This window comes from Streptomyces sp. BK208 (genome assembly GCF_004364245.1).
Classification (GTDB): Bacteria; Actinomycetota; Actinomycetes; order Streptomycetales; family Streptomycetaceae; genus Streptomyces.
This window is the reverse complement of the sequence record NZ_SOAV01000006.1, coordinates 352232-409902: the sequence shown is the minus strand read 5'-3', so window position 1 is coordinate 409902 and position 57671 is coordinate 352232. Positions and strand designations below refer to the sequence as shown.

Sequence of the window (57671 nt, the reverse complement as noted above, 5' to 3'; positions counted from 1 at the left end):
GGGTGGCCTGCCGGCGGACGCCGGGCCACTACACGCCGGGACAGTACGCGTGACGCCACGCACGACTCACCTGGACGCCGGCGTCCGCTCCGCACTGCGGGCGGTGGGCGCCGCCGCCAAACGGGGCCTGGCCGACCCGGGTCTGGCCGAGCTGGTGCAGATCCGGGCCTCGCAGCTCAACCACTGCGCCTTCTGCCTTGACATGCACCTCGGCGTGGCGCGCGAGCAGGGTGAGAGCGAGGGCCGACTGGACCTGCTGGCCGCCTGGGAGGAGGCCGGGGAGGTCTTCGACGCGCGGGAGCGGGCCGCGCTGGCGCTGACCGAGGCGGTGACGGTGGTGACGGAGGGCTTCGTGCCCGACGCGGTGTACGAGGAGGCCGCCCGGCACTTCGACGCCGACGGGCTGGCCCACCTGCTGGCGCTGATCGCGGCGATCAACAGCTGGAACCGGCTGATGGTCGCGCGGCGGATCCCGGCGGGGAGCACGACGTGGTGACGGCGGGGGCCGTGCGGTTCCGCGCGCTGCACCACGGCCGTCTCCCCGAGGAGCCCCTGGTCCTGCCCGGTCCCTGGGACGCGGCGAGCGCCCGGGTGTTCGCGGAGGCCGGGTTCCCGGCGCTCGCGACGCCGAGCGCCGGGGTCGCCGCCTCGCTCGGGTACGCGGACGGGGCGACCCCGGCCGACGAGATGTTCGCGGCGGTCGCGCGGATCGCGCGGGCCGTGGACGTACCCGTGTCGGCGGACGTCGAGGACGGCTACGGGATGGCTCCGAAGGAGCTGGTGGAGCGGCTCCTGGAGGCGGGCGCCGTCGGCTGCAACCTGGAGGACTCCGCGGACGGGGTGCTCAAGGACCCGGCGGAGCACGCCGAGTGGCTGGCCGAGGTGCGCCGGGAGGCGGGCGACCGGCTCTTCCTGAACGCCCGGATCGACACGTTCGTCCGGGGCGTCGACGATCCGGGGGCGGCGATCGAGCGGGCCGCCGCGTACGTCGCCGCGGGCGCCGACTGCGTGTACCCGATCGCCGCCCCCGTCGCCGTACTGCCGTTGCTGCGGGCCGGCATCCAGGGGCCGGTGAACGTGCTCGCCCGCCCCGGCCGGGGCCCCTCGCCCGCCGAACTCGGCGGACTCGGGGCCACCCGGATCACCTTCGGACCGGGTCTCCAGCGGCACACGGAGGGCGCGGTGCGGGAGCTGGCGCAACGGCTCGCGGACCGGCCCAAGGAGTGAGGGTCAGGGCAGCCACTTCTTCCAGACGGACTTGTGGCTGTCCACCCACTTCTTCGCCGCGACCTGGGGCCGCATCTTCTTCTCGGCGATCATGAGAGAGACCTGGTTCTGGTCCTCGGTGGTCCACCTGAAATTCTTCAGGAACCGGGCCGCGTCACCGCCCTTCTTCTCGAAGTCGGCGTTGAGGTACTTCTGCAGCGGCGTGACCGGGTAGGCGCAGTCGACCTTCTCGGGGTCGGCGTCGCAGCCCTCCTCGTACGGCGGCAGCTTCACCTCGGTCATCGGCACCTTCTCCATCAGCCACTGGGGTGTGTACCAGTAGCTGAGGAAGGGCTTCTTCTCCTTGGCGAACTGCTGCATCTGGGTGATCTGGGCGGCCTCGGAGCCGGCGAAGACGACCTGGTAGTCCAGGTCCAGGTTCTTCACCAGGGCCCTGTCGTTGGTGACGTAGGACGGGGAGCCGTCCATGAGCTGGCCCTTGCCGCCGCTCTCCGCGGTGCGCAGCAGGTCGGCGTACTTGTTCAGGTTCTTCCAGTTCGTGACGTCCGGGTGCTTCTCGGCGAAGTACGTCGGGACGAACCAGCCGATGTGCCCGGTGACGCCGAGGTCGCCGCCGGCGGCGATGGTCTTCTTGTCCCGGACGTAGCGCTGTTCCTGCTCGGGGTGGCCCCAGTCCTCCAGGATGGCGTCGACCCGGCCCTGGCTGAGCGCGTCCCAGGCGGGGACCTCGTCGACCTGGACGGTGTCGACGCGGTAGCCCAGCTCGTGCTCCAGCAGGTACTGGGCGACGGCCACGTTGGCCTGGGCGCCGACCCAGGACTGCACGGACAGGGTGACGGTCCTCGCGCCCTGGGCGTTGGCGAACGGGGACGCCTGCTTGGTCATGTCGGCGGCGCCGCAGCCGGTGAGCAGCGTCAGCGCGGCCACGCCCGCGATCGCGGAGGTCGTGCGCAGTCGCATGTCAGGCTCCCTTCGTGGTCGTACGGCGTTCCGTGGGCTGGGTGACCCGGTCGAGCATCAGGCCGAGGCAGACGATCGCGGCGCCCGCGACCAGGCCGGTCGCCAGGTCGCCCTGGGCCAGGCCGAAGACGACCTGGTAGCCGAGGGCGCCACCGCCGACCAGGCCGCCGATGATGACGACGGCGAGGACCAGGACGACGCCCTGGTTGACGGCGAGCAGCAGGGCCGGGCGGGCCAGCGGGAGCTGGACCTGGCGCAGTTGCTGGCCGCTGGTGGCGCCCAGCGAGCGGGCCGACTCCAGGGCGGCCGGGTCGACCTGGCGCAGCCCCTGGGCGGTGATCCGGACGACGGCCGGGAGGGCGTAGACGACGGCCGCGGCCACGGCGGGCGCGCGGCCCACGCCGAACAGGGCGACGACCGGGATCAGGTACACGAACTGCGGCATCGTCTGGAAGACGTCGAGCACGGGCCGCAGCAGGCGTTCGAAGCGGTCGCTGCGGGCGGCGGCGACACCGGTGGCGAAGCCGACGACCAGGGTCACGGCGACGGCGGCGAGCACCTGCGAGAGCGTGTCGAGGGACGGGTCCCACACGCCGAGCACGCCGATCGCGGCCATCGCGAGGACGGCGGTGAGCGCGGTGCGCCAGGTGCCGATCAGCCAGGCGAGGGCGGCGACGATCAGCAGGACGGACCACCAGGGCAGCCACTGGAGGCCGTCCCGCAGCGGGTTGAGGACCCAGCTGGTGAAGTGCGCGGCCCAGTCGGCGGTGCCGCCGACGACGGGGACGCCGGAGTACAGGTGGGCGGTCATCCAGTCGACGGCCCGGTTGACGGGCTCGGCGATGTTCAGCTCCCACCCGTCGGGCCAGTCGAGGAAGCCGGCCACTCGCCCGGCTAGCGCGACGGCCGCGGCGACGACCAGCGCGTACAGCCAGGAAACCGGGGACTTCCCGGACTCGCCGAGCCGCTCCCCCGCCGCACCGGTCACGCGGTCCAGGACGACGGCGAGCAGCACGATCGGGATGCCCGCGGCGAGGGCGGCACCGACGTCGACCGAGGCGAGCGCCTGGTAGACGCGGTCGCCGAGACCGCCGGCGCCGATGACGGAGGCGATGACGGCCATGGACAGCGCCATCATGATCGTCTGGTTGACGCCGAGGAGGAGTTCCCTGCGGGCCAGCGGGATGCGCGCGGTGAGCAGCCGCTGGCGGGCGGTGGTGCCGAGGGACTCGACGGCCTCCAGCACCTCCTTGTCGGCGCCGCGCAGGCCGAGGGCGGTGAGCCGGGCCATGGGCGGGGCGGCGTAGACGACGGTGGCCAGGACGGCGGCGGGGACGCCGATGCCGAAGACCAGGACGACGGGCAGCAGGTAGGCGAAGGCGGGCAGCACCTGCATGGTGTCGAGCACCGGGCGCAGCACGCGGTCCATCCGGCCGGACAGGCCCGCGGCCAGGCCCAGCAGGGCGCCGACGGCCACCGACGCGAGGACGGCCACGACCATGAGCGCGAGGGTCTGCATGGTCGGCACCCACATGCCGAGCAGGCCGCAGGCCAGGAACGCGGCGGCGGTGCCTGCCGCGAGCCTGACGCCGGCCACCCGCCAGGCGACCAGGGCGCCGATCGCGGTGACCCCGGCCCAGCCGACGGCGAGGAGGGCGAGGTACACGGCGCGGACGGCGAGGACGACGACGTTGCTGACGTGGCCGAGGAAGTAGAGGAACAGCGGGTGGCTGTCGCGGTTGTCGATGATCCAGTCGCTGGCCGTGCCGAGCGGTTCGGAGACGTCGACGGTGAGGGCGGTGGGCCAGGCGGCGCCGGGCCACCGCGTGATCGCCAGGGGCACGAGGATCGCCGCCGCGAGGGCCAGGACGAGGAGCTTGCGGACGGCTCTGTTGGTGAGAATGCCCGGCGGGGCGGCCTTCTGTGACGTCTGAGCAGTGATCGTTGCCATTACGCCGGCTCCTCGGTGGGGGCGGGGGGCGGGGTGGTCGGCTCACGGCGCGTGGCCGGTGCCTCCCCCGTCCTCGGCTTCGCTCGCGCGGGGGCACCCCCATCGCCCACCCGTGCCGCCCCGGCGGCACGACTGCCCGCGGCGGGGGCGGCCGTGGCGGCACCGTCTGCCGCGGCGGGCGTGGCGGCTGTGCCCGCCACCACCGACAGGAGGTCCGCCGCGTCCACCACGCCCAGGCAGCGGCCTTCGTCCATGACACGGGCCGGGGAGCCTGCCCGGGCCACGGCCTCGATGGCCTCCGAGACCGTGGCCCGGGGGCGGATCGCCGGGCCGGTGCCCGCCTCGTCGGCGGAGACGGCGGGGCGCATCGCCGTGCGCACGGTGAGGACCTGCTCGCGCGGGACGTCGCGGACGAACTCGCGGACGTAGTCGTCGGCGGGCGCGCCGACGATCTCCTCCGGGGTGCCGAGCTGCACCACGCGGCCGTCGCGCATCAGGGCGATGCGGTCGCCGAGTTTGAGGGCTTCCTGGAGGTCGTGGGTGATGAAGACCATCGTGCGGCCCTCCTCGCGGTGCAGCCGCACGACCTCCTCCTGCATGTCCCGCCGGATCAGCGGGTCGAGCGCGCTGAACGGCTCGTCGAAGAGCAGGACCTCGGGGTCGACGGCGAGGGCGCGGGCGAGGCCGACGCGCTGGCGCTGGCCGCCGGAGAGCTGGCCGGGGCGGCGGTGCTCCAGCCCTTCGAGACCGACCTTGGCGACGATGGCGGCGGCGCGCTCGCGGCGCTCGGCGCGGCCCATGCCCTGGACCTCCAGGCCGTAGGCCACGTTGTCCAGGACGGTGCGGTGCGGGAGCAGGCCGAAGTGCTGGAAGACCATCGCGGCGCGGTGCCGGCGCAGTTCGCGCAGCCGGGACCTGTCCATGGCCCGGACGTCCTCGCCGTCGATGGCGATGGATCCGGCCGTCGGCTCGATGAGGCGGGTCAGGCAGCGTACGAGGGTGGACTTGCCGGAGCCGGACAGTCCCATGACGACGAAGACCTCGCCCTTGCGCACGTCGAAGGAGACGTCGGCGACGGCGGCGGTGCAGCCGGTGCGGGAGCGCAGCTCGGCCGGGCTCAGGGCGGTGAGGTCCGGGTCGGCGGGGACCCGGGCGGCCTTGGGGCCGAAGACCTTCCACAGGCCGTCGACGGAGAAGACCGGCGGGCGCTCGGCCACGGTGTCGGTGGCGGCGGCGGTGTCCTTGGCGATGCTCATCGGGCGTCACCACCGATCATCTCGACGGCACGCTCCCCGACCATGAGGACGCCGATCATCGGGTTCACGGCGGGCATGGTCGGGAAGACGGAGGCGTCGGCGATGCGCAGACCCGAGAGCCCGCGAACGCGCAACTCCGGGTCCACCACGGCCTGTTCGTCGGTGGCGGCGCCCATGCGGCAGGTGCCTGCCGGGTGGTAGACGGTGTGGGCGACCTTGCGGGCGTACTCGCTCAGCTCGTCGTCCCCGGTCACCTCCGGGCCCGGGCAGACCTCGCGCTTGAGCCAGCCGGCCAGCGGCTCGGTCCGGGCGATCTCCCGGGCGATACGGATGCCGTCGACGAGGGTGCGGCCGTCGTAGTCGTCCTCGTCGGTGAAGTAGCGGAAGTCCAGGGCGGGCTTCGCGGACGGGTCGGCGCTGGTCAGGTAGAGGCGGCCGCGGGACCTGGGCTTGGGGATGTTCGGGGTCATGGAGACACCGAACTCCGGGCGCTCGTAGCCCAGTCGCTCCGGGTTGTCCGTGAAGGGGATCTGGTAGAAGTGGAACATCAGGTCGGGGCCCGCGTGTTCGGGGTCGCGGCGCACGAACAGACCGGCGTCGGAGTCCATCGCGGAGTTGTCCGGGAGGGGACCGTTCGTCTCCCACACGATCACCGACTCCGGGTGGTCGAGCAGGTTCTCGCCGACGCCGGGCAGGTCGAGCACCACGGGTATGCCGAGGGCCTCCAGCTGGTCCTTCGGACCGATGCCGGAATGCAGCAGCAGGCGCGGGGAGTCGACGGCCCCGGCGCTGAGGACGACCTCGTTCCTGGCCTTCACCAGGATCTCCTCGCCGTCCTTGGTGCGGACGTGGACTCCCTCGGCGCGGGTGCCGTCCAGCTCCAGCCGGTACGCCCAGGTCTCCAGCATGAGCGTGAGGTTGGGACGCTCGTCCATCACCGGGTGCAGGTACGCCACCGACGCCGACGAGCGCTTGTTGTTCTCCGGGTGGTAGGCGAGGTCGAAGAAGCCGACGCCCTCGGTGAAGGGCTTCTTGTTGAAGCCCTCGACCCGGGGGACCTCCAGCGCCTTCTGCGCGGAGTCGACGAAGTCGCGGGCGATGGCGTTCCGGTCCTTCTCGTCGACCGGGACGATGTTGTTCTTCAGCCGGGCGAAGTACGCCTCCATCTGCACCGCGCCCCAGCCCTCGGCGCCGGCCGCCTCCCACTCGTCCCAGTCGGACGGCAGCGGCTTGAAGGCGATGAGGGTGTTGTGCGAGGAGCAGCCGCCGAGGACGCGGGCGCGGCTGTGCCGGATGTGCGAATTGCCGCGCGGCTGCTCGGTGGTGGGGTAGTCGTAGTCCAGCTCGCCGCCGAGCAGGCCCATCCAGCGGCGCAGGGTCAGCACGTCGTCGCGGCCGACGTCACTGGGGCCGCCCTCGATGACGGCGACGGTGACGTCCGGGTTCTCGGTGAGACGGGAGGCGATCACGGAGCCTGCCGTACCGCCGCCGATGACGACGTAGTCGTAGACGTGAGTGGTTTCTGGCATGGGGGTACTCCAGTGGGGCGAGCGGATGGTGCGGGGACGTACGGAGACGGGAGTGGTCAGCCGGTGAACCAGCGGACGGGCTCGGGCGCGAGGTTCTGGTAGACGTGCTTGCTCTCGCGGTACTCGGCGAGGCCGGCGGGGCCGAGTTCGCGGCCGACGCCGCTCTTGCCGAAGCCGCCCCACTCCGCCTGCGGCAGGTAGGGGTGGAAGTCGTTGATCCACACGGTGCCGTGCCGCAGCCGGCCCGCGACCCGGCGGGCCCGTCCCGCGTCGGCGGTCCAGACGGCACCGGCCAGACCGTACTCGGTGTCGTTGGCGAGGGCTACGGCCTCGTCCTCGGTGCGGAAGGTCTCGACGGTGAGGACGGGGCCGAAGACCTCCTCGCGCACGACCCGCATCCCGCGGTGGCAGTGGTCGAGGACGGTCGGTTCGTAGAAGTAGCCGGACTCGGGCCGCTCGGGCGAGGGCTCGGGCCGCTTGCCGCCGCAGCGGAGTTCGGCGCCCTCGGCGAGGGCGGAGGCGACGTAGTCCTCGGTCCTGGTGCGCTGCTGCTCGGAGACGAGCGGGCCGCACTCGACGCCGTCCTCGGTGCCGCGACCGAGGCGGATCCTGGTGGCCCGGCGGGCGAGTTCGGCGACGAAGCGCTCGCGGACCGACTCCTCGACGATGAGGCGCCCGCCGGCGGAGCAGACCTGGCCGCTGTGGATGAACGCGGCGTTGAGGGCCTGGTCGACGGCGGTGTCGAAGCCCTCCTCGGTCTCGCAGGCGTCGGCGAAGACGACGTTGGGGTTCTTTCCGCCGAGTTCGAGGGCGACCTTCTTGACGGTGACGGCGGCGGCCTGGGCGACCTTGGTGCCGCTGACCAGACCGCCGGTGAAGGAGACCAGGTCGACGTCGGGGTGCTCGGCGAGCCGGGCGCCGACGGTGTGTCCGGGGCCGGTGACGATGTTCGCGACGCCGGTGGGGAGGCCCGCCTCGACGAGCAGGTCGATCAGGGCGACCGTGGTGAGCGGGGTGATCTCACTGGGCTTGATCACGAAGGTGTTGCCCGCGGCGAGCGCGGGGGCGATCTTCCAGCTGGCCTGGAGCAGCGGGTAGTTCCAGGGTGTGATCATCGCGCAGACGCCGACCGGCTCGTGCACGACGACGCTGTGGATGTCGGGCGATCCCGCGTCGACGACCCGGCCGGGGGCCTCCCCGGCGACCAGGTCGGCGAAGTAGCGGAAGGCGTCGGCGACGCAGTCGATGTCGACGCGGCCCTCCTCGACGGTCTTGCCCGCGTCGCGGCTCTCCAGCAGGCCGAGCCGCTCGCGGTCGCGCACGAGGAGGCCGGCGACGCGGCGCAGCAGGGCGGCGCGCTCGGCGACCGGGGTGTGCGGCCAGTCGCCGGCGTCGAAGGCGCGGCGGGCGGCGGCCACCGCGAGGTCGGTGTCCTTCTCGTCGCCCTCCGCTACCACGGCGAACGGCAGGGCGTCCGCGGGGTCGAGGATCTCGCGCGTGGCACCGGAGGACGCCGCGAGCCATTCGCCTCCCGCGTGGATGGTCCGGTGCGCCCGCTCCGCCGGGGTGGGTGTGCTGTTCGCCATGCCGGTGTTGCCTTCCGTTCCTGATCGGTCCCCCTGTGTCACCCGCGCGTCACTCTCGGGGACCGTGAGCCCCTGCCCCGCCGCCCTGTTTGCATGCCGAATCGCCGGTCGAAAGTGTGGCGCATCACGGAGAAAAGGGGCGGTAGGGACATAAAGGGGCACGGAAACGGGCACGGGCCCCGTCCCGGTGTGCGACCGGAACGGGGCCCGTGCGGGGCTGTGGGGCTGGGCTCAGATGAGGCCGAGACCGCGGACCGCCTCGCGCTCCTCCGACAGCTCCTTGACGGAGGCGTCGATGCGGGCGCGGGAGAAGTCGTTGATCTCCAGACCCTGGACGATCTCGTACTTCCCGTCCTCGGTGGTGACGGGGAAGGAGGAGATGATGCCCTCCGGGACGCCGTAGGAGCCGTCCGACGGGATGCCCATGGAGGTCCAGTCGCCCTCGGCGGTGCCGTTGACCCAGGTGTACACGTGGTCGATGGCGGCGTTGGCGGCGGAGGCGGCCGAGGAGGCGCCGCGGGCCTCGATGATGGCGGCGCCGCGCTTGGCGACGGTCGGGATGAACTCGTCGGCCAGCCACTTCTCGTCGTTGACGGTCTCGGCGGCGTTCTTGCCGCCGACGGTGGCGTGGAAGATGTCCGGGTACTGGGTGGCGGAGTGGTTGCCCCAGATGGTCAGGCGCTTGATGTCGGCGACCGTCGAGCCCGTCTTCTTCGCGAGCTGGGTCAGCGCGCGGTTGTGGTCCAGGCGCGTCATCGCCGTGAAGCGCTCGGCCGGTACGTCCGGGGCGGCGGCCTGGGCGATGAGGGCGTTGGTGTTGGCCGGGTTGCCGACCACGAGGACCTTGATGTCGTCCGCGGCGTGGTCGTTGATGGCCTTGCCCTGCGGCTTGAAGATGCCGCCGTTGGCCTCGAGGAGGTCGCCGCGCTCCATGCCCTTGGTGCGGGGGCGGGCGCCGACGAGGAGGGCGACGTTGGCGCCGTCGAAGGCGACGTTCGGGTCGTCGGTGATCTCGATGCCCTGGAGGAGCGGGAACGCGCAGTCGTCCAGCTCCATCGCGGTGCCCTCGGCGGCCTTGAGCGCCGGAGTGATCTCCAGGAGGCGCAGCTTGACCGGCACGTCCGCGCCGAGCAGCTGGCCGGAGGCGATGCGGAAGAGCAGGGCGTAACCGATCTGGCCGGCCGCGCCGGTGACGGTGACGTTCACGGGAGTGCGGGTCATGGCGTTCTCCGTATGACAGCTGGCGGTGGGGCGTCCCTGCCCCGGGCGTTTGATCGATCTCTTGGTATCAAGAGATCCATCCAGCGGTCAGGCTATCGCGCCCGCGGTGTGCGGCACGTCCGGGTCGGTGTGGCCCGTCCCACAGGACGACGGCGGGCTCACCCGTACGCCGGGAACGGGGGCTCAAAAAAGAGGCGGCCGCCTGTCCGGGAGAGGGGGGACTGAGGCGACCGCCGCTCGGGGATACCGTTGCCGGACTCCCGTGGGGGTACTTTTCGCGTGCCCGTGCGGACGCGGGACATGCCTGTCGCGACGGATTTTCTTCGCCGGCCGGCCGGCGCCTGCCGCGGAGGGCCCGCTCTGCGGCTGTCGCACGGCATCTGCTCCGCGCCTGCCGCGGGGCCCGCGCGCCGCTACCGCGTGCAGCCCTCCGTGCCCGATGCCAGCGTCGCGCACGCGGTGGCGTCGGCGACGGACTTCACGGCGACCATCGTGGTGTACGCGGCGGTGTCGCCCGCGGTGCCGACCGTCGCCCGCTGCTCGTTCGCGCCGCCGGCGCTCACCTTGACCTCGTCGCCCTGTGCGGCCTGGGTGACGCGGGCCCACGCGGCTCCGCAGACCTTGCTGTAGCGGACCTCGACGGCGGCCGTGCCGACGACGGCGGACGCGCCGGTGGTCACCAGGTCGCCACCGCAGCCCATCCGCTCCGGGTCCTTACCGGTGCAGGCGTCGCCGCTGCACTTCACGCCCGGGGGCAGCTGCGCCTCACTGGTCACGGTGGGCGACGGGGAGGGTTTGGCGTCCTCGTTCTTCCGGTCGCCTCCGCCCTTCAGGAAGAAGAAGGCGCCCGCGGCCACGACGAGCACGCCGACGACTCCCGCGACGAGCGCCGTCGTCCGCTTGCCGCCGCCGCCCGGGGACCGCCGGGGCGGACGCGGACGGCCGCCGTGCGGGGGCTCGCCGTACGCGGGCGCACCGTAGGCGGGCTCGCCGTGCCCGGGCTCGCCGTACGAGGGGCCGCCGTACGAGGGGCCGCCGTACGTGCCCGCGGGGGCGGTGACCGGGCCGTGGCCGGGGCCTTGCGGCTCGGCGCGGCCGGCCGGCCGGGCCGGGTCCCCGGTGCCGGTCCGGGGCCGGGAGCGGGCCGCGCGGTCGCCGGTCGGCGCGGGCCCCCGGTATCCGGCGAGGCCCCACGAGTTGCCCTCGGTCGCTCCGCCGGCGGACGGCGGGGAGGAGGTGCCGGGTGCGCCGTCCTGGTGCGGTCCGAGGGCCGAGTCGGGGCTGTCGGCGGCCGTCGGCTGTGCCGGGACGGCCGGTGGCAGCGTGGGCGACACACCGGCCGGTCCGGCGATCCCGGACCCGGCCGCCGCGCCGCCGCCGTGACGGCCGGACCGGCTCCCCTTGCCGCTGCCGTTCCTTCCGCCGCTGCCCGGCTCGGCCGCGGAGTCGCCCGACGTGGGCGCGGGCGTGCCCGGTTCGCCGAGTGCGGCCCGCGCCTGCGAGATCCGGATGGCTTCCATGGTCATGTCGTGGCGCATCTCCGAACGGCTCCAGGCACGTTCGGCCAGCTCCCACAGGGTGGTCAGGTGGACCGGGTTGGTCTCCGTCACCTCGGCCAGGGCCACGACGGCACCCTTGGGCGCCAGCAGCCGGCCGTTCAGATAGCGCTCCCAGGACGTCTTGCTGTAGCCCGTGGCGTCGGCCACCGAGGCGACGCTGAGTTCGCTGCGGTCCACGAGCCGACGCAGCTGACCGGTGAACTCCGCGATCTGCGGATCGAGTTCATCCGGCAAGGCCTTCCAACGAGGCACTGCTTCCCCCTCTTCCCCCGGTGACGTGCTGGTCGTTCCCCCGCTGGTCACCGCGCGGCGTCCGGCGCACGATGCCTGCCTGGTTCTGGCTACCCACAGGGATGCGCCCGCTCAGGATCTCAGTTCCCGGGGTGGGGGCGCACAGGTGCACAGAGGCCGGGGCGGTGCACAGTCGCACGCCCACGGACCCGTGGTCCAGTGTCCCACCGGAGCCGCCGCGTCCGAACGGAACCCCCGGCACCGGGGTCCGCGTAGCCGAGTAGCGGAACGGTCACTTCCGTGCCACAGCGCCCTGACAGCCGTTGAACAGGGCGTTCCGCGTGCAGGAGGGTTGATCCCGGCGGCGGCCCGTCCTCCCACGGGGGTGGGGACGGGCCGCCGTCGGGATCTTCCGGGTCCGTCTAGCTGACCGTGAAGTGCAGGGTGTCCTTGAGGAACGGGATCTCCAGCACCGGGTTCGGCTGCGCCATCAGCGCCAGCAGGGCGATGGAGAGGCCGAGGACGCCGTACGTCGTGATGTCCGTGAAGCGGGAGCGCACGGCGAGCATGCCGACGTCGGGCACCATCCAGCGCAGCACGGCACCGCCCAGGAGCGCGGCGCCGATGAGTACCGTCCCCCAGCGGAACACGTCGAGCGCGGTCAGCAGCAGGCCGAGTCCGACCAGCAGCACCACCGCGAGCACCGGCCACTGCCGGGCGGGCGCCGGGGCGTCGCGGGCCGCGGCCCGGCCACCGCCCTCGGGGCGGGCGGTGTCGCGGGTGAAGAGCGGGAACCGGCGCGTGACACGGCGGGGGCGCCCCGTGGCGTCGGGCGCGCTGACGGGGTCGCGGACGGTGATGTCCTCGGGGTCCTCCGTGCGGCTTCCCTCCGAGTCCCCTGAGGCGCTCGTGTCCCTGGAGTCCCTGGAGTCCCTGGAGTCTTCTGAGGCGCTTGTGCCCTCTGAGGACTCCGGGTGTCCTGAGGCCACGGCGGGCTCATGGGCCTTCGATTCCTTCGGGACGTCCGAAGCCTTCGCGACGTGCGAAGCCTTCGTGGCATCCGAGTCCTTCGAGCGGCCCGGGGCGTCGGGGGCCCCCGGGGCGTCCGGGGTCCCCGTGCCGCCCGGTCGCGCGGCGTTGGTCTCCTCAGCCGGCACTGCGCTCCGCCGCCTCCACCACGTTGACGAGCAGCTGGGCCCGGGTCATGGGGCCGACACCGCCGGGGTTCGGGGAGATCCAGGCGGCCACCTCGGCCACACCGGGGTGGACGTCGCCCATGATCTTGCCCTCGGCGTTGCGGGAGACGCCGACGTCGAGGACGGCGGCCCCCGGCTTCACGTCCTCGGGGCGGACCAGGTGCGGGGAGCCGGCGGCGGCGATGACGATGTCCGCCCGCTTGAGATGGGCGGCGAGGTCGCGGGTGCCGGTGTGGCACTGGGTGACGGTGGCGTTCTCGCTGCGCCGGGTGAGCAGCAGCGGCATCGGGCGGCCGATGGTGACACCGCGGCCGACGACCACGACCTCGGCGCCCTTGATCTCGACGCCGTAGCGGCGCAGCAGGGTGAGGATGCCGTTGGGGGTGCAGGGCAGCGGCGCCGGCTCGTTCAGGACGAGGCGGCCCAGGTTCATCGGGTGCAGGCCGTCCGCGTCCTTGTCCGGATCCATCAGTTCGAGGATGCGGTTCTCGTCGATGCCCCGGGGCAGCGGCAGCTGGACGATGTAGCCGGTGCAGGCCGGGTCCTCGTTCAACTCGCGGACGACCGCCTCGATCTCCTCCTGCGTCGCCGTGGCCGGCAGCTCGCGCTGGATGGAGGCGATGCCGACCTGCGCGCAGTCACGGTGCTTGCCGGCGACGTACTTCTGGCTGCCTGGGTCGTCGCCGACCAGGACGGTGCCGAGGCCGGGGGTGACACCCCTCTCCTTCAGCGCCGCCACGCGGGCGGTCAGTTCGGACTTGATCGCGGCTGCGGTGGCCTTGCCATCGAGAATCTGGGCGGTCATACCCCCATCCTCGCGGATGACCGGCCCCCGGTTCCAATCAGGTCGGCATGCGGGCAGCGCCCCGGGACCTTCCGGACGCCGTGGGACACGTCCGGTCCTGTCCGCTCATGACCGGCGGTGTTGCACTTGCACAACGCATCGCGGCCGGGCTGGACAAGTAAGAGTTCGGTCAAGAACGATTGGACGGCACAGTGCCGCGGGGCCGTACCGGGGGGACGAACCGCTTACGAACAAGCTCCTCCGCGTCGGGCCGCGCGTCGTCCCCGCACCTGACAGCGACGGAGGAAGACCCGCCATGAGTTTCGGCGATCCGAACAACCCCTACGGCCAGCCGCAGGGCGGCCAGCAGCCGAACTACGGCTACCCCCAGCAGCCCCAGGGCCAGCCCGGCTACGGGTACCCGCAGGCGCCTCCGGTACAGCCGTACGGCGGTCACGGGCCGGGCCCGACGGAGATGCCGGGCATCACGCGCGCGGCGCAGATCATGCTCGCCGTGATCGCCGCCGCCCACCTGATAGTCGCCGCGGTCTACGCCTACAACCTGTCCCAGTGGGACGAGGTGATGCTGGAAGCCGGTGTCACAGGGGACTCGGAAGCGGAACGATTCGCCGACCTGGGCAAGGGCATCGTCGTCTTCTTCCTCGCGCTGGCCGCCGTCTACGCGATCCTGGGTCTCGTGCTCGTGTTGCAGTACGCGAAGGGCGGCAACGCGGTCCGGGTCTGCTCGATCGTCTACGGCTCCCTGGCGATCGTCACCGGCATCTTCACCCTGGCCGTCTACGGTCTCGGCCTGCTGATCATGATCGTCTCGATCCTGCTGATCGTGTTCGCGGCCAAGCGCGCCACCGCCGAGTGGTTCAGGCGGCCTCGCTACTGAACGGCCGTCCGGCACGGCACAGTTCTCGCCAATCACGTCACGGGGCCGTGTCTCACCCGTACGAGGGGGGCACGGCCCCGGTGCGTCGCCCTAGTCTGAGCCGGGTAGCCGTCAGGCACGGGGAGACGCACCTTGTACAGCATCATCGTGGTACCTCCGCCGACCACGGGGGACGAGGACAGCAGCACCCAGTTCCGGCTCGCGCCCGGCGAACGGCTCGTCTTCGGACGGTCCGTGCCCGAGGGCGGCCTGCTGATCGGGCACGACGGGGTGTCCCGCAGAGCCGGTGAGATCGCGGCCCACGGCACCTTCTGGACGGTGAGCAACCTCTCCGCCCACCAGACCTACGTGGTGGAGAACCCGGAGGGCGCCGGCGAGCACATCAAGGTGGCGCCGGGCCGACTCGACGCCCCGGTGCCGTTCGAGTTCTCGCGGATCGTGCTGCCCGCCGCCGGTGACCTGCTGCCCTTCGAGGTGTGGGCGCCGCGCCACGACTACCTGCGCGGTGAGGACGGCACCGACGGCGAGCCGACCGCGCCGGCCTTCTCCGTCGACCGCACCAAGCGGTACTTCGCGGTGCTGGCCGCGTTGTGCGAGCCGCGGCTGCGCGGGGCGCCGCACGCGCCGCTGCCGACCACGGACCAGGTCGTCGAGCGGCTCCGCCCGGCCTGGCCGGCCGCCTCCCGTACGTCGGTGCAGTGGAACATCGACTACCTCGCCGTGAAGCTGCGGCTCAAGCCCGGCCCGGAGACCGCCGAGCCGGGTCCCCGGCTGAACGGCAAGAAGGAGTCGCTGGTCTCGCTCGCGCTCCGGTTCGACCTGGTCCGCGAGGACGACCTGGTGGTCCTCGCGGCGCCGTCCGGACAGGCGCTGCGGTGACCGAGCCGTACGCCGTCCCGGTGCCCAGGGGGTACCGGGTGGGCGTGTGGGAGGTGCGCGAGCCGCTCGCCACCGGCGCCTTCGGCAGCGTGTACGCCGCCCGCCGCGTCGGCGCCGCCACCGACGGGACGCGTGCCGACGGGGGCCTGCCGGAGACGGCCGCGTTGAAGTTCCTGCCCACCGGCACCGGCACCCCGCGCCGGCTGTCGCACCTGCGGGACCTGGTCGAGCGGGAGGTCGGACTGCTGCGCCGGCTGCGGCGGCCCCGGCTGATCCGGATGTACGAGACCCTCACCGTCGACGACCCCGGCCACCCCCGGCTCGACGGCTCCACCGTCCTCGTCCTTGAGCGGGCCGAGGGCTCGCTGTCCGTCCTGCTCACGGCCGCGCCCCGGCCGCCCGCCGGGCCCGCGCTGCTCGCGCAGGTCTGCGAGGGCCTGCACCAGCTGCACCGGGCGGGCTGGGTGCACGGCGACCTCAAACCGGCCAACGTGCTGCTGATGGCGGACGGTTCGGTACGGCTGGCCGACTTCAACATGGCCGCCGAGCTGGAGGGCACCCACGCCTACACGCCCGCCTTCTCCACCCCGGACTACACGCCGCCCGAGCTGCTGTGGTCGGAGATCGGCGAACGGGGCCGCCGCATCCGCCCCTCCACCGACGTCTGGGCCTTCGGCGTCCTGGCCCACCTGGTGCTCACCGGGTCGTTCCCGCTGCCCGGCGGCACCCCGTCCGCCCGCCGCGACGCCGCCGTCGCGTACGCCCGCGGCACCCAGGAGCTGCGGCTGTCCCCCGAACTGCCGCCGCCCTGGCGGGAGATCGTGCGGGCCTGCCTGACCCGTACGCACGCCGACCGGATCGGCACCGACGCCCTGCTGCGCCGGGTCACGGGCGTGTCCGGGGGCGCGAGCGGTCCCGCGAGGTTCTCGCTCCGGTCCCGCGCACGCCGTCGGCGCAGGGTCCTGGCCGCCGGGTCCGCGGGGCTCGTCACCCTCGCCGCCCTGGTCCTCGGCGTCCTCCGCTGGTCCGACGGCGGCCGCGCGCCCGCCGCGGCTCCGGGCACCGGCGGCACCGCGAGCGTCGCCGCCGCCTCCTACGGCGCGGCCGAACTGCGCACCGACCGGGACGTGCCGCCCGCCTACCGTCTGCTGATCGTGGAGACGGCGCACGACTGCGACCGCGAGGAGGTCAGCCCGGCCCTGCTCGCGGCCGTTCTGAAGGTCGAGAGCGACTTCGATCCGGACCTGGCCGACCCGGCCAAGGACGAGTACGGCATCGCCCGCTGGACCCCGAGCGTGCTGCGCTGGTGGATGAACGAGGACGGCACGCCCGGCGAGACCGTCCCGGAGCCTCCGTTCCCGCCGGCCGAGTCCGTCCCGGCGATGGGCCGCTACCTGTGCTGGATCGCACCCCGCCTCGGCGCCGGCCTGACGGGCGACCGCAGCGTGCTGGTCGCGGTCGCCTACCGGACGTCGTACCGGAAGGTGAACGACGCGGGCGGAGTTCCCCCGAAGTACCGCGACTACGCCGACCGCGTCGCTCACCACCTCAAGGAGTACACGCCTCCCGGCGGTAGGTGACCCTGGGAGTTCCGAGGTACCGCCCGGCCGGCGTCCGGGGGCACGGTGTGGGCACACCGCTTCGGCGGCACGACACCGAGATCCACGGGGGATCGAACGATGAACATCCTGAAGCCCGCAGCACTCCTCCTCGCGGCCACCGCCCTGGCCGCGAGCTCGACCGTCGCGGCCACGGCCGACGACAGCCCGGGCGGCACCCGGGTGACCGGTCCCGCTCTCCACCAGAAGGCCGACCAGGTGCTGGCCGACAGCCCGGCGCCCCGGCGCGTGACCGCCGACGCGGTCGAGTACGAGGGCCTGACCGTGACCGACGCGCCCAGGACCAGGAGCGCCCAGGACCTGGCCTGCGACTACGGCCACCTCTGCATGATCGTCAACGGCACGAAGTTCGACTTCTACCGGTGCCAGACGTGGAACCTGACCAACTGGACCGGCAACGGCCCGTTCACCAACAACCAGACGCCGGGCACGGTCGCCAGGTTCTTCAACCGGGACGGCAGCGTCCGCTGGACGTCGACGGCCTACCAGGCCGGCACCGCGACCTGGGACCCGATCTGGTCGCTGCGCCCCTGCTGATCCGCCCACCGGGCCCGCCGGGCCCGACACCGCGGCGGCCCCCGGTCCCCTCCGTGGAGGGGACCGGGGGCCGCCGTTCGGCCGTGGGGCAACCGTCAGTGGAAGAAGTGCCGGGTCCCCGTGAAGTACATGGTCACGCCGGCCTTCTTCGCCGCCTCGACGACCAGCTCGTCGCGGACCGAACCGCCGGGCTGGACGACGGCCTTCACGCCGGCCGCGGTGAGGATCTCCAGGCCGTCCGGGAAGGGGAAGAAGGCGTCGGAGGCGGCGTACGCGCCCTGCGCGCGCTCGGCACCGGCCCGCTCCACCGCGAGCTTCGCGGAGTCGACCCGGTTGACCTGGCCCATGCCGACGCCGACGGAGGCACCGTCCTTGGCGAGGAGGATGGCGTTGGACTTGACGGCCCGGCACGCCTTCCAGGCGAAGGCCAGCTCGGCCAGTTCCGCCTCGGAGAGTGCCTCGCCGGCGGCCAGCGTCCAGGTTGCGGGGGCGTCGCCCTCGGCCTGCACGCGGTCGGTGACCTGGAGGAGGGCGCCGCCGTCGATCGGCTTGACCTCGACCGGGGCGGTGGGGGCCTCGGGGGCGCGCAGCACGCGGATGTTCTTCTTCTTGGTGAGCGCTTCGAGGGCGCCGTCCTCGTAGTCCGGCGCGACGATGACCTCGGTGAAGATCTCGGCGACCTGCTCGGCCATCTCCTTGGAGACCGGACGGTTGACCGCGATCACGCCGCCGTACGCGGAGAGCGGGTCGCAGTCGTGCGCCTTGCGGTGCGCCTCGGCGACGTCCGCGCCGACGGCGATGCCGCACGGGTTGGCGTGCTTGATGATCGCGACGCAGGGCTCGGTGTGGTCGTACGCGGCACGGCGGGCGGCGTCCGTGTCCGTGTAGTTGTTGTACGACATCTCCTTGCCGTGCAGCTGCTCGGCCTGGGCCAGGCCACCGCCCTCGGGGGAGGTGTAGAGCGCGGCGGGCTGGTGCGGGTTCTCGCCGTAGCGCAGGGTGTGGGCGCGCTCGTAGGTGGCGCCGAGGAAGTCCGGGAAGCGGGACTCGTCGACGGGGGCGTACTCGGCGGCGAACCAGGAGGCGACGGCCACGTCGTACGCGGCGGTGTGCTGGAAGGCCTCGGCGGCCAGCCGCTTGCGGGCGGCCAGGTCGAAGCCGCCGTCCTTGACCGCGGAGAGCACGTCGGCGTACCGGGCGGGGCTGGTGACGACGGCGACCGAGGGGTGGTTCTTCGCCGCGGCGCGCACCATCGACGGGCCGCCGATGTCGATCTGCTCCACGCACTCGTCGGCGGTGGCGCCGGAGGCGACGGTCTCGCGGAACGGGTAGAGGTTGACCACGACCAGGTCGAACGGGGCCACGCCCAGCTCGTCGAGCTGCTGCCGGTGGCTGTCCAGGCGCAGGTCGGCGAGGATGCCGGCGTGCACCTTGGGGTGCAGGGTCTTGACCCGGCCGTCCAGGCACTCGGGGAAGCCGGTCAGCTCCTCGACCTTGGTGACGGGGACGCCGGCGGCGGCGATCCGCCCGGCGGTCGACCCGGTGGAGACCAGCTCGACGCCGGCCTCGTGCAGTCCGCGCGCGAGCTCCTCGAGCCCGGTCTTGTCGTAGACGCTGACGAGCGCGCGACGGATGGCCCGCTTGTTGCTCCCGGCGGTGGCGGTGGCGGTCACTGGATAACTACCTTTCGTCCCTCAATGCGATAGCCGTTGCGGGCGAGCCGCCCCACGACATCGACGAGCAGCCTTCGCTCGACTTCCTTGATGCGCTCGTGCAGAGCGGCACCTTCGTCTTCGTAGTCCTCGTCCCGGACCTCCACCACGCCCTGCGCGATGATCGGCCCGGTGTCGACGCCGTCGTCGACGAAGTGGACGGTGCAGCCGGTGACCCTGGCGCCGTACGCGAGCGCGTCCCGCACACCGTGGGCTCCCGGGAAACTGGGGAGGAGGGCGGGGTGGGTGTTGACGAGGCGCCCACCGAACCGCGCGAGGAACTCCTTCCCCACGATCCTCATGAACCCGGCCGAGACGACGAGGTCCGGCTCGTGGGCGGCGACGGCATCGGCGAGCGCCGCGTCCCACTCCTCGCGGGTCCCGTAGTCCTTGACCTTGCGGACGAAGGTCGCCACCCCGGCACGCTCGGCGCGGGCGAGCCCCTCGATGCCGTCGCGGTCGGCGCCGACGGCGACGATCTCGGCCCCGTAGGCCTCGGCGCCTGCGGCGGCGATCTCGTCGAGGAGTGCCTGGAGGTTGGTGCCGGATCCGGAGACCAGCACGACGAGGCGCTTGGCTCGCCGGTCCGCGGGCTTGGCGGCCACGGTGGGGGCCTTTCTCGGGACAACGGATCTGTTTGTACGGTCGTACGAATGCGTCGCACCCCGGGATACGGGGAAGTCTACGAAGCGGCCGACCGTCAGCAACGATACCGGCACACCGGACGGCCCCCTCGGGACGGGGGCGTGGCCGGAAGGTAGCGTCTGTGTGGGCGGGGGCGGGAACGCCGCCCGTGTGTCACGCGTTCAGCAGATGTGCCGACCGGTGCGGGCGTTCCACCAGCTCGCCCGTTCCACCAGCCGCTTGTTCATCGTCGCCAAGGGGAAGACGCTCAGTTGATGCCGGACCGCAGCCCGCGACTGCTCACGCTCCCCCAGCAGTCGGCGCAGCCAGGGGCCCGCAGCACCGTGCTGCTGCGGGAGCGCCCCTCGTCGCCGCCCGACTCGCCCTCGGACCGCAGGACCGGCGGCGACCAGGACGGCGCCCCCGACCAGGACAATCCGTTCGCTCCGCCTCCGGAGGGCACGCCGGACCGTCCCTGGCAGCCGCGGCACCCGTCGGGCGACAGCGGCGACACCCAGGGCGATGGCGACCGCTCCCCCTGGGGCGGCCGGTGGAGCGACCGGCAGCCCGGCAGGTCTCCCGGCGGCTTCGGCGAGCGGCCCGGCGGTTCGGGCGGCCCCGAGGGTCCGGCCGGCGGCCCGGCTCCGCGCTGGGACCCGACGGACCCCGCCCAGCGGCGTGCCCGCTACGCCCTGCTGAGCGGCATGTGGGCCCTCTTCTTCGCCCTCTTCACCTGGCCGTACGTGGCCCTGCTGCTCGGCGTCCTGGCCCTGTACTGGGGCATCAGCGCACTGCGCGCCAAGCCCCGCACCGCCTCCGACCCGGAGAGCCAGGCCCCGCCCCCCGAGCAGACCGGCCGCCCGCAGCGCACCGCCGCGATCAGCGGCCTGGTCACGTCGTCCCTGGCCATCGTCCTGGTCGCCGCGTCCTTCGGCACCCAGCTGATCTACAGCGACTACTACACGTGCCGCGACGACGCCCTGACCAACGCGGCGGAACAGTCCTGCGAACGCCACCTCCCCGAACAACTCAGGGACCTGCTGGGCTCGGGCGACTGAGGGGGCCTTCAGTTCCCCGTCAGCCCGTCCGGCGTCCGGGCACTTCCAGCCCGTCCGGCGTCCGGGCACTTCCAGCCCGTCCGGCGTCCGGGGGCTTCCAGCCCGTCCGGCGTTTGAGGACGAGGCCGTGCAGGCCGAAGCGGGGGTCTGGGGGCGGCAGCCCCCAGGGACGGGAAGGGAAGGGGCGGCGGGGGCGAAGAAACCTCCCCACCGCACCGACCGTCACTCCCCACCGCGGGGCGACTCCCCAGGCCCGTCGGCCGGCAGAAGATCGTACGCACCCCCACCGCCCTCGTCCTCGTCGTACAACCCGAACGGCACCGCGTCCTCGTCCGCGCCCTCACCCCCCGCGCCCGCCACACCCTCGGCCCCCTTCCCCCGCTTCCGCCACCGCCGCACCGAGAGCACGGAGGACACGGCGGACACCGCAGACGCAGCGGACACAGCAGACGCGGCAGACGCGGCAGACGCGGCAGACGCAACCGGCGCCGCACACGCAGCAGGCAGCCGCCTCCCCGGCACCGCAACCGCGCCATCCCCACCCTCCCGCCCGGCACCGCCCCGACAGCGCCACGCCCGTGCCGTCACCGCCACCGGCACCGCCACCACCCCGATCCACGCCAGCGTCGCACCCCCGGCCTGCCACCACACCGGCCCGAACCGGGCGAGCGCGGCGCTGCCCAGCGGACCGCCGGCGAAGCCGGCCAGCAGGGCGACGAGGACCGCGCACAGCACGGCGGCCACCAAGGCGGCACCGGCGGTCCGCCGCCACGACCAAGCCCCATTGGCCCGGCCTCCCGCGCCGGCCACGCCCTCCGCGGCCATTCCCTCCGCCGCACCCCCCGCCGTGGCCGCCCGCGCCGTGAACCACCCGACCACCACCCCCGCCACCAGCGGCACCGCCCCCGCCGCCCAGTGCAGCGTCGTGCCGGGACCCGCGTCCGGCACCGCGGCCAGCAGCGGGAACGGCGGCAGCAGCGGCGCCGGCGCCGAGGAGGCGGGCGCCACGACGTGCCCCGCGCCGAGCACGAAGCCGGGCCCGAGGGCGTACACCGCGGCCCACACCGCCGCGTTGGGCACCAGCGCCAGACAGAGCAGCAGCACGGCGAACCTCCCCGACCACCCGTCGGTCAGCCGCAGGAACGCCTCCCCCGCGGCGGTCCCGTGCCACACCAGCGACACCGCGAGCAGCAGCGCGCCACCACCGACGAGCACCGCCGCACCGGCGCCCGCGGCGCGCGTCGCGGCGCCCAGGCGCGCGTCCGGCTCCACCATCAGCTCCCGCAGCTTCCGGGGCAGCACGCGCAGCGCCCGCCCCACCGGCCCGCCCGGCCGGCCGAACGCCGTCCACACCCCGGCGCCCGCCGCGCCCATGGCGACCAGCGGCAGACACACCACCGCCCACCACGACGAGGGCCGCAACGCGCCCCCCTGCGCGTACAGGACCACGGGCGCGGCGACGGCGAGGTGACCGAGGACGACCCCGGCCCAGGCCATGCGCGCGGAGACGGGCGGCGGACCGGCGTCCGGCACGCCCGCCATCCACGCCGGCCGCGCACCGGCCCCCGGCTTCAGGGCCGCGCCGACGGCCACCCCGACCCCGTCCCCGGGGTCCGTGGCGTCGCGGGCGGCGCGGTGCAGCAGCCACACCGGCAGCAGGAGGAACAGCAGCGGGGTGACGCCGAGGGGCGCGGGGGTGCCGGAGAGGGTGTCGGTACGCACCAGTTCGGCCCCGTGCGCCAGCACCCACAGCGCCGCGGCGACGTGGAGGGCACCGCCGGGCCCGCTGTCCGGGTACGGCGAACTGATCCACAGCAGCGTCACGAGCGCGGCGCACCCGGCCAGCCCGAGCAGCGCCGCGAAGACGCCGCCCAGGAGACCGGCGGCCAACCCGGGTGACCGGTCGAGCCACCGGGTGCGCAGCTGGGAGAGCGGTGTTGGACGAGCGGTCGTCTGCATCACGCCCGCCATGCTCCCAACGACACGCGCTTTCACGGCGTAACGGGCGAAGCTCCGCTGTGTCGCTCAATATATGTTTATGTACTTTTTCGTACGGAGGGGTACCCAGTGACACGCCGCCCCGCAACCTCGCTCCCACCCCCCAAGCTGCGCCGACGCCTGCGTGAGGCCGCCGCACTGACGCAGACTCAGCTCGCGTCGCGGGTGGGCGTCACTCCCGGGACGGTCCGCGCGTGGGAGAGCGGCCGCACGACCCCGCGAGGCCGGAAACGGGAGGCGTACGCGAAGCTGCTGAAGACGCTGGCCGAGCAGGACGCGGCACGGCAGGCGGCACGGGCGCCGGAAGGGGGACGGGACACCGGGCCGGCATCCGCCTCGCAACCGAAGGCTCGCTCCGTACCGGTGGTCGTGGCCGTCGGCGCGGGCGGGGGCTCCAAGCACGAGCCCCCCGACGCCGCCGACAGCCTCGTACCGCCCGCGAAGCCGCTCACGGAAATCGCCGCAGAGCCGGACACGGCAACGGGACAGGACCCCGGGCCGGGACGGGGACCGGGACCCGGACCGGGTAGGGGAACGGAACCCGAACCGGGAACGGAACCCGAACCGGGGTCGGAACCCGAACCGGGGTCGGGGGCCGGGCCGGCCGCGCTGACGCCCGCTCAGGCGTTCGACGTCCTGTACGAGTTCAGCGCCCCCGCCCTCGTACGCCAGACCTACCTGCTGACCGGCCGGCGCGAGCAGGCGCGGGAGTCGGTGGAGCGGGCCTTCCAGACCGCCTGGGAGCACTGGCCCGAGGTGGCCCGCGACCGGGACCCGGTGGGCTGGGTACGGGCGACGGCGTACGAGTACGCGCTCTCCCCGTGGCAGCGGTTCCGCCCGCGTCACCGGCACCCGGAGCCGCCGCCCGCCGACCCGGGCGACCGCACCCTGCTGAACACCCTGCTCAGGCTCCCCCCGAGGCACCGCCGTGCCCTCGTGCTGTACGACGGGGTGGGCCTGGACCTGCCCGAGACGGCGGCGGAGACGGAGGCGAGCACCCCGGCGACGGCGAACCGGCTGCTGCACGCCCGCGAGGCGGTCGCCGGCCGGCTGCCCGCGCTGGCCGACCCCGAGGTGCTGCACCAGCGGCTGGCCGAGCTGGCGTCGAACGAGCGGTTGCGGACGGACCTGCCGAAGACGGTGCGCCGGGGCGGTGAACGCCGGGCACGGTTCCGGACGCGGGCGGCGATCGCCTTCACCGTGGCCCTCATCGGGAGCACGGCCCTGACGCTGCACACCGCGCCGACGCACTACGAACCGCCCGTCTCCCCCGGGGTGGCGGTGCGCGGGGTGCCGCCCAGGGTGGCGCAGGGTGCGCTGTCGGACGAGGAGCTGGAGCTGCGGCAGAAGCTTCGGGACCAGGCGCAGGACGGTCCCGAGCGGCTGAGCCCGAAGGCCGAGTGACGCGGCGCGGTCGCCGGAACGCCGAGTGGCCCGCCCCCTGCGGACAGGGGGCGGGCCACTCGGTGGCGAGCAGGCGCTCGGCCGGCGGGGCGGTGTCAGCCGGCCAGGATGGCGCGGGCGAGCTTCGCCGTCTCGGTCGGCGTCTTGCCGACCTTGACGCCGGCGGCCTCCAGGGCCTCCTTCTTCGCCTGGGCGGTGCCGGACGAACCGGAGACGATGGCGCCGGCGTGGCCCATGGTCTTGCCCTCGGGCGCGGTGAAGCCCGCGACGTAGCCGACGACCGGCTTGGTCACGTTCTTCGAGATGTACTCGGCCGCACGCTCCTCGGCGTCGCCACCGATCTCGCCGATCATGACGATCAGGTCGGTCTCGGGGTCGGCCTCGAACGCGGCGAGCGCGTCGATGTGCGTGGTGCCGATGATCGGGTCGCCACCGATGCCGACGGCGGTCGAGAAGCCGATGTCACGCAGCTCGTACATCATCTGGTACGTCAGCGTGCCGGACTTCGAGACCAGGCCGATGCGGCCCGGCTTGGTGATGTCGCCCGGGATGATGCCGACGTTGGACTGGCCCGGGGTGATGATGCCGGGGCAGTTCGGGCCGATGATCCGGGTCTTGTTGCCCTTCTTGCCGGCGTACGACCAGAAGGCGGCCGAGTCGTGCACGGCGATGCCCTCGGTGATGACGACGGCCAGCGGGATCTCGGCGTCGATGGCCTCGACGACGGCGTCCTTGGTGAACTTCTCCGGCACGAAGATGACGGAGACGTTGGCGCCGGTCTTCTCGATGGCCTCCTTGACGGTGCCGAAGACCGGTACCTCGGTGCCGTCGAAGTCCACGGTGGTGCCCGCCTTGCGCGGGTTCACGCCGCCCACGACCTCGGTGCCGTCACCCAGCATGAGCTTGGTGTGCTTCATGCCGGTGGCGCCGGTCATGCCCTGGACGATGACCTTGCTGTCCTTGTTGAGCCAGATAGCCATGGTGTGTTGGTGTCCTCGTCCTGAGTGCTTACTTGGCGGCGGCGTGAGCCAGCTCGGCGGCCTTGTCGGCCGCGCCGTCCATGGTGTCGACGCGCTGGACCAGCGGGTGGTTGGCGTCGGTGAGGATCTTGCGGCCCAGCTCGGCGTTGTTGCCGTCGAGACGGACGACGAGCGGCTTCTCGACCTTCTCGCCGCGGTCCTCCAGGAGCTTCAGCGCCTGGACGATGCCGTTGGCGACCTCGTCGCAGGCGGTGATGCCGCCGAAGACGTTGACGAACACGGAGCGGACGTCCGGGTCGCCGAGGATGATCTCCAGGCCGTTCGCCATGACCTGGGCGGAGGCGCCGCCACCGATGTCCAGGAAGTTGGCGGGCTTCACGTTGCCGTGCGCCTCACCGGCGTAGGCGACGACGTCGAGGGTGCTCATGACGAGACCCGCGCCGTTGCCGATGATGCCGACCTCGCCGTCGAGCTTGACGTAGTTGAGGTTCTTCTCCTTGGCGGCGGCCTCGAGCGGGTTGGCCGCGGCCTTGTCGTGGAGCGCCTCGAAGTCGGGGTGACGGAACTCGGCGTTGTCGTCCAGCGACACCTTGCCGTCGAGGGCGAGGACGTCACCGGAGGCGACCTTGGCCAGCGGGTTGACCTCGACCAGGAGGGCGTCCTCCTTGATGAAGGTGTCCCACAGCTTGACCAGGATGTCGGCGACCTTGTCGGCGACCTCGGCCGGGAACTTCGCGGCCTCGACGATCTCGCGCGCCTTCTCGGGCGTCACGCCGTCGATCGCGTCGATCGGGGTCTTGGCGACGGCCTCCGGACGGGTGGCCGCCACCTCCTCGATCTCCATGCCGCCCTCGACGGAGGCGATGGAGAGGAAGGTGCGGTTGGCACGGTCGAGGAGGAAGGAGACGTAGTACTCCTCGACGATCTCGGGGGCGGTCTCGGCGATCATCACCTTGTGGACCGTGTGGCCCTTGATGTCCATGCCGAGGATGTCCGTCGCGCGGGCGACGGCCTCGTCCGCCGAGGCGGCCAGCTTCACGCCACCGGCCTTGCCGCGGCCACCGACCTTCACCTGGGCCTTGACGACGGACTTGCCGCCCAGACGCTCGGTGATCTCGCGCGCCGCCTCAGGCGTGTCGATGACTTCACCGGCCAGCACCGGTACATCGTGCTTGGCGAAGAGGTCCCTCGCCTGGTACTCGAACAGGTCCACGCGCTTCCGTCCCTATCAGTGATCTCGCGGTTCGTTGGATGCGTGGGCGTGCCGCGAAGGGCAACGTGACGTCCGCTGTGAGTCACAAGGGGGGCGCACACGGTGTCCGAGCGCGCGGCATGTCCGTCTCGCAGGTTATCGCCGCTTGCGGGGGGTCTCTAAATCGTGGGTCACACCTGAGCGGTGATGCCTGTCACATGATGCCGCGCTCACTGGCACGCGGTGCCGGATGTGAGCCGGAACGGCGGGCGCTCAGGGTGACGGCGAAGGGCCTCACCGGGCTGGGGTTGGCCCGGTGAGGCCCATGGGCGTCCCGACGGCCGCACGGGTGCGGTGCGCCGGGGCGCGGGCGGTGCGGTCCCCACCCCAATGGGGATCTGACCGCCCGGACCGCGGGGGTTTCGGCCGGACGGAGGCCGACGGATTTCGGCCGTCCGGGGCCTGCCGCCCCGCGGGGTCTGTGCTGCCCGCGGAGGCCGGGGCAGGAGGTGTGTGGTGCCGGTGGTGTGCGCCGGCCCGCTGGCGTGGGAAGTGGCGCCGCTGAGCCGCTCAGCTCGCGGTGAGGACGTGCCCGGCTCCGCTCGGGGCGTCCTGGGCGAGCCGGACGTACCGGGAGTGCGGGGCCGTCCTGGGCGAGCCGGACGCACCGGGGTGCCGGTTCCGTCCCGTCCCGTCCCGTCCCGTCCGTCCCGGTTCACCCTGGTCCGTGCTGGTCCGTGCTGGTCCGTCCTGGGCCTTCCCGGCGTCCGGTGTGCCGGACGGTGAGCGGGCGTGCAGGCCCGGGCTGCGGAGGTGCGGGCGGCCGGGGGCGCGGCCGAGGGTACGGCCCTGGGGACGTACGGCCCTGGGGACGAACCGACGGTGCGGCCGGCTCACGTCGGCCGCACGGCCGGGCGCCCGCCGGGGAGCCGTTCTAGGCGGGAGAGACGGGGATGTCCCGGTACTGCTCCCGGAGCCCGGCCGCGTCGGCCCGTTCCGGGGCGCCGGGTACGAGCCGGAACGCGATCCGGTACTGCGGGGTGACCGCGCACGCGTCGCCGTGGCGCGGCGTCCCGTGATCGGCACCGGACGCGGTGCCGAGGGCGCCGTCGGGGTCACCGCCGGGCGCCGGGCGGACGGGGGCGTACCCGGCGGGACCGGTGCGCTCGGACGCTGCCCGGTGTGCGCCGACGTGCGCGGTGGGCACGGCCGGTGTCACGGGTGCCGTTGCGGGGCCGGACCGGGGTCCGTACCCGGCGGTGCGGGCCGGGCTCCGGGCTCCCTCGGCGTCGGCGGCACCGGACGGGTCGGCGGCACCGGACGCGTCCGCCGCGGCCGGGGCGGGTGCGGCTCCGGTTCCGGTTTCGGTTCCGGACGCGAGGCCGGTCGCGGGGCCGGTCGCGGACTCGGAGGGGGAGGACGATCCGGGCTGCTGCTCCGGCTCCGCCGGCTGTGCGTGTCCGGTCAGGTCGCCGATCCCCGACGTGTCGGGCAGCACCTGCAGCGGCGGCGCCTCGGCACCGGTACCGGTGCCGGCCCCGGTGCCCGCGACCGCCTCCAGCGTTCCGGTCACCGTCGCCACCACGTCACCGACCGGTCGTACGACCCGGTCCTCCACCGTCCGGACGATGTGCTCCGAGACGGGGCGGAGACCCGGCGGCACCGGGCCGGAGCCCTGCCCCGAGCCGGTTCCGGCCTGCTGGGCGGGAACGGCGTCCAGCGGACTCTGTGCCCGGTCGGCAACGCCGAGGACCCGGCCGACCGTGTCCCGCATGGGCGCCGGCGCCTCGTCGGCCGCCTGGGCCCGCCCTCCGCAGAGCAGCCCGAGGACGAACAACCCGCCCACGAGCAGTGCCACGTGCAGCGCACGCCGCCCGGCCGCGACGCGCAGGACGCGTGAGGCGGCACCGGGCAGGGCTGCTGACCAGATCAAGAGGGGAGCTTCCTCCGTGCGGTGGAACGAGCGCGCGTCGCACATCGCATCGACACGCCGCGCGATACTCGCACGGAGGTGTGGATATTGCGCAAGTCCAGTGGCGTCGACGGCCCGTCATATCCGTCTTGCCGGTCGCAATCGGGTCACCCGTATCGACGCATCACCGTCCGGCGTCCGGTATCGGCAGGGGCCGCCCTTCGATCGCCGCCGCCATCACCTCCGGGAAGAGATCGGGCGTGCAGGCGAAGGCCGGTGCGTCCAGTGCCGCGAGCGCCGCCGCGTGTTCCCGGTCGTAGGCGGGCGCCCCTTCGTCGGACAGGGCCAGCAGCGTCACGAACCGCACCCCCGCCGCCTTCATCGACGCGACCCGCTTGAGCATCTCGTCGCGTATGCCTCCCTCGTACAGGTCACTGATCAGCACGACCACCGTGTCCGCGGGCCGGGTGATCCGCGACTGGCAGTACGCCAGCGCGCGGTTGATGTCCGTACCGCCGCCGAGCTGCGTGCCGAAGAGCACGTCGACCGGGTCGTCGAGCCGGTCGGTGAGATCCACGACCGACGTGTCGAAGACGACCAGCCGGGTGTCGATCGAGCGCATCGACGCCAGCACCGCCCCGAACACGGACGCGTACACGACGGACGCCGCCATCGACCCCGACTGGTCGACGCAGAGGACGATCTCCTTCCTCACCGAACGGGATGCCCGCCCGTATCCGACGAGCCGCTCCGGCACGACCGTGCGGTGCTCCGGCAGGTAGTGCTTGAGGTTGGCCGCGATCGTGCGGTTCCAGTCGATGTCCCGGTGACGAGGCCGGCCGGTGCGGGCGCTGCGGTCCAACGCGCCGATCAGCGCGGCGCGGGTGCGGGGGGCGAGCCGCTCCTCCAGGTCCTCGACGACCTTGCGCACGACGGCCCGCGCCGTCTCCTTCGTCGTCTCCGGCATCGCCTTGTGCAGGGAGAGCAGGGTGCCCACGAGGTGCACGTCGGCTTCCACCGCCTCGAGCATCTCCGGCTCCAGCAGGAGCGTGGCGAGCCCCAGCCGGTCGATCGCGTCCCGCTGCATGACCTGGACGACGGAGGACGGGAAGTAGGTGCGGATGTCCCCCAGCCAGCGGGCCACGGCCGGTGCGGAGGCCCCGAGTCCCGCCGTACGGTCCCGACCGGCCCGTGGGACGTCCTCCTTGCCGTAGAGCGCGGTGAGCGCACCGTCCATCGCCGCGTCCCGTCCGCCGAGGGCGTGGCCGGTCCCGTCGGCCGGATCGCCACCGAGGACGAGACGCCACCGCCGCAGCCGCTCCTTGCCGGGCGTTTGATCGGCCGCCGTCCCGTCACCGACCGCCTCTTCGGTCGGGGGCCCGGTCGCGGGTCCGGTCGTGGGTGGAGTCACGGGTCCGGTCATGGGTGGAGTCGTGGGTTCGGCCGGAGGTGGAGTCGTAGGTTCGGCCGGAGGTGGAGTCGTGGGTCCGGTCGGGGGGTGAGTCGTGGGCCCGGTCGGGGGGTGAGTCGTGGGTCCGGTCATGTGGCTGCCTCCGCCGGCTCGTTGTCGTCCGGTGCCGGGTTGCGGCCCAGCAGCAGCCGGATGACCGGCAGCACCGCGTCGGCACGGCCGGTGTCGGGGTCGGCCGCGAAGCCCGGTATGCCGGCGCCGGTCGTCGTCACGCTCCCCCGCGCCTCCGGTCCGCGCCTGACCAGCTCGCCGAGTTGGCGGCGCACCCCCGGCTCGTAGGCCGAGAAGGTGCGGCGCAGCAGGGGCAGGACGTCCGTGAACGTGTCCTCCGGTACGCCGGTCAGCCATGCGTCGATCAGGGCGAGCAGCCGCTCGTCGTGCAGGAGGAGCATGCCGCCGCCCGAGCCGCCGCCGACGAAGCCCTCGATCCAGGCGGCCGCGTCCGCCGGCGGCGTCCCCGGGGACAGCACCAGGCCCAGGAGCCGCGCCGCCTCGTCCGGCGCCAGCTCACCGCCGTCCAGCAGGATCCGTACGGCACGCCCGCGCACGACGCCGGGCACGGTGTCCCGCGCGGCCAGGGTGCGCAGCACGGCCCGCCACCGGGCCCGCAGGTCGCCGTGGCCCGGTGCGGGGGTGTCGCCGAGCAGGTCGACGGCCGTGTGCACGGCGTCCACGTGCCGGCGCATCTCCTCGGCCGCGTCGGCGTCCAGTGCGGCGCAGGCGGCGGGCAGGCCGACGAAGACGCGCTCGGCTAGACCCGCGGCGACCTCGGCCAGCGCGCCGGTGTCCGTGCCGCGCACATCGCCGTAGCGCAGCGAACGGACCAGGGCGGGCAGGGCCTCGGCGAGGTGGCCGACGTCCGTGTCGAGCGCCGCCCGGTCGGCGAGTATCCGCATCACCGGCGCGAGCGCGTCCGGCAGCTCGGCCAGCAGGCAGCGCTCGGCGAGCGCGGTGACCTCGGCGAGCCCCCGCGCGGTGACGGCGTCCGCCTCGGCTCTTGCGGTGGCGGCGGAGAGCACGGTCGTGCCCCACACCCCCGCCTCGGCGACCCGCACCGACAACTCCGGCTCCCACCGCAGCCGCCACGTCTCCCGGAACGTGCCCGTGCTGCGCGAGGCGACCGGCTCTCCCCAGCCGACGCCGAGCAGCCGCAGCCGGTGCAGGAGTCTGCTGCGCCCGGCGTCGGTCTCCTTGCGCAGGTCGAGTTCCAGCTCTCTCTCCCGTGCCTCGGGCTTGAGCCTGAGCCGCCGCTGGACGCGGGTCAGGTCCTGCTGCAACGGCACGGCGGGCGCCCCGACGGGAACCTCTCCCAGCACGTCTCCCACCACCAGGCGGTCGTGGACCAGCGCCAGCGGCACGTCCGAGCCGTCGCACAGCACCGCCCGCACGGCGTCCGTCGTCTCGCTCAGTCCGGGGAGCGGGCGTCCACGGATCGTCGCGAGCGTCCCGGCCAGCCGCGCCGCCTCGATGACGTGGGCCGGGGAGACGATCTTGCCTTCCTCGCGCAGCAGTCCGGCCACCCTGGTCAGCCAGCGCTCGACGGGCCGGTCGGCCGCGGCGAACAGATGCCCGTACCAGCCCGGTGACTCGATGCCCGCCCCGTACCCGCCGGCCCGGGACAGCCTGCGATGGGTCCAGGGCACCCAGGTCATGTCCACCTTGGTCCTGGGCAGCCCCTTCACCAGGGCCCGGTCGCCGCCGACGGCGACCCTGCGCCGCAGCGCGGGCACGTGCCAGGCCCCGCAGACCACGGCGACACCGTCGGCGAACTCCTTCTCCGCGTCCCGGAGCCGGAGCCGCATATGAGCTTCCCGCACGAGCTCCCGGTCCTGCGAGCCGCCCGGCTCACCGCCGCACTCCCCCTCCCCCTCGGTCTCCCGCAGCGCCGTCATCGCCTCCTCCAGCGCCTCGAACGGGGCGAACGCGTCCCCCTCTCCCCTGCCGCGGTGCTCGATCACGTCCTCCCACCAGCGCTCGGGGTCGTCGTGTCCGGCAGCCGCGGCCAGGACCGCGAGCGGATCACCCCGGACGTCCGGCTCGGTCGCACCGGGCCCGACGTCCGCGCCCGGGCCGTCCGCCTTGCCGTCCCCGCACTCGTCGGCTGCCTGCCATGCCAGCGTGTGCGTGGCCGGGAGGTCGATGAAGCGGGCCGGGACACCGTGCTCCAGGGCCCACCGGAGAGCCACCCACTCCGGGGAGAACTCGGCCAGCGGCCAGAACGCCGAGCGGCCGGGCTCGTCCACGGCGTGAGCGAGGAGCGCGACCGGCGGCCGCATGTCCTCGTCGGCGGCCAGCGGGACGAGGGCGTCGGCCTCCGGCGGCCCTTCGATCAGTACGACCCCCGGCCGGGCCGCCTCCAGTGCGGTGCGCACCGCACGGGCCGACCCGGGCCCGTGATGCCGCACGCCGAGCAGCAGCGGCCACCCACCCGCATCCCCGGCACCACCCGGCCCGCCGAACGCACCGTCCCCGACAACGCTCACCCCGCCGAACGCGCCGCCCTCGGTACCACCCGCCCCACCGGAGACAGCGCTCCCGGCACCACTCACTCCTCCGACCGCAGCGCACACGGCCCGGTCACTGCTCGACACGCCGTCCCCCTCGCCTCCGCGTCCAGCTCGAGTCCCCGTCGTCCCCCGTCGCACCGGTCACCGCCGCTCCCCTCCCGCCTCGTGTCCGCATCTCCCCGTCCGTGTCCCCGCTCCTGCCGGTGCCCCCGCCCCCGCCCTCTCTCGTGCCACTCATGCGGTCACCTCCCGGCAGGCGCGGTAGAAGTCCTGCCAGCCGTCGCGCTCGCGCACGACCGTCTCCAGGTACTCCTGCCAGACGACACGGTCGGCACCCGGGTCGCGGACGACGGCGCCGAGGACGCCCGCCGCGACGTCGCCGGGCCGCAGCACGCCGTCGCCGAAGTGGGCGGACAGCGCGAGACCACCGGTCACGACGGAGATCGCCTCGGCCGTCGACAGCGTGCCGCTGGGCGACTTGACCTTCGTACGGCCGTCGCTCGTCAGCCCGTCGCGCAGTTCGCGGAAGACGGTGACGACACGGCGGATCTCGTCCGTGCCCTCGGATGCCGACGGCAGATCGAGGGAGCGTCCGATCTGGTCGACGCGGCGCGTGACGATGTCGACCTCGGCCTCGGCGCTCTCCGGCAGCGGCAGCACGACGGTGTTGAAGCGGCGGCGCAGGGCGCTGGAGAGGTCGTTGACCCCGCGGTCGCGGTCGTTGGCGGTGGCGATCAGGTTGAATCCGCGGACCGCCTGCACCTCCTGGCCCAGCTCCGGTATCGGCAGTGTCTTCTCCGACAGGAGCGTGATCAGAGAGTCCTGCACGTCGGCCGGGATGCGGGTCAGCTCCTCCACGCGGGCGGTCATGCCCTCCGCCATGGCCCGCATGACCGGGCTGGGCACGAGGGCGTCCCGGCTGGGGCCGCGGGCGAGGAGCTGTGCGTAGTTCCAGCCGTAACGGATCGCCTCCTCCGGGGTGCCGGCCGTCCCCTGCACCAGCAGGGTCGAATCGCCGCTGACGGCCGCGGCGAGGTGCTCGGACACCCAGGTCTTCGCCGTGCCGGGCACCCCGAGCAGCAGCAGGGCACGGTCGGTCGCGAGGGTCGAGACGGCGACCTCGACGATGCGGCGCGGGCCCACGTACTTGGGGCTGATCACCGTGCCGTCGGGCAGTGTGCCGCCGAGCAGGTAGGTGGAGACCGCCCACGGCGACAGCTTCCAACGGGCCGGACGCGGGCGGTCGTCCTGCGCGGCCAGCGCGGCCAGTTCGGTCGCGAAGGCGTCCTCGGCGTGCGGTCGCAGCGCCTCGGCGCCGGATGACGGTTCTGCGTGTGCGGACATGGCTGGTTCCCCCTCCAGCTGGGCCGGTTCGATCTGTGCTCCACGGTGCACCACGCCACTGACAATCGCCCTGACCTGCGGAAATGCTCTGGCTCAGCCCATTGTCAGTGGCGGGACCTACCTTCGATGTCATGACTCACGAGGGGGTGCGCCGGACCACGGACCGGTCGCCGACGTCGCCACCCGACGCCGTGTCACGCGGCGCGGACGGCGGCTTCGGCGCGGTGGAGTCGTGGTGCGGGGAGTTGCGACGAGAGGACGGTGCGGGGGTGACACGGGGACCGGGCGAGGAGAGCGCCGTTCCGGAGCCGGAGGGGATGGCATCCGATCGGGTCGAGGGCTGGAGAGCCGGACCGCGCGGGCCGGAGGAGGGGGAGACGGCGGACGCCACCGCGCCCGCCTCTCCGTCCGCGTCCACGTCCGGTGACCCGGAAGCGGCCCGGCGTCGGGCGGAGCGGCGAGCCGAGCGGATCACGGCGGGCGCCACGGAGTTGGAGCAGCGGCTCGCGGATCTCCTGCGCGGCGGTCTGGCCGGCGTCGAGCAGGGGGACTACGGGCTGTGGGAGGAGACGGCGGCCCGCATGGTCGACGCCCAGGCACCGGGACTGGCCTCGCGCGTACGGGAGCTGGGCGCCGTACCGTCGTCGGGGCCCGGCTGGCCGGTGCGGCTGCTTGAGGAGTGCGCCCTCCTCCACCTGCTCGACCAGGGCTGGTTGTGCCGCGCGCGGCTGCCGGACGACCTGGCGGCGACCGTCCGGTCCCGCGTGGGCCTGCAGGCGTCCGCCGACGGCCCGCCGGTACGGGACCACTGGCTGGTCCTCGCCCAGTACGACACCGTGGACGCCCGGCTGACGACCCGTCGTGTGTGGCTGTACGGCGCGGAGTCGGACCGCACGGCGCTGCTCCTCTCCTACGGCGCCGCGGGACGGGCACCGGAGCTGGCGCTGCCGGTGGGACTGGCCCTGGATGCGGAGGTCTCCGCGTATCCGGGTGCGGGCCGGCGGCGAGTCGCCCTGGGCCGACGGTTCGCACCGCCCCGGGCGGCACGCATCCGCCCGAGCGGGGTGACGACGCCGCAGGCGACCGCCCGGTACGGCGACGCGCTCCGCGACGACCCGTGGCTGGACTCGGTGCCGGTGACCTTGGAGCGGGTGGTCCCGGTACCGGACGGCGACGGCTGGCAACTGGCGGACGCGGACGGGGACACGGCGCTGCCGCTCACCCGGTCCACCGGGAGTCAACCCGGCCTGTGGCGGCTGGTCGCTCTGTCGGGCGGTGCTCCCGTCACGGTCTTCGGCGAGTGCGGCCACCGGGGCTTCACACCACTGACGGCCTGGCCGGCCGGGCCGGGCGCGGCGGTGCCGCTCCGTTGATCCGACCAAGTGAGGGAACCAGACCGGAAGGAGAGGGGACCACATGACCAGGACGCCCGCCCCCGCCGACATCTGCACCCCGGTGCCGACCACCCGGCCAGCGGCCTCCACGGTGCACGAATCAGCCGCCGCGCCACGCGCCGTTCCCCTGCCGCAGGCCACCGCCGCACAGGACCCGGCACCACCATCAGCAGCGTCTCCAGCACAGGCAACGTCTCCAGAGCCGACACCGGGACCGGCATCCGCACCGGCACCGGAGACCGGCCTCGCCTCCCGACCGACACCGACCGCCCACGCGCCGATGCCCTCCTCCCAGCCCACGGCGGCCCCCAGCCCCACGGCGGCCCCCGGTCCCACGGCGGCTCCCGAACCCACGCCGGCCCCCGACCTCACCCCAGCACCCGAACCCAAGCCCACGCCCGCTCCCGGCCCCGGCGTCTGGGAGACGCTGGTCACCTCGGCGTTGCTGGGTACGGACCGGCGCACTCCACCGGGCGGAGAGCGCGGGTCGGCCGCCGCGTACGCGCTGCTGGACGCGGCGGCCGCGCAGACCGTCCGACGCCGCGCGGGACTGCGCCCGGCCCGGGCGGCGCGGCGCCCCGAGCCCGCGCCCGAGGATCCCCGCCCGCCGTTGCCGGCCGCGGCGGCCCGTCGGCTCACGACCCTGCTCAGCGACCGCCCCGGCACCGCGGGCGGCGGCCGCAGGGGCAGCGCGCCCGACCTGATGGAGTTGCTGCCCCAGTGGCTGGCGACGGCGAACGCCCGCGGTTTCGCGGCGCCGCCCCAGGCGCTCCCGGCGCTGCTGGACGCCGCGCGAGGGCGTACGGATCTGCGGCCCGCGGCGCTGAGGTTCGCGGGGCCGCGGGCCCTGTGGCTGGCCCGGTTGAACCCGGACTGGCGGTTCGCCCTCCGTGCGTCGGCGGCCTCCGGTGACGTTCCCGTGCCGCCCGGGTCCGGTGCCGCACAGCGGGTGCGGCGGCTCTGGGACGAGGGTCTGTTCGCCGAGCGGGTGGCTCTGCTGTCCTCCCTGCGGGCCCGCGACCCGGCGGGCGCACGCGCGCTGCTGGCGTCGACCTGGGCGACGGAGCGGGCCGAGGACCGGTTGATGTTCCTCGACTCGTTGCGGACGGGGCTGGAACCGGCGGACGAGCCCTTCCTGGAGCAGGCGTTGACCGACCGCAGCCGCAACGTACGCGCCACGGCCGCGGAGTTGCTCACGGCACTGCCGCACTCGGCCCTGGCGGCGCGGATGGGAGCCCGGGCCGCGACATGCGTGTCCCTCGACCGCGCCCTCACGCCGTCGGCGATCGTCGTCGAGCCGCCCTACGAGTGCGACGCGGCCATGGAGCGGGACGGCGTCGTGGCCCGGCCGCCCGCCGGACGGGGTGAACGGTCCTGGTGGTTCGGTCAGTTGGCGGAGGCGGCACCGCTCGCCACCTGGTCGGTCCGGCTGGCCGGGCGGACCCCCGAGGAGATCGTCGCCCTGCCGGTGTCGGAAGGCTGGCAGAGCGAGCTGCACGCGGCGTGGTGCCGTGCGGCGGTACGGCAGCGCGACGGCGCGTGGGCGCGAGCGCTGCTGGGAGCGCCCACGGCGCCCGAGGCCGGCGGCCCCGGCGCGGTGTCCCTGGCCGAGCGGGCCAAGCTGCTCGGCACCCTGGGCCCCGGTGAACGCGCCGAGTGGGTCGCCGGGTTCATCGCGACGCACGGCTTGTCCGAGGCGTTCCAGCTGCTCGGCGTGTGCGCGGTGCCGTGGGCGGTGCCGCTCGGCCGGGCGGTGGTCGACGCGCTGGACATCGCCCGGGACGCCGGGAGCTACCCGTGGAGTTTCAGCGGGGTCATGGGCCTGGCCGAACGCTGCCTCGACCCGGCGGACGCGGGCCGCCTCGACGGCCTGCTGGCGATACCGGACGAGTCGGAGGACGCGTCGCCGGGCGCCGGAGGGTACTGGGCGGAGGCGTTCCAGCGGCTCGTCACGACCCTGCGCCTACGGGCGGCGATGACCGAGGAGCTCCGGGCGGGGTAGGACGCCGCCCCTGCCCGCGGCCGCGGCGGTCCGAGCCGTGACCGTGACACTCCAGGCCATGACCGTAGGGCTCAGGCCATGACCGTGACACTCGAAGCCGCCGTGGCCACGCCCGTGGCGGTCCGAGCCATGCTCGCGCCGTCCGAGCCACGCTCGCGCCGTCCGACGCACGCCCGCGACCGTCCGAGCCACGCCCGTGACGGCGCCGGTGCGACATACCCGCACCGGCGGAGCGGGCCGCGGTCACGCTCCCGCGTGCTCCCGCACGTTCGCCCGGACCCAGTCGACGATGGACGCCGTGGTCGCGCCCGGCGTGAAGATCTCCGCGACGCCCTTGTCCTTCAGCGGGGCGATGTCCGCCTCGGGGATGATCCCGCCGCCGAAGACCAGGATGTCCGCGGCGTCCCGCTCCCGGAGCAGCTCGATCACGGCGGCGAAGAGCGTGTTGTGGGCACCGGAGAGGATGGACAGCCCGATCGCGTCGGCGTCCTCCTGGATCGCGGTGTCGACGATCTGCTCGGGAGTCTGGTGGAGCCCGGTGTAGATGACCTCCATACCGGCGTCGCGCAGGGCCCGCGCGATCACCTTGGCCCCGCGATCGTGGCCGTCGAGCCCCGGCTTGGCCACCACCACGCGGATCGGACCGGCTGCCACACCCATCACTGCCTCCATGAAGCGACTACATCCATCCGTACCGACAAGTACCGCACACTTCCGTCCTCGCGGCGCGGAAACCCCGCACCACAACGTCCGGGGAAGTGAACGAACGTTATCCCCAGCATCCCGCAACCGGCAGTTTCGCGGTGGATACAGAGGGGGAAATCACATGGTGGGACATGTTCGCCGCGACCGCTATGGGACGCGGCGACACCATGCGCACGCCAGAGCCGCAGCGAGGGCAGCACGGGTCGGCGGCGAGCCTCGCCGTCGTTCCCCTCCACCACAGGCCTCCTAATCGACGCACCTCAGGACACTCGAGCGGACTTAAACCTCGCAAACACCACGAAACACCGGTGTTACGGCTCTCCACGAGGGCACACGAGGGACAGAGGCGTCCCTGCGCGTGCCGACAGGAGGTCGGCCCATGAAGGTCACCACGGCAGCACTGCCCCTTCTCCCGCTCTTCCAGCGTCTCCTGCCCGGCCTGCCGGCCCTCCCGGGGCTTTCCGGACTCCCCGGCATTCCCGGGCTCCCGGCGATCCGGGGGCTGTCCGACGTGGCGGCACTGCCGGGCCGGCTGACGGGGCTCTCCCTGACCCTCCTGAAGGCGAGCGCACTGGAGGCCGCGATCCTCGCCGGGCATCTCCTCCTCTATCCCTCGGGGATCGTCCAGGAGCGCCGCCCGGTCCAGGCTCTGCGGCCGACGGGGCCCCGGGACGCGCAGGATGACGCGCAGCCGTCCCCTCAGCCCTCCAGGCTGCCGGTCCCCGTCAGCCCCCCGGTGGTCCTGCTGCACGGCTTCATCGACAACCGGTCGGTCTTCCTGCTGCTGCGCCGCAGCCTGGTCCAGCACGGCAGGCACGAGATCGAGTCGCTGAACTACTCCCCCCTGACCTGCGACATCCGTACCGCCGCCGAGTTGCTCGGCCGGCACATCGAGGAGATCTGCGAGCGGACGGGCAGCGAGCGCGTCGACGTCGTCGGACACAGCCTGGGCGGCCTGATCGCCCGCTACTACGTGCAGCGCCTCGGCGGAGACCGCCGGGTCCGCACCCTCGTCACCCTCGGCACCCCGCACGCCGGCACCAGGGTGGTCCCGCTGGCGAACGCGCACCCCATCGTGCGCCAGATGCGCCCCGGGTCGGCGGTGATCGAGGAGCTGACCGGACCGGCGCCCGGTTGCCGCACCCGGTTCGTCAGCTTCTGGAGCGACCTGGACCGCGTGATGGACCCGCTGGAGACGGCCTGCCTCGACCACCCCGACCTGAGCGTGGAGAACGTACGGGTGAGCGGCATCGGCCATCTCGCCCTGCCGGTGCACCCCACCGTCGCCACGGGCGTTCGGCAGGCACTCGACACGGCCGAACCGGAAGCGGGGAGCGAAACGGCGACGGACACGGACGAACGAGCCGGCGGGCTGACCATCGCCTGAGGCCGACGCAACCCGTTCGGACTCGAACGACAGTCGAACACAAAGCCAAACCCGCGCCCGCCCTCCCCCAAAACACGGCCGATTGCCCGTTTCCTTCGGGCATGAAACCTGCCGAAGATTGTCGTGCCCGTATACCGCCGGGTACAGTCGCCGCACTGCTCTGGCAGCCCCTGTTGTCGAGGCGAAAGAGAAGTTGGTGAACGACCGTCACCCGTCGGGGAGCACGACCACCCCGGCTCCGGCTTCCGACGCCGCATCGGCGCAGTACGCGTCGTACGGCACAGGGGAGGCCCAGTACGGCGACCTCACCACGTACGGCGGCTACGAGACCACCGGTTTCTCCACCGGCGGGATCGACTCCTCGGCCTTCGACGCGGACCCCCTCTTCGGCAGCATGCCGGGCCACTACCCCGGCACCCACGACGCCACGGGCGCGCACGACGCCACCCAGTGGTCCACGGACGGCGCGCAGCACCTGCCCTACGACGCGTACGCGGCCCAGCACCACGCCGCCTACGACACGGGCGCCTACGACACGACGTCCTGGACGGCCGGATACCAGCAGCAGCCGGGCCCCGTACCGCCGCAGGCGACGGGCGAGGCCACGGGGCAGTGGGACACCGGGGCCTGGAGTTCGCCGGACCAGTCGGGCGGACCGGCCGACGGGACCCAGCAGTGGCACTGGGGCACGCAGACCTTCGACACCGGCGCCTTCCACACCGGCGCGTTCGACACCGGCGCGCCCGACTCCGGCCCGCACGACACCGGCGCCTTCGATGTGAGCGCCTTCGCGACCGGCACGTTCCACACCGGCGCGTTCGCGGGCGGTCCGATGGACACCGGCGCCTACGACGCCACTCAGTGGAACGCTAACCCCGCCGCCGCGGTCGAGGACCCGACCGGTCCGGCCGGGCACCCCGTCCCGGACGACACCCCGCCGGACGGCTCGCCCGTCGCCGCGGACGCCGACTTCGCCGTACCGGCGGAACCGGCCGAATCAGCGCCCTACGACGGCGAGTTGGCCGCCACCGGCGAACTCCCCGCGGTAACCGGTCTCCTGGACGGCCAGGAGGAGAGCACGTCGGCCGCCCGGATCCCGGCGGCCCGCGCCGGCTCTCGCGCCGGGGCGCGTTCCCGTCGCCGTCAGCCCGCGAAGCGCTCCGCGCTGCTGACCATCGCCGTCCCCTCGGCCTGCGTGATGAGCGTCGCCGGTATCGCCGCCGCGTCCGTCGGCAACCTGACCGGGGACGAGGGCACGGACACCGCGGCGTCGGCGCCGGACCCGGGCAACGCGCAGGCCGCGCCGGTGAAACCGTCCGCCGCCAACAACACCCTGGACACCCAGCTCACGAGCCTGGCGGCCGGCGCCAACGACTTCGCGGACCGCGCCAGCCGGACGCAGGAGCGCATCGACCTCAAGGCGGAGCAGGCCGCGGAGAAGAGGCGGGCGGCGGAGGAAGCGGCCCGCAAGGAGCGGCTGCGCCCCAAGTTCGCGCTCCCCGTCAAGCAACACGGCCTCAGCGCGTACTACGGCCAGGCCGGCATCAACTGGATGTCCTCGCACACCGGCATCGACTTCCCCGTGATGCAGGGAACGACCGTCATGGCGGCGACCGACGGCACCGTGCGGACGCAGTTCAACAGCGCGTACGGCAACATGATGATCGTGACCGCGAAGGACGGCACGGAGACCTGGTACTGCCACCTCTCCGGTTACCAGGTTCCCTCGGGTACGACCGTCAAAGCGGGCGACGCGATCGCGTTCTCCGGCGACTCGGGCAACTCCACCGGTCCGCACCTGCACTTCGAGGTGCGCCCTGCGGGTGGCTCGTCGATCGACCCGCTCCCGTGGCTGCGCAGCCACGGCCTCAACCCGACGTGACGCCGTAACGTCTCAGCAGACCGGGCAGAACGGACAGACCGCCCGGCCGGGACGGACCGGCGATCGGCCCGGCCGGGCGGCCACGACCGGCCCGGACGGAAGCCCGGACCCTCGCCGCGCCGCCCCTGGGCCCGCCCTCAGAGCTTCTCCACCGGCGCGTACCGCAGCAGCAGCCGCTTCGGCTTGGTGTCGCCGAAGTCGATCGTCGCCTCGGCGTTCGACCCGGTGCCCTTGACGCCGACCACCGTGCCGAGGCCGAACTGGTCGTGTGTGACGCGGTCGCCGACCGCCAGCGAGACCGTCGGCTGCTCGGCTCCGGACGACCGGCGGGTGGCGAAGCCGGACGCACCCGACGCCGAGGAGCGGGACCGGGACGACGACAGCGAGGCCGCCACGCCCGAGACCGCCGCCGACGGCGCGGGCCCGTTCGCCCCGGTGCGCTTCCACTCCAGGTGGGGAGCCGGGATTTCCTCCAGGAACCGCGAGGGCGGGTTGTACGACGGCTGGCCCCAGGCGCTGCGCAGCGTCGACCGGGTCAGGTAGAGGCGCTCGCGGGCGCGCGTGATGCCGACGTAGGCGAGGCGCCGCTCCTCCTCCAGTTCCTTGGCCTGACCGAGGGCGCGCATGTGCGGGAACACGCCGTCCTCCATGCCGGTGAGGAAGACGACCGGGAACTCCAGACCCTTGGCGGTGTGCAGGGTCATCAGGGTGACGACGCCGTCGCCGTCCTCCTCGTCCGGGATCTGGTCGGAGTCCGCCACGAGCGCGACCTTCTCAAGGAAGTCGGCCAGCGTGCCGGCCTCCTCGCCCTCGGCCCGCTCCTGCTCGAACTCCAGGGCGACCGCCGCGAGTTCCTGGAGGTTCTCGATACGGGTCTCGTCCTGCGGGTCGGTGGACGCCTGCAACTCGGCCAGGTAGCCGGTGCGTTCGAGGATCGCCTCGAGGACGGTCGCCGGTCCGGCGCCGGACTCGACGATGGTGCGCAGGTCCTCCATCAGCGTGTTGAACCGCTTGACGGCGTTCGCCGAGCGCGCGGCCATGCCGTACGCCTCGTCGACGCGCCGCAGCGCCTGCGGGAAGCTGATCTTCTCGCGCTGCGCGAGGGCGTCGATCATCGCCTCGGCGCGGTCGCCGATGCCGCGCTTGGGGACGTTGAGGATGCGGCGCAGCGGTACCGAGTCCTCCGGGTTGGCCAGCACCCGCAGGTAGGCCAGGACGTCCCGGACCTCCTTGCGCTCGTAGAAGCGGACGCCGCCGACGACCTTGTAGGGCAGGCCGGTGCGGATGAAGACCTCTTCGAAGACGCGGGACTGCGCGTTGGTCCGGTAGAAGACGGCGACGTCGCCGGCCTTCGCGTCGCCCGCGTCGGTGAGGCGGTCTATCTCGTCGGCGACGAACTGCGCCTCGTCGTGCTCGGTGTCGGCGACGTACCCGGTGATCTGCGCGCCGCTGCCCTGGTTGGTCCACAGGTTCTTGGGGCGGCGGGACTCGTTGCGCTCGATGACCGCGTTGGCGGCGCTGAGGATCGTCTGCGTGGAGCGGTAGTTCTGCTCCAGGAGGATCGTCGTCGCGTCCGGGTAGTCCTCCTCGAACTGGAGGATGTTGCGGATGGTGGCGCCGCGGAAGGCGTAGATCGACTGGTCGGCGTCGCCCACCACGCACAGCTCGGCGGGCGGGACCTCGGCCTCCGGCGGCACGTCGACGGGGTGCTCCGAGGGCACGCCGACCAGCTCGCGCACCAGGGCGTACTGGGCGTGGTTGGTGTCCTGGTACTCGTCGACCAGGACGTGCCGGAAGCGGCGGCGGTAGTGCTCGGCGACGTCGGGGAAGGCGCGGAGCAGGTTGACCGTCGTCATGATCAGGTCGTCGAAGTCGAGGGCGTTGGCCTCGCGCAGCCGCGACTGGTACATGGCGTAGGCCTGGGCGAGGGTCTTCTCGAAACCGTCGGCCGCCTGCGCGGCGAAGTCCTCCTCGTCGACCAGCTCGTTCTTCAGGTTGCTGATCTTCGCGCTGAAGGACTTCGGCGGGTAGCGCTTGGGGTCCAGGTCCAGGTCCCGGCAGACCAGCGCCATGAGCCGCTTGGAGTCGGCGGCGTCGTAGATCGAGAACGACGACGTGAAGCCGAGCTTCTTGGACTCGCGGCGCAGGATGCGGACGCAGGCGCTGTGGAAGGTCATGACCCACATCGCGTTCGCCCGCGGGCCGACGAGCTGCTCCACCCGCTCCTTCATCTCGCCCGCGGCCTTGTTGGTGAAGGTGATCGCGAGGATCTGCCCGGGGTGGACGTGCCGCTCGGCCAGCAGGTGGGCGATGCGGTGGGTGAGGACGCGGGTCTTGCCGGAGCCGGCGCCGGCCACGATGAGCAGCGGGGAGCCGGAGTGGACGACGGCGGCGCGCTGGTTGTCGTTCAGCCCCTCCAGGAGGGCGGCGGCGTCCAGGGCGGGGCGCGGGGCGCCGTCCCGGTAGTGGGTGTCCCGGTCCGGAGGCACGTCGAACTTCCCGCCGAACAGATCGTGCGGGACCGGCTCCGGTCCGTGATCGTCCTCGGGCGGCGGCGGGGGTTCCTCGTCGCGACCCCGGGGGGTCTGGAGGCTCGCCAGGAAGCTGTCGTCAAAGAGGCTGCTCATCGCTCTCCGAGTCTAGGGCGCCCCGCCGACAACCCGGTGCCACCCCGGGAAATGACCGGCTTTCCGGGAACGGGCACGCCCCGCGACCGGCCGGAACACGAAGCGTGACGTCCGCGACCGGACCGACGGCGCTCGAACGGAAGGTCACGAAAATGTATCGGGCATATCACCCAGCAACCTTCACAGCGGCCACACGAGTTGGCTACGGTGCGGGTCAGGCCGCTCGACCCCCTCCGGCGAACCTCGCCGGGCCGCGCGGCCTCCGCCGAGTCCGGCCTGCCCGCACGGCACCCGGAGCCGGGGACCCACCGAGACCTTGGGGGGAATCGGCCGCACCGCCCTCGACGAGGGGGCCGGTCCGCCGTGGGGCAACCCTTCCGAACCGCCCGAACCCTCCCCCGGTGCCCGAACGGCCTGGGAGGTACCCCCGTCGCCGACCCGGTAGGCGGAGCACTGGAAGGAGTCGCCTCCTTGGCGTCGCACCGCAAGTCGCGTCCCACCGGCACCCGCGTCGCGGGCCTGCGCACCCCGGCCCTCGCCACCGCGGCCCTCACCTCCGTCGCCCTGCTGTCCCAGACCGCGAACGCCGCGCCGTCGGACGACCGGCCGACCCTCGAAGAGGTCGAGAAGAAGGTCGACGACCTCTACCGCCAGGCCGGGTCGGCGACCGAGAGGTACAACGCGGCCAAGGAGAAGACCAGCAAGCAGCGCAAGAAGGTCGACACCCTCCTCGACGACGTCGCCCGGCGCACCCAGGACCTCAACGACGCGCGCGAGGAACTGGGGTCCTTCGCCTCCGCCCAGTACCGCACCGGCGCCGCCGTCCCGGAGACCGCGACCCTGCTGCTCGCGGACTCGCCGCAGGACTACTTCGACCAGAACCAGCTGATGAACCGGCTCACGGGCCGGCAGAAGAGCGCCGTCGACGACTACGTCACCCAGCAGTCCGAGACGATGAGGAAGCGCCGGGAGGCCACCGAGAGCCTCGGGACGCTCACCGAATCGCAGAACGACCTCAAGACGGCCAAGTCGACCGTCCAGAAGAAGCTGGCCACCGCGCGGGAGCTGCTGTCGGAGCTGACCGCCGAGGAGAAGGCCCGGCTCGCGGCGATCGAGAAGAAGAAGCAGCAGGAGGCCGCCCGCAAGGCCGCCGAGCTGGCCGAGCGGCAGGCGGCGCAGGAGGCGGAGCGCACGCGCCAGGAGGAGGCCGCCCAGCAGCAGAGCGGCGCCGGATCCGGTTCCTCGGGGACCTCCGGCGGCACCGGCTCCACGGGGTCGTCGACGCCGGACACCTCGAACGGCACCAGGGCCGAGAAGGCGATCGCCTTCGCCCGCGCCCAGGTCGGCAAGCCGTACGTCTGGGGCGCCACCGGCCCCGGCTCCTACGACTGCTCGGGCCTGACCCAGGCCGCCTGGAAGGCCGCGGGCGTGAGCCTGCCGCGCGTCACCTACGACCAGGCCGACGCGGGCACGACCGTCCCCGTCTCCCAGGCGCAACCCGGTGACCTGGTCTTCTTCTACGACGACATCAGCCACGTCGGCCTGTACATCGGTGACGGCATGATGATCCACGCCCCGAAGCCGGGCGCGTACGTCCGCGAGGAGTCGATCTTCTACGACGGCGAGTCGTCGATCCACAGCGTGGTGCGCCCGGCCTGACCGACCGGGGTCCTTAGCATCGAGCGCATGTCATCGGCGTCCTCGGCAGCGGCCACCCCTCCCCACGCTCTGCGCGCCTGGTGGGCGCAGCGCCCGCCGGCGGCCGGGGCCGCGGTGATGGCGACCGGCATCGTGTCGGTCGCCCTGCATCTGACGGGCCGCGAGGTGCTGTCCCGGATCGCCCTGGTCCTGGCCTGTGCCGCCTGGCTCACGCTGGCGGCGAACTTCGTCTACCTGCTGCTCGTCGAGCGGGCGCAGTGGGTGAAGCGGGCGGGGACGCCGGGCGCGCTCACCGCCGTCGCCGCGACGACCGTGCTCGGCACCCGGTTCTCCCTGCTCGGCTGGACGCTCCTGGCGGCGGTGCTGCTGGCGCTGTCGGCCCTGCTGTGGCCGTGGCTCCTGTCGCTGGTGGTGCGGCACTGGGGGCGGAGGATGCCGGGCGCGGTGTTCCTGGGCTGCGTGGCCACGGAGGGGCTCGCCGTGCTCGCCGCCACGCTGGCCGCGGCCACCTCGACGCCCTGGCTGGCCCACACGGCTCTGGTGCCGTTCTGGCTGGGGATCGCGCTCTACCTGATCGCGCTGTTCCGCTTCGACCTGCGGCAGGTGGCCCGGGGGTCCGGGGACCACTGGGTGGCGGGCGGCGCGCTCGCCATCTCGGCGCTGGCCGGCTCCAAGCTGCTCGCGGCGGCCGGCACCGGCATGTACCTGTGGAACGCCGACGACCAGGCCGTGCTCCACGACCTGACGGTCTTCCTGCTCGCCCTCGACCTCGCCTGGTACGCCGTGCTGCTGGCGGCCGAGATCGCCTGGCCCCGCGTCCGCTACGACGTGCGTCGCTGGGCGACGGTCTTCCCGCTCGGCATGACGGCGGCGGCGACGCTGTCGGTGTCCGCCGCCGTCGACGTCCCGTGGCTGGACGCGCCCGGCCGGGCGCTGCTGTGGATCGCGGTGGCCGGGTGGCTGGCGGTCGCGGCGGGCGCGGTCGACCAGGCCCGGGCGGGGCTGCGGTCCGGTCCTGAGGACTCCGGGGCGGTCAGGTCCACAGCACCGCGATGAAGACGTTCGCCAGGGTCAGCGCGCCCACCAGGGCGAACAGCGGCTTGTCCACCTTCTCGTCGTCGCGCTTCACGTAGACCAGACCGAGGATCACGATCAGGAGGGCGAGCTTCACGCCCATCTTGACGTTGTCGACGGGGTGGTCCTGGGCCTGGTTGAGGCCGATCAGGACGGCACCGGTGACCAGCATCGTCAGCGCGCCGTGCAGCATCGCGGGGGTGTACCTGGCGGTGCCCCGGCCCATCGCCTTCATCTGGGTCAGGAATCCCCCGAGGAGCGCGGCGATCCCGATGATGTGCAGGCCGACGAAGAGGTGGATGAGTACGTCCATGAGGCCGGAGCCTAGTGAGCGCCCGCACCCGCCCGGACACCGGGCCGCCCCGGCGCTCCCATAACAGCTCACGCCCCTCGCCCGCTCCCGGTCCGGCATATCGGTCATCACCCTGCGTGAAGACGACGGGCTCCGACGGGGGCGGCGCTCACTTACGGTCGCCGTCCGATCCGGTACCGCCACTTCCGCGCATCCCGTCACCGGACCGTTACCGACGCGCCTAGCGTCCTGGCCCGGGCAGCCGGCGCGGACCGGAGCCGACCCGGCGTGGGCCGGAGTCGAGTCGTACGGAAGGACGTGGAGCACAGGTGGGAACGCACCGCAGGCCGCGACAGCGCGCGACGGGCGGCGGCAGAGCCCGTACCGCGGCCACCCTCACCCTCGCGGGCGCGGCCACCGCGGCGGGGCTGGGCGGTACCGGTCACGCCGATCCGCAGCCGACGGCGGCGCAGGTCAGGGCCAAGGTGGACAAGCTCTACCAGGAGGCAGAGGTGGCCACGGAGAAGTACAACGGCACGAAGGAGAAGGCGGATGCCGCGGAACGGCGCCTGGAGGAGCTGCGGGACGAGGCCGCCCGCAAGGAGGACCGGCTGAACACGGCGCGGGAGGCGCTGGGCGCGGTCGCGGCCGCGCAGTACCGCAGCGGTGGCCTGGACCCGGCGCTGCAACTCGCGCTCTCCTCCGATCCGGACCGGTACCTCGACGGCGCCGCGTTCGCCGAGCGCGCGGGCAGCCGGCAGTCCGCCGCCGTCGGGCGGGTGCGCAAGGAGCTCCGCGACATCGAGCAGCTGCGCGGCGCGGCCCGCATCGAGGTGGCCTCGCTCACGTCGCGCCGGGCCGAGCTGAGACGCCACCGCGAGACCGTCAACGGCAAGCTGGAGGCGGCCCGCCGCCTGCTGTCCCGGCTGACCGCCGAGGAACGCGCCGGCACCGGCGGGGCGCCCACGGGCGGTACTCCCCGCGCCTCCCGCGCCTCTTCCGCCGGGCCCCGGGAGGATCCGGCCGCGTCCGCCCAGGCACCCGACTCCCGGGCGGCGGCGGCCGTCGCCTACGCCTACCGGAAGCTCGGCAGCCCCTACGTGTGGGGCGCGACCGGCCCCAACGCCTTCGACTGCTCGGGCCTCACCCAGGCCGCCTACCGGGCCGCCGGAATCTCCCTGCCGCGCACGACCTACGCCCAGATCGGCACGGGCCGGCGGGTCTCACGGTCCGAACTCCTCCCGGGCGACCTGGTCTTCTTCTACTCGGGCATCAGCCACGTCGGCATCTACGTCGGCAACGGGCAGATGATCCACGCCCCGAACCCGTCGGCGCCGGTCCGCGTGGCCCCCGTCGACGAGATGCCGTTCGCGGGGGCCGCGCGGGTGGCCTGAGACACCTCGCGCGGGGCGGTCAGACCAGCCGTCGTGCCGTCGCCCAGCGGGTCAGCTCGTGCCGGTTGGACAGCTGGAGCTTGCGCAGGACCGCCGACACGTGGGACTCGACCGTCTTCACCGAGATGTACAGCTGCCTGGCGATCTCCTTGTACGCGTAGCCGCGGGCGATCAGGCGCAGCACCTCGCGCTCGCGCTGGGTGAGCCGGTCGAGGTCCTCGTCGACCGGAGGGGCGTCGGTGGAGGCGAACGCGTCGAGGACGAAGCCGGCCAGCCGCGGGGAGAAGACGGCGTCCCCCTCCTGCACGCGGAAGACGGAGTCGACCAGGTCCGTGCCGTTGATGGTCTTGGTCACGTAGCCCCGGGCGCCGCCGCGGATCACCCCGATCACGTCCTCCGCCGCGTCCGAGACGGACAGCGCGAGGAAGCGGACGGGCCGCTCGGCGTCGCTCATCAGGGGCGCGCAGCGGCGCAGCACCTCGACCCCGCCGCCGCCGGGGAGGTGGACGTCGAGCAGCACGACCTCGGGGCGGGTCGCGGTGATGACCGTGACGGCCTGGTCGACGTCGGCGGCCTCGCCGACGACCTCGACCCCGGTCTCGGCGGTCTGGCCGATCTCGGCCTGGACGCCGGTGCGGAACATGCGGTGGTCGTCGACGAGCACCACGCGTACGCGGCGCTCCCCCGCGCCGTCACCGGCCGGCCGCGCGGGCTCGGCCGCACCGCCCGCTCCCGCCGTTCGGTTCGCCTCGGTCGGGTCGCTCATGACGTCTTCTCCGCCCTCTCCATCTCCAGTTCGACCTCCGTGCCGCCGTCCGGCACCGCGCGCAGCCGCGCCGTGCCGCCGTTGCGCTCCATACGGCCGATGATCGATTCTCTGACGCCCATGCGGTCGGCGGGTATCGAGTCCAGGTCGAAGCCGGGGCCGCGGTCCCGGACGGACACGAAGACCGTCCTGCCCTCGACTTCGGCGAAGACCTGTACGGCGCCGCCCTCGCCACCGTACTTGGCCGCGTTCACCATCGCTTCACGCGCGGCCTGCATCTGTGCGCTGGTCCGCTCGTCGAGCGGGCAGTCGCCGACGACCACCACCTCGATGGGGACGCCGTGCTTGTCCTCGACCTCCGCGGCGTTGCGCTTCACGGCCTCGGCGAGGGTGGTGGGCTCGTCGTCCTCGTCCTTGCCGTTGCCTTCCGGCTTGTAGAGCCAGGTGCGCAGGTCGCGCTCCTGGGCGCGGGCCAGGCGGCGCACCTCGCCCGCGTTGTCCGCGTTGCGCTGGATCAGCGTCAGGGTGTGCAGCACGGAGTCGTGGACGTGTGCGGCGACCTCGGCGCGCTCCTGCGCGCGGATGCGCATCAGCCGCTCCTCGGACAGGTCCTGCGTCATCCGCACCAGGTACGGGCCGGCGAGGAGCGTGATGCCGACGAGGACGGCCAGGGCCGCCTGGAGGACCGAACCGAGGTGGGCCGCGGACCCCTGGAGGACGAAGATGCCGGTGACGCCGGCCGTCACCAGCAGGACGCCCGCCACCGAGCGCAGCAGGGTGACGGTGCGGCGGTGGCGTCCCACCTCGGCCCAGCGGGCCCGGCGCGCGTTGTCCGCCTGGCGCCAGACGAGGGCGACGCCGGCACCGACGAGCACGGTCGGCCAGAGGTAGGCCTTGGCCCCGCCGCCCAGGTCGACGTTGCCCACGAAGACCAGGGCGACGACGACCATGAGGAGCAGCGCGACCATCTGCCCCTTGTCCGGTTTGCGCGCGACGAGCCGGCGGCGGCCGTCCGGCGTCGTCTCGGAGGTGACGAGGGACGGCGGCTTCTGCGCCTCCACGCCCCCGACACCCAGCGGCACGAAGAACCAGAAGGCCGCGTACAGCAGCGCGCCCAGGCCGTCGGCCATGAACAGGCCGACGAAGGCGAACCGGACCCAGATGACGGGCAGCCCGAGATGCCCGGCGAGCCCCCGCGCCACCCCGCCGAGCCAGCGACCGTCGCTGCTGCGGTAGAGCTTGCGCGGCGGCCGCGGTCCGACGACGGGTGCTGCTGCGGCTTCCGGCATGACACCGATGTTCACATGGGGGCGGGAGCCGGGGCATCAGGGTCGTTCCCCCACTCGCCCCTGATCTTCGGCCCGCGGCGCTCCCGGCGCGCCTCGAACGCCTCCCGGGCTCGGAGTCAGGGCCGATATCAGGGTCCGACCAGGGTCGGACCGGCTCCCGTCACGGCGCCGCGGCCGTCACCATGGACCCATGACAGATCACGAGCACGCCGCGACGGGTCCGGGACCCCGCTCCGGCCCGCGCCCCCCGCTGGGCGACGGGCCGCAGGGTGCCGTGCCCGCCGCGGACGCCGGTGCGGGCGGCGCGGGCGCCACGGCCGGCGCGGGTGGCGCCGGCGGCGCGGATGCTCCCGGACCGGCGCACCGGTTCCGGCGCGACCGGCGGCACAAGACGCTCGCCGGGGTGTGCGCGGGCCTCGGCCGGCAGTGCGACCTGGATCCGGTGATCTTCCGGATCACCCTCGCGGTGCTCTCCGCGACCGGCGGCATCGGTCTCCTCTTCTACGGCTTCGCCTGGCTCTTCGTCCCGTACGACGACGAGGAGGAGAACGAGGTGCACAAGCTGCTGACCGGCCGGGTCGACGGACAGGCACTGGCGGCCGTGCTCTTCGCCCTGGTCGGCTGCGGGGTCTTCCTCACCATGTTGCACAACGGCGGCGTGCTGACCTTCGCCGTCGTCCTCTCCCTGCTGCTGGCGGGCGCCGGATACTGGTCGCGGCACCGCCGGACGCCCGAGCCGGACCCGCTGTCGGCCCAGACCGTCGCCGACGCCCCGCCGGAGGCCCAGGCACCGCCGATCATGTACACCTGGCCCTCCTGGTGGCGGGACCCCATCGTCAAGGACGGCACGCATGACGGCGGGACGGGATACATGTGGGGCCCGCCGGACTCCGCGCGCCGCGACGTCGCGGCGGCCGTCGCCATCGGCCGCGGGACCCGGGGGCGCCGCGACCAGACCCCGGAGGACGACTTCGGTTCCCGGTCGCCGCAGGTGCGCGGCTCCCGGGGGATCGGCGGCTGGGTGTTCCTCCTCGCCCTGCTCGCGGGCTTCCTCGGGACCCGGCTGACCTGGGACGACCATACGCTCGCCACCAGCCTGCAGACCGGGCTCGCGTGTGCCCTGGCCGCCTTCGGCCTCGGTATAGCGGTCAGTGCCTTCCTCGGGCGCACGGGAGCCGGCTCGGTCTTCCTCGCGGTCGTCACGGCGGGCCTGCTCGCCGGGACGACCGCGATCCCCCAGGAGGTCGGCACCGAGTGGGTGCGCACCACCTGGCGGCCCACCGCGGTGGCCGACGTGCGCGACCAGTACGACGTCGGCGCGGGCAGCGGCACCCTCGACCTGTCCCGCCTCGACCTGGCCGAGGGGCGGACGCTGACCACCCGGGCCGACGTGGGCGTGGGACGGATACGGGTGGTGGTGCCGCGGGACGTGACCGTGCGGCTCAGTGTCGAGGTGGGGGTGGGCGACATCCAGCTGCCGGGCGACGACGAGAAGGACGTGGACGTGGCACCGGGCAAGCACAAGGAGATCACCCTGCCCCCCGCCGAGGGCGGCGGGAACGGCGGCACGCTCGACCTCGACCTCCAGGTCGGCGTCGGTCAGGCGGAGGTGACCCGTGTGGCGTCATGAGTTCCAGCCGGGGCGGCTGGTGGCCGGTGTCTTCCTGATGCTGGCCGGAGTCGTCTACGCCGGCGACGCGGGCGGCCTGTGGGAGACGCCGTGGTTCGTGCTGGTCCCGGTCGTCACGGGCGGGCTCTGCACCGCCGGCGCGGTCGGGGTCGTGGCCCGGTCCGTGCACCGGCGGCGCGGGGCGCGCCGCGCGACGGCACCGGAAGGGCCGGGGACCGGCTTCCCCCGCTGACGGGGCCGCGGGCAGGCCGCCGCTACCGGTAGCCGCCCGTGCGGCGCCGGCGCCGGGAGCGCAGCACGGCGTCCAGGGACAGCAGCGGGGCACCCGCGAGGACGAGGGGGAGCCAGGCCATCAGGTAGGCGAGGTCGTTCCCGTAGTAGTACGGGTCGGAGGCCCAGCTGACGGTCAGCCACAGGCTGAGCGAGATCAGCGCGCCGCCGAGCGCCGCGATCCGGGTGAGGAGTCCGAGCAGCGTGCCGATGCCGACCGCCAGCTCGCCCAGGGCGATGGCGTAACCGAAGCCGGACGGGCTCTTCAGGGCGAGGTCGACCAGGGCGGGGACGGCCGAGGAGTCGCGGACGGCACGCATCATGTCGCCGACGGAGCCGGCGCCCGCGTCCTTCATGAAGGCGCTGTCGGTGAGCTTGTCCAGGCCGGCGTAGACGAAGGTGACGCCGAGGAAGATCCGCAGAGGGACGAGGGCGTACCGGGCGGCGTGGTCCCGCCAGGTCCCCCCGCCCCCGGGTGAGAGGTGGACTTCCGTCCGCATACCGTGAGTCATCATCGCCAGCCCCTCTCGCCCCGTATGCCCGGACCCCCCACCAGACCATACGTACGGCAGGCGGTCCCCGCTCACCCCTCGGCGACCGGTTTCTCACCGTGTTCCGACAGGTCACCGACGCCGGCCGGCCGCCGGGCCGGGACGCGGGACGTCAGTCCGTCACGTCGATCGCGTACCGGTTGGTCTCCACACCCGCACCGGTGACCACCTGGACGTCCACCCGGCCCGGTTCGACGTCCGCCGGGACGGGCACCGTGAGCAGGTCGTCCGTCGGGTTGCTGAAACCGCCCGTCACCGGGACCAGGGGCACGTGGACGTTGACCGCGCCGATGCGGACGACCATCCGGGACAGCCGGTCCGCCCGCTGGGCGCCCGGCGGCACGAAGCCCGCGCCGCGGATCTCGATGTCGTCGCCGGTGCGGATCGGCGCGTCCAGGTCGCCAGCCTCCCGGGCCCGGACCACGGACAGGATCACCGGCCGGCCGCCCTCGGCGTACTTCCCGGCCACGTAGGTCGCCGCCGACACGAGCACCACCACCGCCAGGCCCCACGGCAGGTCGGGCAGCTGCTCCGGGCGCCGGGCCAGGCGCACGGCCGCGAACACGAGGGCCACGACGGCGATCACGATGTACTGGATGTCGGCGAAGGTGCCGCGGCCGGCGTCGTCCGTCAGCAGGTCGGACGCGCGCGGCCGGTCGGCCCGTACCTTCTGCAGCCGCTGTCCCAGCACGCGCAGCCCGACCACCCGCCGCACCAGGACCGCGATCCCGCAGACCACCGCGAGCACGGTCACCGTGCCGGTGCCGCGGCCCAGTCCGAGGCCCGAGATCAGCGCGTCGCGCCGGTCGGCGTCCGAGGCGACGGCCAGCTGCCCGGCCAGCACGAGCACCGCGTAGGCGACGAAGAGGACCCAGGCCGCCGCCACGGCACGGGAGGTGGACAGCCGGTTGTCCTCGCCGATGACCGGGGCCAGCGCGCCGCCCCGGGCCCGGTGGAAGTACGACGCCGCCGTCAGCGCCCCGGCCAGCACCAGCGCCGCCGCCAGGCCTGCGGTGCGCGCCGCCGACCAGCCGGCGCCGACGGCGGTGAGGCACTGCCCGAGCAGCAGCAGGACGGTCCCCGCCCACACGGCGGCCGCGGTGCGCCGGCCCAGCCCCGCGAGCCACGCGTCGCCCTCGGCCCGGCCGCGTTCGGCGACGGCTTCCGCGGACTGGGTCAGCTCCTCCGAGACCCACTGGCGGGAGGCGGAGGCCGAGTGGGCCACCGCCGCCGGAAGGCCCTGCCCGGCGGCGAACTCGTCCCGCCGCCGCAGGAACGCGGCGACCGCCCGGCGGTGGCCCTCACGGGCCCCGTGCGGGCAGTCCCCGCAGGTGCAGCCACCGCCGTGCGCCGTCTCGTACGCGCCCTTGTCGGAGCCGCTCCCGCGTCTCGCCTCCTGCACCGCCACGCCCGACGCCCGCCTTCCCGCACCCTGTGAAAGAAACCGTCCCGAGCGACCGTGGGAAGAAGCCCTCGAAGCCTCTAAGTCCCTTGGGACGAAAGCGAATTGTGCCGTACTCCGGTCCCGTCCGCCCGCCGCCCCGCTGCGGGTCGGCTCCCGCGCGGGTGATGCGCAGGTCGCCGTGTTGACCCCCCGGTCGGTTACCCGACAGAAGATGTCGGCTTTCGCGGCCAGACTCGGCACATGACTTCAGGCACCGCTGTGAACTGGGCCGGTTTCGCCGCCGCCGAACCCGCGCTGGCCGGCACCGTCGAGGCGCGCTTCGGCGCCCACACCCACCACGTCCTCGCCACCCTCCGCAAGGACGGCTCGCCCCGCACCACCGGTCTGGAGGTGCGGTTCCTGAACGGCGAGCTGTGGCTCGGCATGATGCCGGGCTCGCTCAAGGCGCTCGACCTGCGCCGGGACGCGCGCTTCGCGCTCCAGGCCAACCCCGGAGCGGGCACCGGCATGGGCGGCGGGGACGTGCGGATCGCCGGGCGGGCGGTGGAGGTCGAGGACCCCGCGGTGAAGGCCGGGTACGTGAAAGAGGTGGAACCGCCGGAGCCGTTCCACCTCTTCCGGACCGAGCTGACGGAGGTCGTGCGGACCTCCGTGGAGGACGACACGTACCTCGTCGTCGAGATCTGGCAGCCCGGTCAGCCCGTGCGCACGGTCAGGCGCACGTGAAGGGAGCCTCGCGGCTCACTCCCACTCGATCGTCCCCGGCGGCTTCGACGTCACGTCGAGGACGACCCGGTTGACGTCCTTGACCTCGTTGGTGATCCGGGTCGAGATCTTGGAGAGCACGTCGTACGGCAGCCGGGACCAGTCGGCGGTCATGGCGTCCTCGGACGAGACGGGTCGCAGGACGATCGGGTGGCCGTAGGTGCGGCCGTCGCCCTGGACGCCGACGGAGCGGACGTCGGCGAGCAGCACCACCGGGCACTGCCAGATGTCGCGGTCGAGGCCGGCCGCGGTCAGCTCCTCGCGGGCGATGGCGTCGGCCTCGCGGAGCAGGTCGAGCCGCTCCTTGGTGACCTCGCCGACGATCCGGATGCCGAGGCCGGGGCCCGGGAACGGCTGGCGCTGGACGATCTCCTCCGGCAGGCCCAGCTCGGCGCCGACCATCCGGACCTCGTCCTTGAACAGCTGGCGCAGCGGCTCGACCAGCTCGAACTCGATGTCCTCGGGGAGTCCGCCCACGTTGTGGTGGGACTTGATGTTGGCGGTGCCGGTGCCGCCGCCGGACTCGACGACGTCCGGGTAGAGCGTGCCCTGCACGAGGAAGGCGACCTCGGGGCCGTCCTCCTCGAGGATCTCCAGCTGCGCCTGCTCGAAGACGCGGATGAACTCGCGCCCGATGATCTTCCGCTTCTCCTCGGGGTCGGAGACCCCGGCGAGCGCCTTGAGGAACCTCTCCTCGGCGTCAACGACCTTGAGCTGTACGCCGGTCGCCGCGACGAAGTCCTTCTCGACCTGCTCGGTCTCGCCCTTGCGCATCAGACCGTGGTCGACGTAGACGCAGGTCAGCTGGGTGCCGATGGCCTTCTGGACGAGGGCGGCGGCGACGGCGGAGTCCACGCCGCCGGACAGGCCGCAGATGGCCCGCTTGTCGCCGACCTGCTCGCGGATGGCCGCGACCTGCTCCTCGATCACGTTGCCCGTGGTCCAGTCGGGGCGCAGGCCCGCTCCCCGGTACAGGAAGTGCTCCAGCACCTGCTGCCCGTACGTGGAGTGCATGACCTCGGGGTGGTACTGGACGCCGTAGAGCTTCTTCTCGTCGTTCTCGAAGGCGGCGACCGGGACCACGTCGGTGGAGCCGGTGACGGCGAAGCCCTCGGGCGCGGCGGAGCAGGCGTCGCCGTGCGACATCCACACGGCCTGCTCGGCGGGGGTGCCCTCGAAGAGGGTGGAGGACGGCTTGGAGACCGTGAGGTCGGTGCGGCCGTACTCGCGGGCGCCGGAGTTGTCGACGGTGCCGCCGAGGGTCTGCGCCATCAGCTGGAAGCCGTAGCACATGCCGAAGACGGGGACGCCGGCCTCGAACAGGGAGCGGTCCAGGGTCGGGGCGCCCGGCTCGTACACCGAGGAGGGGCCGCCGGACAGGATGATGGCCGCCGGGTTCTTGGCGAGGATCTCCTCGACCGGCATGGAACTCGGCACGATCTCGCTGTAGACCCGCGCCTCGCGGACACGACGGGCGATGAGCTGGGCGTACTGCGCGCCGAAGTCGACGACCAGGACGGTGTCGGGGGCGGCGGCAGCGGGGGTCGCTGATGACACGGGGTGCCTTCCGGCGGTCGGGCGGGGGGCTTGTCATCCCGATTCTACCGAGCCGGGCGGGTGACCCGGCCCCGCCGTCGTCACCTCCCCCGCCCCGGCCGGGTGCCCCCTCCCCGGGCCCCACCTCGGGTCTCACCATGCGAACCGGCTTGGACACCGACCGTCGCCGGGGCATACTGGGGCCATGCGCAAGCACCAGACCTTCCTGTTTACCTATGGCAACCGGCCCACCGGCTGCCATGGTCGTGCTGCTTGAGCAACTGACAAGCGACTTCCCAGGCGCCCCGGGCCGACAAGGTCCGGGGCGCCTGGCGTTTGCGGACCGTGCCGGTCCGGGGTGCCGCCACCCTTCGGCGAGGAGCCACCGACATGACCGTCACCGCAGCAGACAAGACCGGCGCGCACACCTCCGAGGCCGCCGGCGTGATCACCGGCGCCCGGGAGCGGATCGACGCGCTGGACGACCGGATCATCGGGCTGATCCAGGAACGGATGGCCGTGTCCGCCGTCATCCAGGAGGCGCGGATCACCTCCGGCGGCCGGCGCGTGAACCTCTCGCGCGAGATGGAGGTGCTGGACCACTACCGGCAGGCGCTGGGCAGGCCGGGCACGGCACTGGCGATGACGATGCTGGAGCTGTGCCGCGGGCGCGTGTGACGCGTCCGGCAGGGCGCGGCGCGACCCGCGTGGTCCCTGAGGTCGGGTCCGGGGTCGTATCTGAGTTCGGGCGTCTTCTCACCCGTACGGCGCGTGACCGGTGGGCGCGTGGCTTCGTTGGTCCCGGTGTCCGTGCCAGCCAGGGGCGGGCCCGAAAGAACCACGCGTGGCTCGCTGGAGCGATGAGACGTACGGATCGTGCCGTGCGTCGTGGGACCTCGCTCCAGGGAAGTGACCGGACGGCAGGGGACAGCAGCCCGGTCACCCAAGAGAACGGCCGGCTCCGGGGACGCCCGGAGCCGGCCGACGGAACGGGTCCCTCGTTCGAACGCAAGCATCCACGGCAAGCGACGCAACCCCCCGGCGTCGCTCCCGAGGCACCGGCGCTGCCCTGACGCCGGTGCCGGCTGAGAGGGAGGGCCCCGCGGCCTCGGTTCCGCGGGGCCCTTCGCCATGCCGTCCCGCTGCCGCGGCTGTCACGACTGCCGCGGCTGTCGCGTCCGCCGGCCACTCCCGTCACTTCAGTGACGCAGGACACATAAAGATTCTGTGAACACGGGGGCAACCATTCACAGGTTTCACTGATCACAACAGTCATGAGGCTGCGTCGCGTCGCGGCAGCGGTCGCCGTCACGGCGGGCGGGGGGGGGGGGGGGGGGGGCGGCGGGGGGGGGGGGGGGGGGGGGGGGGGGGGGGGGGGGGGGGGGGGGGGGGGGGGGGGGGGGCGGGT

46 protein-coding genes (1 of these 46 cut by a window edge) are annotated in these 57671 nt (G+C 73.5%); 20 read left to right on the top strand and 26 right to left on the bottom strand.

Features of this window, described 5'->3' with window-relative positions:
- The 3 genes in view from EV562_RS17865 to EV562_RS17855 are tightly spaced (each overlapping or abutting the next) and all read left to right on the top strand, a layout consistent with a single transcriptional unit that may run on beyond the window.
- On the top strand, positions 1 to 53 hold the end of the coding sequence (locus EV562_RS17865; protein WP_133887775.1) for a carboxymuconolactone decarboxylase family protein. 466 nt of this gene lie to the left of the window's left edge; only the last 53 of its 519 coding nucleotides appear in the window; its start codon lies beyond the left edge, outside the window; its stop codon occupies positions 51 to 53.
- Complete coding sequence (locus EV562_RS17860) at positions 50 to 496, top strand: carboxymuconolactone decarboxylase family protein (protein ID WP_133887774.1); 447 nt, start codon at positions 50 to 52, stop codon at positions 494 to 496. The genes EV562_RS17865 and EV562_RS17860 overlap by 4 nt, the downstream gene beginning before the upstream one ends.
- Positions 490 to 1227, top strand: a complete 738-nt coding sequence (locus tag EV562_RS17855; protein ID WP_243860084.1) for an isocitrate lyase/phosphoenolpyruvate mutase family protein — start codon at positions 490 to 492, stop codon at positions 1225 to 1227. The genes EV562_RS17860 and EV562_RS17855 overlap by 7 nt, the downstream gene beginning before the upstream one ends.
- Positions 1228 to 1230: 3 nt before the next feature.
- Here EV562_RS17855 and EV562_RS17850 read toward each other — a convergent pair whose 3' ends face one another.
- The 9 genes from EV562_RS17850 to EV562_RS17810 form a co-directional block, all read right to left on the bottom strand.
- The gene (locus EV562_RS17850; protein ID WP_133887773.1) at positions 1231 to 2187 is read right to left on the bottom strand and encodes an ABC transporter substrate-binding protein; all 957 of its coding nucleotides are present in this window, start codon (positions 2185 to 2187) and stop codon (positions 1231 to 1233) included.
- A gap of 1 nt (position 2188) precedes the next feature.
- Positions 2189 to 4138 carry an ABC transporter permease subunit gene (locus EV562_RS17845; protein ID WP_133887772.1) on the bottom strand — a complete coding sequence of 650 codons (1950 nt, stop codon included), beginning with the start codon at positions 4136 to 4138 and terminating at the stop codon, positions 2189 to 2191.
- Positions 4138 to 5394, bottom strand: a complete 1257-nt coding sequence (locus EV562_RS17840) for a glycine betaine/L-proline ABC transporter ATP-binding protein (protein ID WP_133887771.1) — start codon at positions 5392 to 5394, stop codon at positions 4138 to 4140. The genes EV562_RS17845 and EV562_RS17840 overlap by 1 nt, the downstream gene beginning before the upstream one ends.
- Positions 5391 to 6923 (bottom strand): GMC oxidoreductase, encoded by a 1533-nt coding sequence (locus tag EV562_RS17835; RefSeq protein ID WP_133887770.1) that lies wholly within the window; start codon positions 6921 to 6923, stop codon positions 5391 to 5393. Before EV562_RS17835 ends, EV562_RS17840 begins: the two co-directional genes overlap by 4 nt.
- Before the next feature lie 56 nt (positions 6924 to 6979).
- A complete protein-coding gene (locus tag EV562_RS17830; RefSeq protein ID WP_133887769.1) occupies positions 6980 to 8509 on the bottom strand; it encodes an aldehyde dehydrogenase family protein in 1530 nt (509 codons plus the stop codon).
- A 231-nt stretch (positions 8510 to 8740) separates the two neighbouring features.
- The gene (locus EV562_RS17825) at positions 8741 to 9730 is read right to left on the bottom strand and encodes a malate dehydrogenase (RefSeq protein WP_133887768.1); all 990 of its coding nucleotides are present in this window, start codon (positions 9728 to 9730) and stop codon (positions 8741 to 8743) included.
- A 413-nt stretch (positions 9731 to 10143) separates the two neighbouring features.
- Positions 10144 to 11523 carry an XRE family transcriptional regulator gene (locus EV562_RS17820; protein ID WP_243860083.1) on the bottom strand — a complete coding sequence of 460 codons (1380 nt, stop codon included), beginning with the start codon at positions 11521 to 11523 and terminating at the stop codon, positions 10144 to 10146.
- Between the two features lie 419 nt (positions 11524 to 11942).
- Positions 11943 to 12509: a DUF3017 domain-containing protein gene (locus EV562_RS17815; protein ID WP_243860082.1), complete on the bottom strand. Its 567-nt coding sequence runs from the start codon at positions 12507 to 12509 to the stop codon at positions 11943 to 11945.
- 157 nt (positions 12510 to 12666) lie between these two features.
- The gene (locus EV562_RS17810; protein ID WP_003974148.1) at positions 12667 to 13521 is read right to left on the bottom strand and encodes a bifunctional methylenetetrahydrofolate dehydrogenase/methenyltetrahydrofolate cyclohydrolase; all 855 of its coding nucleotides are present in this window, start codon (positions 13519 to 13521) and stop codon (positions 12667 to 12669) included.
- Positions 13522 to 13816: 295 nt separating this feature from the next.
- Between EV562_RS17810 and EV562_RS17800 the strand changes: the two genes are divergently transcribed.
- The 4 genes from EV562_RS17800 (at position 13817) to EV562_RS17785 (ending at position 17433) form a co-directional block, all read left to right on the top strand.
- Positions 13817 to 14398, top strand: coding sequence for a hypothetical protein (locus EV562_RS17800; RefSeq protein ID WP_133887765.1), 582 nt, complete (start codon positions 13817 to 13819; stop codon positions 14396 to 14398).
- A 132-nt stretch (positions 14399 to 14530) separates the two neighbouring features.
- Positions 14531 to 15277: an FHA domain-containing protein gene (locus tag EV562_RS17795; protein WP_166661843.1), complete on the top strand. Its 747-nt coding sequence runs from the start codon at positions 14531 to 14533 to the stop codon at positions 15275 to 15277.
- Positions 15274 to 16857, top strand: a complete 1584-nt coding sequence (locus EV562_RS17790; RefSeq protein ID WP_133887764.1) for a protein kinase — start codon at positions 15274 to 15276, stop codon at positions 16855 to 16857. The genes EV562_RS17795 and EV562_RS17790 overlap by 4 nt, the downstream gene beginning before the upstream one ends.
- Before the next feature lie 99 nt (positions 16858 to 16956).
- Positions 16957 to 17433, top strand: a complete 477-nt coding sequence (locus EV562_RS17785; RefSeq protein ID WP_133887763.1) for a hypothetical protein — start codon at positions 16957 to 16959, stop codon at positions 17431 to 17433.
- A 95-nt stretch (positions 17434 to 17528) separates the two neighbouring features.
- Here the strand turns inward: EV562_RS17785 and purH are convergent, their stop codons facing one another.
- Positions 17529 to 19106, bottom strand: coding sequence for a bifunctional phosphoribosylaminoimidazolecarboxamide formyltransferase/IMP cyclohydrolase (purH, locus tag EV562_RS17780; protein WP_133887762.1), 1578 nt, complete (start codon positions 19104 to 19106; stop codon positions 17529 to 17531).
- Positions 19103 to 19750 carry a phosphoribosylglycinamide formyltransferase gene (purN, locus tag EV562_RS17775; protein ID WP_133887761.1) on the bottom strand — a complete coding sequence of 216 codons (648 nt, stop codon included), beginning with the start codon at positions 19748 to 19750 and terminating at the stop codon, positions 19103 to 19105. The genes purH and purN overlap by 4 nt, the downstream gene beginning before the upstream one ends.
- Positions 19751 to 20044: 294 nt before the next feature.
- Between purN and EV562_RS17770 the strand changes: the two genes are divergently transcribed.
- Positions 20045 to 20827 carry a hypothetical protein gene (locus tag EV562_RS17770; RefSeq protein WP_133887760.1) on the top strand — a complete coding sequence of 261 codons (783 nt, stop codon included), beginning with the start codon at positions 20045 to 20047 and terminating at the stop codon, positions 20825 to 20827.
- Between the two features lie 222 nt (positions 20828 to 21049).
- Here EV562_RS17770 and EV562_RS17760 read toward each other — a convergent pair whose 3' ends face one another.
- Entirely contained in the window at positions 21050 to 22798 is a 1749-nt protein-coding gene (locus EV562_RS17760) for a DUF6350 family protein (protein WP_133887758.1), read from the bottom strand.
- 96 nt (positions 22799 to 22894) lie between these two features.
- Between EV562_RS17760 and EV562_RS17755 the strand changes: the two genes are divergently transcribed.
- Positions 22895 to 24229: a helix-turn-helix domain-containing protein gene (locus EV562_RS17755; RefSeq protein WP_166661842.1), complete on the top strand. Its 1335-nt coding sequence runs from the start codon at positions 22895 to 22897 to the stop codon at positions 24227 to 24229.
- Between the two features lie 95 nt (positions 24230 to 24324).
- Here the strand turns inward: EV562_RS17755 and sucD are convergent, their stop codons facing one another.
- The 6 genes from sucD to EV562_RS17720 form a co-directional block, all read right to left on the bottom strand.
- Entirely contained in the window at positions 24325 to 25209 is an 885-nt protein-coding gene (gene sucD / locus EV562_RS17750) for a succinate--CoA ligase subunit alpha (RefSeq protein ID WP_030145560.1), read from the bottom strand.
- A 28-nt stretch (positions 25210 to 25237) separates the two neighbouring features.
- On the bottom strand, positions 25238 to 26422 hold the full coding sequence (gene sucC, locus EV562_RS17745) for an ADP-forming succinate--CoA ligase subunit beta (protein ID WP_102928842.1): 1185 nt from the start codon (positions 26420 to 26422) through the stop codon (positions 25238 to 25240).
- A 913-nt stretch (positions 26423 to 27335) separates the two neighbouring features.
- A complete protein-coding gene (locus EV562_RS17735) occupies positions 27336 to 28334 on the bottom strand; it encodes a hypothetical protein (protein ID WP_133887757.1) in 999 nt (332 codons plus the stop codon).
- Positions 28335 to 28497: 163 nt separating this feature from the next.
- On the bottom strand, positions 28498 to 29856 hold the full coding sequence (locus tag EV562_RS17730; RefSeq protein WP_243860081.1) for a VWA domain-containing protein: 1359 nt from the start codon (positions 29854 to 29856) through the stop codon (positions 28498 to 28500).
- A complete protein-coding gene (locus EV562_RS17725; RefSeq protein ID WP_243860091.1) occupies positions 29853 to 32201 on the bottom strand; it encodes a DUF5682 family protein in 2349 nt (782 codons plus the stop codon). The genes EV562_RS17730 and EV562_RS17725 overlap by 4 nt, the downstream gene beginning before the upstream one ends.
- A 324-nt stretch (positions 32202 to 32525) precedes the next feature.
- Positions 32526 to 33635, bottom strand: a complete 1110-nt coding sequence (locus EV562_RS17720) for an AAA family ATPase (protein WP_133887755.1) — start codon at positions 33633 to 33635, stop codon at positions 32526 to 32528.
- Between the two features lie 317 nt (positions 33636 to 33952).
- On the opposite strand from EV562_RS17720, the gene EV562_RS17715 reads away from it, so the two are divergent.
- A complete protein-coding gene (locus EV562_RS17715) occupies positions 33953 to 35008 on the top strand; it encodes a hypothetical protein (protein ID WP_243860080.1) in 1056 nt (351 codons plus the stop codon).
- 301 nt (positions 35009 to 35309) lie between these two features.
- The gene (locus EV562_RS17710) at positions 35310 to 37031 is read left to right on the top strand and encodes a DUF5691 domain-containing protein (RefSeq protein ID WP_243860079.1); all 1722 of its coding nucleotides are present in this window, start codon (positions 35310 to 35312) and stop codon (positions 37029 to 37031) included.
- 243 nt (positions 37032 to 37274) lie between these two features.
- Here EV562_RS17710 and EV562_RS17705 read toward each other — a convergent pair whose 3' ends face one another.
- Positions 37275 to 37691, bottom strand: coding sequence for a cobalamin B12-binding domain-containing protein (locus EV562_RS17705; protein ID WP_133887874.1), 417 nt, complete (start codon positions 37689 to 37691; stop codon positions 37275 to 37277).
- Positions 37692 to 38115: 424 nt separating this feature from the next.
- Here EV562_RS17705 and EV562_RS17700 point away from each other — a divergent pair, with 424 nt between their 5' ends.
- Positions 38116 to 39123 carry an alpha/beta hydrolase gene (locus EV562_RS17700; RefSeq protein WP_133887754.1) on the top strand — a complete coding sequence of 336 codons (1008 nt, stop codon included), beginning with the start codon at positions 38116 to 38118 and terminating at the stop codon, positions 39121 to 39123.
- A 196-nt stretch (positions 39124 to 39319) separates the two neighbouring features.
- Positions 39320 to 41005, top strand: a complete 1686-nt coding sequence (locus tag EV562_RS17695) for a M23 family metallopeptidase (protein WP_133887753.1) — start codon at positions 39320 to 39322, stop codon at positions 41003 to 41005.
- Positions 41006 to 41142: 137 nt separating this feature from the next.
- On the opposite strand, the gene pcrA is transcribed toward EV562_RS17695, so the two are convergent.
- Positions 41143 to 43632: a DNA helicase PcrA gene (pcrA, locus tag EV562_RS17690; protein WP_133887752.1), complete on the bottom strand. Its 2490-nt coding sequence runs from the start codon at positions 43630 to 43632 to the stop codon at positions 41143 to 41145.
- A 471-nt stretch (positions 43633 to 44103) separates the two neighbouring features.
- Between pcrA and EV562_RS17685 the strand changes: the two genes are divergently transcribed.
- Complete coding sequence (locus EV562_RS17685; protein WP_133887751.1) at positions 44104 to 45291, top strand: C40 family peptidase; 1188 nt, start codon at positions 44104 to 44106, stop codon at positions 45289 to 45291.
- Between the two features lie 27 nt (positions 45292 to 45318).
- Positions 45319 to 46347: a tellurite resistance/C4-dicarboxylate transporter family protein gene (locus EV562_RS17680; RefSeq protein ID WP_133887750.1), complete on the top strand. Its 1029-nt coding sequence runs from the start codon at positions 45319 to 45321 to the stop codon at positions 46345 to 46347.
- On the opposite strand, the gene EV562_RS17675 is transcribed toward EV562_RS17680, so the two are convergent.
- Positions 46325 to 46678, bottom strand: coding sequence for a hypothetical protein (locus EV562_RS17675; protein ID WP_133887749.1), 354 nt, complete (start codon positions 46676 to 46678; stop codon positions 46325 to 46327). The genes EV562_RS17680 and EV562_RS17675 overlap by 23 nt on opposite strands.
- A 308-nt stretch (positions 46679 to 46986) precedes the next feature.
- Here EV562_RS17675 and EV562_RS17670 point away from each other — a divergent pair, with 308 nt between their 5' ends.
- Entirely contained in the window at positions 46987 to 48051 is a 1065-nt protein-coding gene (locus EV562_RS17670) for a C40 family peptidase (protein WP_133887748.1), read from the top strand.
- A 19-nt stretch (positions 48052 to 48070) separates the two neighbouring features.
- On the opposite strand, the gene EV562_RS17665 is transcribed toward EV562_RS17670, so the two are convergent.
- Both EV562_RS17665 and EV562_RS17660 read right to left on the bottom strand, forming a co-directional pair.
- A complete protein-coding gene (locus EV562_RS17665) occupies positions 48071 to 48817 on the bottom strand; it encodes a response regulator transcription factor (RefSeq protein WP_133887747.1) in 747 nt (248 codons plus the stop codon).
- A complete protein-coding gene (locus tag EV562_RS17660) occupies positions 48814 to 50106 on the bottom strand; it encodes an ATP-binding protein (protein WP_133887746.1) in 1293 nt (430 codons plus the stop codon). The genes EV562_RS17665 and EV562_RS17660 overlap by 4 nt, the downstream gene beginning before the upstream one ends.
- Before the next feature lie 190 nt (positions 50107 to 50296).
- On the opposite strand from EV562_RS17660, the gene EV562_RS17655 reads away from it, so the two are divergent.
- A complete protein-coding gene (locus EV562_RS17655) occupies positions 50297 to 51736 on the top strand; it encodes a PspC domain-containing protein (protein WP_133887745.1) in 1440 nt (479 codons plus the stop codon).
- Positions 51723 to 51968, top strand: a complete 246-nt coding sequence (locus tag EV562_RS17650; protein ID WP_133887744.1) for a hypothetical protein — start codon at positions 51723 to 51725, stop codon at positions 51966 to 51968. The genes EV562_RS17655 and EV562_RS17650 overlap by 14 nt, the downstream gene beginning before the upstream one ends.
- Before the next feature lie 22 nt (positions 51969 to 51990).
- Here the strand turns inward: EV562_RS17650 and EV562_RS17645 are convergent, their stop codons facing one another.
- Both EV562_RS17645 and EV562_RS17640 read right to left on the bottom strand, forming a co-directional pair.
- A complete protein-coding gene (locus EV562_RS17645) occupies positions 51991 to 52518 on the bottom strand; it encodes a DoxX family protein (RefSeq protein WP_208298373.1) in 528 nt (175 codons plus the stop codon).
- Between the two features lie 151 nt (positions 52519 to 52669).
- Positions 52670 to 53965, bottom strand: a complete 1296-nt coding sequence (locus EV562_RS17640) for a hypothetical protein (protein WP_133887742.1) — start codon at positions 53963 to 53965, stop codon at positions 52670 to 52672.
- A gap of 237 nt (positions 53966 to 54202) precedes the next feature.
- Between EV562_RS17640 and EV562_RS17635 the strand changes: the two genes are divergently transcribed.
- Positions 54203 to 54688 (top strand): pyridoxamine 5'-phosphate oxidase family protein, encoded by a 486-nt coding sequence (locus tag EV562_RS17635; RefSeq protein ID WP_166661840.1) that lies wholly within the window; start codon positions 54203 to 54205, stop codon positions 54686 to 54688.
- Positions 54689 to 54703: 15 nt separating this feature from the next.
- Here EV562_RS17635 and guaA read toward each other — a convergent pair whose 3' ends face one another.
- A complete protein-coding gene (gene guaA, locus EV562_RS17630) occupies positions 54704 to 56284 on the bottom strand; it encodes a glutamine-hydrolyzing GMP synthase (protein WP_133887741.1) in 1581 nt (526 codons plus the stop codon).
- Positions 56285 to 56653: 369 nt separating this feature from the next.
- On the opposite strand from guaA, the gene EV562_RS17625 reads away from it, so the two are divergent.
- The gene (locus EV562_RS17625; RefSeq protein ID WP_166661839.1) at positions 56654 to 56941 is read left to right on the top strand and encodes a chorismate mutase; all 288 of its coding nucleotides are present in this window, start codon (positions 56654 to 56656) and stop codon (positions 56939 to 56941) included.
- Positions 56942 to 57671 lie beyond the last annotated feature (730 nt).

Bases quoted from the DNA above. Each gene is read 5' to 3' on its own strand.
- EV562_RS17850 (WP_133887773.1), bottom strand. From the start codon at position 2,187: ATGCGACTGCGCACGACCTCCGCGATCGCGGGCGTGGCCGCGCTGACG.
- EV562_RS17845 (WP_133887772.1), bottom strand. From the start codon at position 4,138: ATGGCAACGATCACTGCTCAGACGTCACAGAAGGCCGCCCCGCCGGGC.
- EV562_RS17840 (WP_133887771.1), bottom strand. From the start codon at position 5,394: ATGAGCATCGCCAAGGACACCGCCGCCGCCACCGACACCGTGGCCGAG.
- EV562_RS17835 (WP_133887770.1), bottom strand. From the start codon at position 6,923: ATGCCAGAAACCACTCACGTCTACGACTACGTCGTCATCGGCGGCGGT.
- EV562_RS17830 (WP_133887769.1), bottom strand. From the start codon at position 8,509: ATGGCGAACAGCACACCCACCCCGGCGGAGCGGGCGCACCGGACCATC.
- EV562_RS17825 (WP_133887768.1), bottom strand. From the start codon at position 9,730: ATGACCCGCACTCCCGTGAACGTCACCGTCACCGGCGCGGCCGGCCAG.
- EV562_RS17810 (WP_003974148.1), bottom strand. From the start codon at position 13,521: ATGACCGCCCAGATTCTCGATGGCAAGGCCACCGCAGCCGCGATCAAG.
- EV562_RS17800 (WP_133887765.1), top strand. From the start codon at position 13,817: ATGAGTTTCGGCGATCCGAACAACCCCTACGGCCAGCCGCAGGGCGGC.
- EV562_RS17785 (WP_133887763.1), top strand. From the start codon at position 16,957: ATGAACATCCTGAAGCCCGCAGCACTCCTCCTCGCGGCCACCGCCCTG.
- EV562_RS17770 (WP_133887760.1), top strand. From the start codon at position 20,045: ATGCCGGACCGCAGCCCGCGACTGCTCACGCTCCCCCAGCAGTCGGCG.
- EV562_RS17760 (WP_133887758.1), bottom strand. From the start codon at position 22,798: ATGGCGGGCGTGATGCAGACGACCGCTCGTCCAACACCGCTCTCCCAG.
- sucD (WP_030145560.1), bottom strand. From the start codon at position 25,209: ATGGCTATCTGGCTCAACAAGGACAGCAAGGTCATCGTCCAGGGCATG.
- EV562_RS17730 (WP_243860081.1), bottom strand. From the start codon at position 29,856: ATGACCGGACCCACGACTCACCCCCCGACCGGGCCCACGACTCACCCC.
- EV562_RS17720 (WP_133887755.1), bottom strand. From the start codon at position 33,635: ATGTCCGCACACGCAGAACCGTCATCCGGCGCCGAGGCGCTGCGACCG.
- EV562_RS17715 (WP_243860080.1), top strand. From the start codon at position 33,953: ATGGCATCCGATCGGGTCGAGGGCTGGAGAGCCGGACCGCGCGGGCCG.
- EV562_RS17710 (WP_243860079.1), top strand. From the start codon at position 35,310: ATGCCCTCCTCCCAGCCCACGGCGGCCCCCAGCCCCACGGCGGCCCCC.
- EV562_RS17705 (WP_133887874.1), bottom strand. From the start codon at position 37,691: ATGGGTGTGGCAGCCGGTCCGATCCGCGTGGTGGTGGCCAAGCCGGGG.
- EV562_RS17700 (WP_133887754.1), top strand. From the start codon at position 38,116: ATGAAGGTCACCACGGCAGCACTGCCCCTTCTCCCGCTCTTCCAGCGT.
- pcrA (WP_133887752.1), bottom strand. From the start codon at position 43,632: ATGAGCAGCCTCTTTGACGACAGCTTCCTGGCGAGCCTCCAGACCCCC.
- EV562_RS17680 (WP_133887750.1), top strand. From the start codon at position 45,319: ATGTCATCGGCGTCCTCGGCAGCGGCCACCCCTCCCCACGCTCTGCGC.
- EV562_RS17675 (WP_133887749.1), bottom strand. From the start codon at position 46,678: ATGGACGTACTCATCCACCTCTTCGTCGGCCTGCACATCATCGGGATC.
- EV562_RS17665 (WP_133887747.1), bottom strand. From the start codon at position 48,817: ATGAGCGACCCGACCGAGGCGAACCGAACGGCGGGAGCGGGCGGTGCG.
- EV562_RS17660 (WP_133887746.1), bottom strand. From the start codon at position 50,106: ATGCCGGAAGCCGCAGCAGCACCCGTCGTCGGACCGCGGCCGCCGCGC.
- EV562_RS17655 (WP_133887745.1), top strand. From the start codon at position 50,297: ATGACAGATCACGAGCACGCCGCGACGGGTCCGGGACCCCGCTCCGGC.
- EV562_RS17645 (WP_208298373.1), bottom strand. From the start codon at position 52,518: ATGACTCACGGTATGCGGACGGAAGTCCACCTCTCACCCGGGGGCGGG.
- EV562_RS17635 (WP_166661840.1), top strand. From the start codon at position 54,203: ATGACTTCAGGCACCGCTGTGAACTGGGCCGGTTTCGCCGCCGCCGAA.
- EV562_RS17625 (WP_166661839.1), top strand. From the start codon at position 56,654: ATGACCGTCACCGCAGCAGACAAGACCGGCGCGCACACCTCCGAGGCC.